At 69.9% G+C, this 56,069-nt stretch carries 55 protein-coding genes, 2 tRNA genes and 1 pseudogene (1 of these 58 running past the window's edge); 21 read left to right on the forward strand and 37 right to left on the reverse strand.

Annotated features, from left to right (window positions below; translation table 11 throughout):
* Positions 1-140: 140 nt before the first annotated feature.
* Positions 141-572, forward strand: a pseudogene (locus MKK49_RS02050) (sugar transferase); the annotation flags it as partial.
* A 63-nt stretch (positions 573-635) separates the two neighbouring features.
* The gene (locus tag MKK49_RS02055; protein WP_244026400.1) at positions 636-1,946 is read left to right on the forward strand and encodes a leucine-rich repeat-containing protein kinase family protein; all 1,311 of its coding nucleotides are present in this window, start codon (positions 636-638) and stop codon (positions 1,944-1,946) included.
* Between the two features lie 66 nt (positions 1,947-2,012).
* On the opposite strand, the gene MKK49_RS02060 is transcribed toward MKK49_RS02055, so the two are convergent.
* The 9 genes from MKK49_RS02060 to MKK49_RS02100 all read right to left on the reverse strand — a co-directional run bounded on the left by MKK49_RS02060 (position 2,013) and on the right by MKK49_RS02100 (position 8,531).
* A complete protein-coding gene (locus MKK49_RS02060; RefSeq protein ID WP_244026401.1) occupies positions 2,013-2,372 on the reverse strand; it encodes a hypothetical protein in 360 nt (119 codons plus the stop codon).
* Between the two features lie 41 nt (positions 2,373-2,413).
* Positions 2,414-2,812 (reverse strand): EF-hand domain-containing protein, encoded by a 399-nt coding sequence (locus MKK49_RS02065; protein ID WP_244026402.1) that lies wholly within the window; start codon positions 2,810-2,812, stop codon positions 2,414-2,416.
* 280 nt (positions 2,813-3,092) lie between these two features.
* Positions 3,093-3,713 (reverse strand): hypothetical protein, encoded by a 621-nt coding sequence (locus MKK49_RS02070; protein WP_244026403.1) that lies wholly within the window; start codon positions 3,711-3,713, stop codon positions 3,093-3,095.
* Entirely contained in the window at positions 3,710-4,585 is an 876-nt protein-coding gene (locus tag MKK49_RS02075) for an ABC transporter permease (protein WP_244026404.1), read from the reverse strand. Before MKK49_RS02075 ends, MKK49_RS02070 begins: the two co-directional genes overlap by 4 nt.
* A complete protein-coding gene (locus MKK49_RS02080; protein ID WP_244026405.1) occupies positions 4,582-5,325 on the reverse strand; it encodes an ABC transporter ATP-binding protein in 744 nt (247 codons plus the stop codon). Before MKK49_RS02080 ends, MKK49_RS02075 begins: the two co-directional genes overlap by 4 nt.
* Positions 5,326-5,336: 11 nt before the next feature.
* Positions 5,337-5,579, reverse strand: a complete 243-nt coding sequence (locus MKK49_RS02085) for a hypothetical protein (RefSeq protein WP_244026406.1) — start codon at positions 5,577-5,579, stop codon at positions 5,337-5,339.
* Positions 5,580-5,588: 9 nt separating this feature from the next.
* Positions 5,589-6,023: a hypothetical protein gene (locus tag MKK49_RS02090; protein WP_244026407.1), complete on the reverse strand. Its 435-nt coding sequence runs from the start codon at positions 6,021-6,023 to the stop codon at positions 5,589-5,591.
* 91 nt (positions 6,024-6,114) lie between these two features.
* Entirely contained in the window at positions 6,115-7,116 is a 1,002-nt protein-coding gene (locus MKK49_RS02095) for a YVTN family beta-propeller repeat protein (protein WP_244026408.1), read from the reverse strand.
* Positions 7,117-7,292: 176 nt separating this feature from the next.
* A complete protein-coding gene (locus tag MKK49_RS02100) occupies positions 7,293-8,531 on the reverse strand; it encodes an ABC transporter substrate-binding protein (protein WP_244026409.1) in 1,239 nt (412 codons plus the stop codon).
* Positions 8,532-8,758: 227 nt separating this feature from the next.
* On the opposite strand from MKK49_RS02100, the gene MKK49_RS02105 reads away from it, so the two are divergent.
* From MKK49_RS02105 to MKK49_RS02135, 7 genes are all read left to right on the forward strand, one after another.
* Positions 8,759-9,289 carry a DUF3280 domain-containing protein gene (locus tag MKK49_RS02105; RefSeq protein WP_244026410.1) on the forward strand — a complete coding sequence of 177 codons (531 nt, stop codon included), beginning with the start codon at positions 8,759-8,761 and terminating at the stop codon, positions 9,287-9,289.
* Positions 9,290-9,394: 105 nt separating this feature from the next.
* Positions 9,395-10,117 (forward strand): (5-formylfuran-3-yl)methyl phosphate synthase, encoded by a 723-nt coding sequence (locus MKK49_RS02110; RefSeq protein ID WP_244026411.1) that lies wholly within the window; start codon positions 9,395-9,397, stop codon positions 10,115-10,117.
* Positions 10,114-10,692, forward strand: coding sequence for a uridylate kinase (locus tag MKK49_RS02115; protein ID WP_244026412.1), 579 nt, complete (start codon positions 10,114-10,116; stop codon positions 10,690-10,692). The genes MKK49_RS02110 and MKK49_RS02115 overlap by 4 nt, the downstream gene beginning before the upstream one ends.
* Positions 10,689-12,260 (forward strand): DUF6513 domain-containing protein, encoded by a 1,572-nt coding sequence (locus tag MKK49_RS02120; protein WP_244026413.1) that lies wholly within the window; start codon positions 10,689-10,691, stop codon positions 12,258-12,260. Before MKK49_RS02115 ends, MKK49_RS02120 begins: the two co-directional genes overlap by 4 nt.
* A gap of 4 nt (positions 12,261-12,264) precedes the next feature.
* Positions 12,265-12,861: a DUF447 domain-containing protein gene (locus MKK49_RS02125; protein WP_244026414.1), complete on the forward strand. Its 597-nt coding sequence runs from the start codon at positions 12,265-12,267 to the stop codon at positions 12,859-12,861.
* A 31-nt stretch (positions 12,862-12,892) separates the two neighbouring features.
* Positions 12,893-13,426 carry an SRPBCC family protein gene (locus tag MKK49_RS02130; RefSeq protein WP_244026415.1) on the forward strand — a complete coding sequence of 178 codons (534 nt, stop codon included), beginning with the start codon at positions 12,893-12,895 and terminating at the stop codon, positions 13,424-13,426.
* A complete protein-coding gene (locus tag MKK49_RS02135; protein WP_409565006.1) occupies positions 13,423-14,397 on the forward strand; it encodes a beta-propeller fold lactonase family protein in 975 nt (324 codons plus the stop codon). The genes MKK49_RS02130 and MKK49_RS02135 overlap by 4 nt, the downstream gene beginning before the upstream one ends.
* An 82-nt stretch (positions 14,398-14,479) precedes the next feature.
* Here the strand turns inward: MKK49_RS02135 and MKK49_RS02140 are convergent, their stop codons facing one another.
* From MKK49_RS02140 to MKK49_RS02190, 11 genes are all read right to left on the reverse strand, one after another.
* Complete coding sequence (locus MKK49_RS02140; protein ID WP_244026416.1) at positions 14,480-15,826, reverse strand: M23 family metallopeptidase; 1,347 nt, start codon at positions 15,824-15,826, stop codon at positions 14,480-14,482.
* A 116-nt stretch (positions 15,827-15,942) separates the two neighbouring features.
* Positions 15,943-16,596 carry a protein-L-isoaspartate O-methyltransferase family protein gene (locus MKK49_RS02145; protein WP_244026417.1) on the reverse strand — a complete coding sequence of 218 codons (654 nt, stop codon included), beginning with the start codon at positions 16,594-16,596 and terminating at the stop codon, positions 15,943-15,945.
* A 32-nt stretch (positions 16,597-16,628) separates the two neighbouring features.
* Positions 16,629-17,393 carry a 5'/3'-nucleotidase SurE gene (gene surE / locus MKK49_RS02150; protein WP_244026418.1) on the reverse strand — a complete coding sequence of 255 codons (765 nt, stop codon included), beginning with the start codon at positions 17,391-17,393 and terminating at the stop codon, positions 16,629-16,631.
* Positions 17,393-18,670: a serine--tRNA ligase gene (gene serS / locus MKK49_RS02155; RefSeq protein ID WP_244026419.1), complete on the reverse strand. Its 1,278-nt coding sequence runs from the start codon at positions 18,668-18,670 to the stop codon at positions 17,393-17,395. Before serS ends, surE begins: the two co-directional genes overlap by 1 nt.
* Before the next feature lie 110 nt (positions 18,671-18,780).
* The gene (gene tatC / locus MKK49_RS02160; protein WP_244026420.1) at positions 18,781-19,581 is read right to left on the reverse strand and encodes a twin-arginine translocase subunit TatC; all 801 of its coding nucleotides are present in this window, start codon (positions 19,579-19,581) and stop codon (positions 18,781-18,783) included.
* The gene (gene tatB, locus MKK49_RS02165; protein WP_244026421.1) at positions 19,578-20,111 is read right to left on the reverse strand and encodes a Sec-independent protein translocase protein TatB; all 534 of its coding nucleotides are present in this window, start codon (positions 20,109-20,111) and stop codon (positions 19,578-19,580) included. Before tatB ends, tatC begins: the two co-directional genes overlap by 4 nt.
* Positions 20,112-20,255: 144 nt before the next feature.
* Positions 20,256-20,507: a twin-arginine translocase TatA/TatE family subunit gene (locus MKK49_RS02170; RefSeq protein WP_244026422.1), complete on the reverse strand. Its 252-nt coding sequence runs from the start codon at positions 20,505-20,507 to the stop codon at positions 20,256-20,258.
* Between the two features lie 246 nt (positions 20,508-20,753).
* A complete protein-coding gene (nagZ, locus tag MKK49_RS02175; protein WP_244026423.1) occupies positions 20,754-21,755 on the reverse strand; it encodes a beta-N-acetylhexosaminidase in 1,002 nt (333 codons plus the stop codon).
* Positions 21,756-21,982: 227 nt separating this feature from the next.
* Entirely contained in the window at positions 21,983-23,416 is a 1,434-nt protein-coding gene (locus tag MKK49_RS02180; protein ID WP_244026424.1) for an SPOR domain-containing protein, read from the reverse strand.
* A gap of 30 nt (positions 23,417-23,446) precedes the next feature.
* Complete coding sequence (gene argS, locus MKK49_RS02185; RefSeq protein WP_244026425.1) at positions 23,447-25,195, reverse strand: arginine--tRNA ligase; 1,749 nt, start codon at positions 25,193-25,195, stop codon at positions 23,447-23,449.
* An 85-nt stretch (positions 25,196-25,280) separates the two neighbouring features.
* Positions 25,281-26,528 (reverse strand): deoxyguanosinetriphosphate triphosphohydrolase, encoded by a 1,248-nt coding sequence (locus MKK49_RS02190; RefSeq protein ID WP_244026426.1) that lies wholly within the window; start codon positions 26,526-26,528, stop codon positions 25,281-25,283.
* Between the two features lie 110 nt (positions 26,529-26,638).
* On the opposite strand from MKK49_RS02190, the gene MKK49_RS02195 reads away from it, so the two are divergent.
* Positions 26,639-26,965 (forward strand): HesB/IscA family protein, encoded by a 327-nt coding sequence (locus MKK49_RS02195; RefSeq protein WP_244026427.1) that lies wholly within the window; start codon positions 26,639-26,641, stop codon positions 26,963-26,965.
* 108 nt (positions 26,966-27,073) lie between these two features.
* Positions 27,074-28,861, forward strand: a complete 1,788-nt coding sequence (locus MKK49_RS02200; protein ID WP_244026428.1) for a hypothetical protein — start codon at positions 27,074-27,076, stop codon at positions 28,859-28,861.
* 5 nt (positions 28,862-28,866) lie between these two features.
* Here the strand turns inward: MKK49_RS02200 and MKK49_RS02205 are convergent, their stop codons facing one another.
* The 5 genes from MKK49_RS02205 to MKK49_RS02225 all read right to left on the reverse strand — a co-directional run bounded on the left by MKK49_RS02205 (position 28,867) and on the right by MKK49_RS02225 (position 33,494).
* The gene (locus MKK49_RS02205) at positions 28,867-29,565 is read right to left on the reverse strand and encodes an aspartate/glutamate racemase family protein (protein ID WP_244026429.1); all 699 of its coding nucleotides are present in this window, start codon (positions 29,563-29,565) and stop codon (positions 28,867-28,869) included.
* Positions 29,566-29,642: 77 nt separating this feature from the next.
* Positions 29,643-30,521 (reverse strand): LysR family transcriptional regulator, encoded by an 879-nt coding sequence (locus MKK49_RS02210; protein WP_244026430.1) that lies wholly within the window; start codon positions 30,519-30,521, stop codon positions 29,643-29,645.
* Between the two features lie 20 nt (positions 30,522-30,541).
* A complete protein-coding gene (rnd, locus tag MKK49_RS02215) occupies positions 30,542-31,693 on the reverse strand; it encodes a ribonuclease D (RefSeq protein WP_244026431.1) in 1,152 nt (383 codons plus the stop codon).
* Between the two features lie 157 nt (positions 31,694-31,850).
* A complete protein-coding gene (locus tag MKK49_RS02220) occupies positions 31,851-32,846 on the reverse strand; it encodes a lipase family protein (RefSeq protein ID WP_244026432.1) in 996 nt (331 codons plus the stop codon).
* Positions 32,847-32,858: 12 nt separating this feature from the next.
* Positions 32,859-33,494 (reverse strand): hypothetical protein, encoded by a 636-nt coding sequence (locus MKK49_RS02225; RefSeq protein ID WP_244026433.1) that lies wholly within the window; start codon positions 33,492-33,494, stop codon positions 32,859-32,861.
* 335 nt (positions 33,495-33,829) lie between these two features.
* Here MKK49_RS02225 and aspS point away from each other — a divergent pair, with 335 nt between their 5' ends.
* From aspS to MKK49_RS02255, 6 genes are all read left to right on the forward strand, one after another.
* Complete coding sequence (aspS, locus tag MKK49_RS02230) at positions 33,830-35,644, forward strand: aspartate--tRNA ligase (RefSeq protein ID WP_244026434.1); 1,815 nt, start codon at positions 33,830-33,832, stop codon at positions 35,642-35,644.
* Between the two features lie 76 nt (positions 35,645-35,720).
* A complete protein-coding gene (locus tag MKK49_RS02235) occupies positions 35,721-36,605 on the forward strand; it encodes a glycosyltransferase family 2 protein (protein WP_244026435.1) in 885 nt (294 codons plus the stop codon).
* Positions 36,602-37,666 (forward strand): acyltransferase family protein, encoded by a 1,065-nt coding sequence (locus MKK49_RS02240; protein ID WP_244026436.1) that lies wholly within the window; start codon positions 36,602-36,604, stop codon positions 37,664-37,666. Before MKK49_RS02235 ends, MKK49_RS02240 begins: the two co-directional genes overlap by 4 nt.
* Positions 37,663-37,974, forward strand: coding sequence for a hypothetical protein (locus tag MKK49_RS02245; protein ID WP_244026437.1), 312 nt, complete (start codon positions 37,663-37,665; stop codon positions 37,972-37,974). Before MKK49_RS02240 ends, MKK49_RS02245 begins: the two co-directional genes overlap by 4 nt.
* Positions 37,975-38,098: 124 nt before the next feature.
* Positions 38,099-39,130 carry a hypothetical protein gene (locus tag MKK49_RS02250; RefSeq protein WP_244026438.1) on the forward strand — a complete coding sequence of 344 codons (1,032 nt, stop codon included), beginning with the start codon at positions 38,099-38,101 and terminating at the stop codon, positions 39,128-39,130.
* Complete coding sequence (locus tag MKK49_RS02255) at positions 39,127-39,822, forward strand: hypothetical protein (RefSeq protein ID WP_244026439.1); 696 nt, start codon at positions 39,127-39,129, stop codon at positions 39,820-39,822. Before MKK49_RS02250 ends, MKK49_RS02255 begins: the two co-directional genes overlap by 4 nt.
* A 6-nt stretch (positions 39,823-39,828) precedes the next feature.
* Here MKK49_RS02255 and MKK49_RS02260 read toward each other — a convergent pair whose 3' ends face one another.
* Together MKK49_RS02260 and MKK49_RS02265 are read right to left on the reverse strand one after the other, a co-directional pair.
* Positions 39,829-40,083, reverse strand: coding sequence for a DUF3297 family protein (locus tag MKK49_RS02260; protein ID WP_238280594.1), 255 nt, complete (start codon positions 40,081-40,083; stop codon positions 39,829-39,831).
* A 48-nt stretch (positions 40,084-40,131) separates the two neighbouring features.
* Positions 40,132-40,758 carry a CatB-related O-acetyltransferase gene (locus MKK49_RS02265; RefSeq protein WP_244026478.1) on the reverse strand — a complete coding sequence of 209 codons (627 nt, stop codon included), beginning with the start codon at positions 40,756-40,758 and terminating at the stop codon, positions 40,132-40,134.
* 84 nt (positions 40,759-40,842) lie between these two features.
* Between MKK49_RS02265 and MKK49_RS02270 the strand changes: the two genes are divergently transcribed.
* Positions 40,843-43,176, forward strand: coding sequence for an NADP-dependent malic enzyme (locus MKK49_RS02270; protein ID WP_244026440.1), 2,334 nt, complete (start codon positions 40,843-40,845; stop codon positions 43,174-43,176).
* Between the two features lie 103 nt (positions 43,177-43,279).
* Here the strand turns inward: MKK49_RS02270 and MKK49_RS02275 are convergent, their stop codons facing one another.
* From MKK49_RS02275 to MKK49_RS02295, 5 genes are all read right to left on the reverse strand, one after another.
* Positions 43,280-44,197 carry a PhnA-like protein gene (locus MKK49_RS02275; protein ID WP_279595273.1) on the reverse strand — a complete coding sequence of 306 codons (918 nt, stop codon included), beginning with the start codon at positions 44,195-44,197 and terminating at the stop codon, positions 43,280-43,282.
* A gap of 329 nt (positions 44,198-44,526) precedes the next feature.
* Positions 44,527-44,601: transfer RNA gene (locus tag MKK49_RS02280), tRNA-Gly, on the reverse strand.
* Positions 44,602-44,701: 100 nt separating this feature from the next.
* Positions 44,702-44,776 (reverse strand) — tRNA-Gly (locus MKK49_RS02285).
* A gap of 126 nt (positions 44,777-44,902) precedes the next feature.
* Positions 44,903-45,373 (reverse strand): NUDIX domain-containing protein, encoded by a 471-nt coding sequence (locus tag MKK49_RS02290; protein WP_244026441.1) that lies wholly within the window; start codon positions 45,371-45,373, stop codon positions 44,903-44,905.
* A gap of 2 nt (positions 45,374-45,375) precedes the next feature.
* On the reverse strand, positions 45,376-46,074 hold the full coding sequence (locus MKK49_RS02295) for a fumarylacetoacetate hydrolase family protein (protein ID WP_244026442.1): 699 nt from the start codon (positions 46,072-46,074) through the stop codon (positions 45,376-45,378).
* A 129-nt stretch (positions 46,075-46,203) separates the two neighbouring features.
* Here MKK49_RS02295 and MKK49_RS02300 point away from each other — a divergent pair, with 129 nt between their 5' ends.
* From MKK49_RS02300 to MKK49_RS02310, 3 genes are all read left to right on the forward strand, one after another.
* Positions 46,204-47,646 carry an FAD-binding oxidoreductase gene (locus tag MKK49_RS02300; RefSeq protein ID WP_244026443.1) on the forward strand — a complete coding sequence of 481 codons (1,443 nt, stop codon included), beginning with the start codon at positions 46,204-46,206 and terminating at the stop codon, positions 47,644-47,646.
* Between the two features lie 262 nt (positions 47,647-47,908).
* Positions 47,909-48,202 carry a DUF2218 domain-containing protein gene (locus MKK49_RS02305; protein WP_056096059.1) on the forward strand — a complete coding sequence of 98 codons (294 nt, stop codon included), beginning with the start codon at positions 47,909-47,911 and terminating at the stop codon, positions 48,200-48,202.
* A gap of 61 nt (positions 48,203-48,263) precedes the next feature.
* On the forward strand, positions 48,264-49,538 hold the full coding sequence (locus MKK49_RS02310) for an aminopeptidase (RefSeq protein ID WP_244026444.1): 1,275 nt from the start codon (positions 48,264-48,266) through the stop codon (positions 49,536-49,538).
* Positions 49,539-49,581: 43 nt separating this feature from the next.
* On the opposite strand, the gene MKK49_RS02315 is transcribed toward MKK49_RS02310, so the two are convergent.
* The 5 genes from MKK49_RS02315 to MKK49_RS02335 all read right to left on the reverse strand — a co-directional run.
* Positions 49,582-50,562, reverse strand: a complete 981-nt coding sequence (locus MKK49_RS02315) for a lipid A biosynthesis lauroyl acyltransferase (RefSeq protein WP_244026445.1) — start codon at positions 50,560-50,562, stop codon at positions 49,582-49,584.
* A gap of 123 nt (positions 50,563-50,685) precedes the next feature.
* Complete coding sequence (locus tag MKK49_RS02320; RefSeq protein WP_244026446.1) at positions 50,686-51,708, reverse strand: zinc-binding dehydrogenase; 1,023 nt, start codon at positions 51,706-51,708, stop codon at positions 50,686-50,688.
* Positions 51,709-51,725: 17 nt separating this feature from the next.
* Positions 51,726-53,273, reverse strand: a complete 1,548-nt coding sequence (ppx, locus tag MKK49_RS02325) for an exopolyphosphatase (protein ID WP_244026447.1) — start codon at positions 53,271-53,273, stop codon at positions 51,726-51,728.
* Between the two features lie 22 nt (positions 53,274-53,295).
* Positions 53,296-55,710, reverse strand: a complete 2,415-nt coding sequence (locus tag MKK49_RS02330; RefSeq protein ID WP_244026480.1) for an RNA degradosome polyphosphate kinase — start codon at positions 55,708-55,710, stop codon at positions 53,296-53,298.
* A 112-nt stretch (positions 55,711-55,822) separates the two neighbouring features.
* On the reverse strand, positions 55,823-56,069 hold the final stretch of the coding sequence (locus tag MKK49_RS02335; protein ID WP_244026481.1) for a hypothetical protein. The gene runs 473 nt beyond the window's last position; only the last 247 of its 720 coding nucleotides appear in the window; its start codon lies off the right edge, out of view; its stop codon occupies positions 55,823-55,825.

Genomic DNA, 56,069 nt, shown 5'->3' on the forward strand with positions numbered 1-56,069 from the left:
GCTGCCGCGCTCCTTGGCCCAGCCCGCAACCCACACTTTCGAGGTGACGCTCCAGGGGCACCTGTTGGAAGTGCATCTGCAACCTGTCACGGGCGGCCGATGGGCCGTCGCGTTCGAAGACGTCACGGCGCGCCGCGCAGCAGTTCCGCTCGATGTACCACGACAAGGTGGACTTCGCCGCCGCCCGGCAGGTCACCCGAGGCGACCCACGCGTGACCCCGGTGGGCCGCTTCATCCGCCGGACGTCGCTGGACGACATGCGGCAGCGGTCCAACGTCGTCAAGGGTGCGCCTTCCCGCGCCGACCCCCGCCCGCACCCCCACCAGGCCAAGGCCACCAACCGCCTCTACGACCGGGTGGTGCAGGGCTACTGCGCCCGCCACAAGGTCAAGCCGGGGATCACCGGCTGGGCGCAGGTCAACGGCTGGCGCGGCGAGCCCGACACCAGCGACAAGATCCAGCGCCGCGTCGAGCACGACCTGCACTACATCGAGAACTGGTCCGTGCTGTTCGACATCCGGATCATGCTCGCGACCCCCCTGTCATTGTTCCGGACCCAGAACGCGTATTGATCCGCGCGTGCGGATCGGCGACGCCCCCTGAGGCGGCCGATCCGGCCGGCGGGAGCAGCGGAGATGGTGACGAACGCAGGCACGGCCCGACAACTCGAGGCCCTGGCACGTGGCGATCTCCTGGGCACGCACGAGCTGCGCTTTTCAGGCGGCTTCGACGAATTCCCGCGCGACATCTTTGGTCTCGCCGACAGCCTGGAGGTCCTCGACCTCGGCGCCGGATCTCTCACCACGCTGCCGGACGATCTCGGGCGCCTGACCAAGCTCAGGGTGCTGTTCTGCTCCGGCAACCCGTTCGACCGATTGCCGCCATCCCTCGGCGACTGCCCGGCCCTTGCCCAAATCGGCTTTCGCGGCTGCGGAATCGGCGAGGTCCCCGAAGAGGCTCTGCCGCCGTCCCTGCGCTGGCTCACGCTGACGGACAACCGAATCGCGACCCTGCCCGGGGCCCTCGGGCGGCGCCCTCACCTGCAGAAGCTGATGCTGTCGGGCAACCGGTTGACCGCCCTCCCCGAAAGCCTCGCGGATGCCCGAAGCCTCGAATTGATCAGGCTCTCCGCCAACGGGTTCGACGCCCTGCCGGCCTGGCTCGCGACCCTGCCGGCCCTGGCCTGGCCGACCTGGGCCGGCAATCCACTGGAGGGCATACCGGCACCGATCGGCGGCAGAGGAATCCCCTGGGCCGATCTCGTGACCGGTGACCGGCTCGGAGAAGGCGCTTCGGGAGAAGTGTTCGCCGCCCTGTGGCGCCGGGACGGCACCGGACCCGGCGAGGCCGTCGCCCTGAAGCTGTTCAAGGGCGCCATGACCAGCGACGGCCTGCCCGAGCGCGAGATGGAGGCTTGCCTCGCGGCCGGGACGCATCCGAACCTCACGGGCGGACTCGGCCGCCTCGTCGACCATCCGACAGGTGCCCAGGGCCTGGTGATGCCGCGCCTGCCGCAGAACTGGCGGGTTCTCGCCGGTCCACCAAGCCTCGCGAGCTGTAGCCGCGACGTCTACGAGTCCACCCTGCGCTTCGAGGCCGACACGGTCCGGCGCATCGCCCGAAGCCTCGCGGCCGCGACCGCCCATCTCCACGCCCGCGGCCTCCTCCACGGCGACCTCTACGGCCACAACGTCCTGTGGGACGGAACGGCGGGCGACGCGGTCCTGAGCGATTTCGGCGCCGCGTGCCGCCTGCCCGAGGGGGCCGGGGGCGAGGCCCTCCAGCGCATCGAGGTGAGGGCCTGGGGAATCCTGCTCGGCGAATTGCTGGCCCGCTGCCCCTCCCCCCTGTCCGACCTGACGGCCCTGGCGGAGACCTGCGTCCAGGCCGAAGTGGCGCGCCGGCCCCTCATGGCAGAGGTCGCCGCCGCCCTGCGCACGCCCTGACTGCAAAAAAGGGCCGCCCCCTGCTGGGGACGGCCCTTCATGGATACGAGGTGAGGAAGGGGTTGGCTACGGCAGGGCGCCGGCCTTTTCCTTGACCTGGGTCATGGTGTCCTCGCAGGCCTTGGTGTCACCGGCCTTGTCCTGAGCGCGCGCCTTCTTGATGAGGTCGCGCGCCTCGGAAACGCCTCCGGCGCTCGCCGTGGTCGAAGGGTCCGTGGGCTTGCCGGCCGGGGGCTGGTCGAGGGCCTTGGCCGAGTGCGACGAGGTCGGGCCACCCGCCGGCTCCTTGCCGGTGACTTTCTCCGCACCGACGCTATCGAGACGCCGCTCGATGGTGGCGATCTGATCGGTGCAGGAGGAAGCGAGGACGGGCCCGGCGGAGCCGAGCATCACGAGGGCGGCCGGCAGAATGTAACGAACCTGCATCAACGATTTCCTTGAGGGACGGCCGCCCACTCGGGAACGGCTTACTGCAACAACGTCGCGAGAGAAGCGCCGGCGGGCGAAGCAAGTTCCTTGGCGTCGATAGTGCCCTCGGCATCCGGGTCTGCGGCTTTAAAGCGCGCGGCCACCACGGCGAGGTATTCCTTCTTGTCGAGGGTGCCGTCGCTGTCCGGATCGGCGGCCTTGAGCTCGGCGGCGGTGAGGCGGCCGTTCAGCTCCTTGGCGTCGAGGGTGCCGTCCTTGTCCGGGTCCAGCACGTCGAACTGCTTCGCCGCGGCGGCCTGCGCCTCCTTGAGGTCGATGGTGCCGTCCTTGTCGGGATCGAACGCCGCGACGGTGGCGGGTGCGGCGAAAGCGGGCGCAGCCACGCCGAGCCCGAGGGTGGCGGCGAGCAGGACGGCAGCGGACAAACGGGAAGCCATAGTACGAATCTCCTAGGTCGAGGCGGAGAACGGAACCGTTCTCCGAGGAAGAGGGCGAAATGCGTCTCGGGGTGTTGAAACCTCCCCGCGTCGCGCCGCGCCGTCTCGCCAAATTGCCTAATCGACCCGGGAGAATCCGGCAATAGTCGGCCCGAATTTTTTGGACATCAAGCAGAATGCGACGGCTGCATTCTCCTCCCTGAGGCCCACCATCGCATGGCTCGGATTGCGGACGGCGCGGCCATGACGGTGGCCAGCGGAGCCGAGCTGGTCTGATGGCTCAGAGGCGCGCCTGGATCCGGCGGGCGATCTCGCCCAGGCGTTGCTCCAGAAGCGTCGGAACCTCGCAGACATAGGTCAGGGACTGGCTGCGCTCCTGAAAGATGCGCCGGTCCCAGGCGAATTTGGTCTCCAGTTCCGAGGCTTCCTTGGGCATGTCGCGGGCATCCTGCGCGCTCGGCCCGTCTTTCGTGGCGCTGATCTTGTCGGCCTCGTCACGGATGCGTTCGGCCATGCGGCGTTGACCCTGGGCATAGCGGCCGATGCCGGCGATGACCTTGTTGCGCTCGCCGTTGAGAACCTCGAACACGCCGGCGAACACCCGGGTGAGGCGCTTGCCCTTCTCGGCCCCGGCCGTCTCGGCGAAGGCATCGAGGAGCGGATCGACCTCGCTGAGCGGCGTCCGGCGCGACGCGATCTTCTGGGCGAGCTGCGCCGCCTCGAAATCGTCGCCCCAGGCGCCGGCCTCGGCGAGATCCGGCCCGGTCCAGACCGTACCGGGGCTGAGGGTGGAGACCTTGCGCTGGACGCAGGGCCAGTCCGGGTCGCCCTTGGGTTGAGCGAGGACGGGAGCGACCGACAGGCCGAGGACGAGGAGCGAGAGGGGAACGGAGCGGATCATGCGGGATCTCCGGCCGGGCCACCGCGCCGGGCCATGATGCCACGGCCGGGATCGTAGGCGACGACGGCGAGGGTGAAGAAAGCGAGCGTTGTCCCCAGCACCACGGCGCAGGCCAGCGGCGCGAACTGCCCGTAGAGGGCGAAGCGCACGAGCTGCACCGCATGGGTGAAGGGGTTCGCCATGCAGATGAGGTAGAGCGTTTCCGAGGATTCGCGGATGCGCCAGAGCGGGTAGAGGGCCGAGGAGGCGAAGAACATCGGGAAGATCACGAAATTCATCACGCTGGCGAAGTTCTCGAGCTGCTTGACCATGGACGACAGGAGCAGGCCGATGGAGCCGAGCATGAGCCCCGCCGCGATGAAGGCGGGAAGCGCCGCGACGTAGCCGATGGTCGGAATGTCGAGTTCCCAGAACCAGGCTATGGCGAGGAAGGCGTAGGCCTGCACCACCGAGACGGTGACACCGGCAATCAGCTTGGCGAGCAGCAGGAGCCAGCGCGGGTAGGGGCTGGTGAGAAGCACCTTCATCGAGCCGACCTCGCGGTCGTAGACCATCGACAGGGACGATTGCATGCCGTTGAAGAGCTGGATCATCACGGCGAGACCCGGCACCACGTAGACCTCGTAGAGCACGTAGGTCTGGTAGGGCGGCTCGATGGAGACGCCGAGCGTGTTGCGGAAGCCCGCCGCGAAGATGAACAGCCACACCAGCGGTCGGACCAGGGCGGAGAAGAACCGCTCCTTCTGATTGAAGAACCGCAGCAGCTCCCGCCGGACGATGCCGCCGAGGCAGATGAGGTAACCGACGGCATCGAGCCGCCCGAGATGCGTCACGGGCCTGTCGGCGGTGGCCGGTGTAAGGATGTCGCTCATGCAGCCTGCCTGGCGGGTTCGGCGACGAGGCGGCGGAAGGCGGCCTCCAGGGATTCGGTGCCCTGCGCGATAGAGCCGGCGGTGCCGCGCGCGACGATGCGGCCCTTGTGCAGGACGATGGCCGCGTCGCCCGCCTCGATCTCCTCGAAGATGTGGGTCGCCCACAGGACCGACAGACCCTCTTCCCGCACCAGCGCCCGCACGATGGCGACGATGTCGGCGCGGGATTCGAGATCGAGACCGACGGTGGGCTCGTCGAGGAGGAGCAGACGGGGACCGTGGATGAGGGAGCGGGCAATCTCGATGCGCCGGGACTGGCCGCCCGACAGGGTGCGGACCTTGTCGTCGCGCCGATCCATGAGCCCGACGCGGGTGAGCAGCGTCTGGATCCGCTCCTTGGCCGCCTTACGGGTCATGCCATGCAGGCTCGCATGGTAGAGGAGGTTCTGCGCCACGGTGAGGTCGGTGTCGAGGGTACGGGCCTGGAACACCACGCCGAGGCGGGCGAGCGCCCGGCTCGGCTCCCGGTCCAGCGCGTGGCCGAGGATCGAGACCCGGCCGTCCTGGTTGGCGTAGAGCCGGGTGATCACCGAGAACAACGTGGTCTTGCCCGCCCCGTTGGGGCCGAGCAGGGCGGTGAAGCGCCCGCGCGCAACGCTGAGGGACACGTCCGACAGGGCGGCCCGGGTGCCGAAGCGATGGCTCACGTTGGCGACATCGAGGGCGGCGGTCTCCGCCATGGGGCTGGTACTCAAGGCTTCAACGCCCGGCGGGCATCACCGACGGCATCGAGGCACTCGTCGAATTCGCCCTCGCCCAGTTCGCGCTCGGCGACCCGGAGAGCCTTCTTGAGCTTGCCCTGGAGGGGCTCGGCCGGGTTCTTGCCGAGCTCCCCCCGGATCATGCCGATCCCGTCCGTGCAGGCGGCCTTGTCGTCGGCGAGCGCCGGGCCGGCGATCAAGAGCGCTACAAGGGCAAAGAGCGAGACGCGCATGGAAGAAACCTACTTCACAATGAATTTGCCGGTCATGCCCTTGGCCTCGAGGCCACGGGCGGACCAGGGGTATTCGCCCGGCTTGATCGTCACGAACTCGATGGCGATCTCGCCCGGATCGTCGAATTCGAGGTGATCCGGCGGACCGCTGCCGTGGATCTCGAGGTGCTGGATGACGATCTGGTTGAACCAGATGTTGCGGAAGAACTCGGTGGCGTAGAACTTGTACTCCTGCCGGCCCTTGGCGACGATGCGCAGGCGGTAGGCCTTGCCGGATTCGAGCTCGATCTCCCGGTTCTCGACGACGAAATCGTTGCCCTCCTCGTTGCCGAGGACGAGATCGGGCAGGTTGGCGCGTTTCTTCGTGAGATCGAGGGCGAGCGCCGGCCCGGCCATCGTCCAGGCGGCGAGACAGAGGGCCGCCGCACACATCGTTCGCTTCATCACGTCCGTCGATCCTCCCGTTTGCCGCCCCATGGCGTTCGCCGTCACGGCACCGCCCTCGCCACGCGTTGGGCGGGCTATTCCCAAAGAATCAGTTCGGCGATACCGCCACGCCCCAAGGCAACAGCCCGACGGGGATGCTCTTCACCACCTTCTCGGCGGCGACATCCACCACCGAGATGTCATTGGACGAGCCGTTGGTGGAGAACAGCAGCTTCTGGTCGGGGGTGAAGGCGAGCTGCCAGACGCGCTGGCCGACGGGCAGGTACTTCTCCACCGTATGCGTCTTGGCGTCGATGACCGCGATGCGGTTGGCGGGCCCGAGGGCCACGAAGGCCTTCGACCCGTCCTTGGTGATACGGATGCCCACGGGCTGGATCGCCTCGTCGTTCACGCTCGGGATCTTGAAGGTGATCTTCTTCACCACCCGGCGCGCCGCCACATCGATGATGCTCACCGTGCCGCCGACCTCGGCCGACACCCAGAGGAACTTCCCGTCGGCCGTGAACTCGGCGAACCGCGGACGCGCGTCCACCAGCACGTTGTCGATCACCTGGAACGTGGTGGTGTCGATGAAGTGCGCCATGTTGGTGGTCTCGGAGGTGTTGACCAGGATCTTCCCGTCGGGCGACAGGCCCATCCCCTCCGGCTCGACGCCAACGGGCACCTCGGCCATGACCTTGTTCTTCTCGACGTCGATGACGGTGACCTGGCTGTCGTCCTCGTTGGCGACGTAGAGCAGGTTGCCCGTGGGGCCGAGGATGAACTGCTCCGGGTCGGGCCCGGAGCGCAGCGACCGCACCACCTTGCCAGTGCTGGTGTCGAGGACGTCGATGCGGTCGTCGTCGCTGGCGCAGACGAAGAGCTCCTTGCCGTCCTTGCTGGTGGTGACGCCGCGCGGGCGCCGGCCGACCTTCCAAGTTCCCGTCACCGCCAGGGTCTCGCTGTCGATGACGCTGACGGAGTTGCCCTTCTCGTTGGTCACGTAGACCGTGTAGGCGCTGGCCGAACCGGTCCCGGCGAGGGTCGTGGCGGCAAGGAGCGCCCATGCCACGACCGATCCCGACGCATTCGCCCTGAAGCCGCGGCTCATCCTGTGTCCTCCTCGGGCCCACCGCTGTCTCGCGCGCGGTTGAGCGTGGTGCGTTACTATAGTGCAGCCCCGTCTCACGGGGAGCGCCGGACCGCAAGCCGCGCGGTCACGCATTGCCGCAGGCCCCGGCGGGTTGGAAAAAATGCCCCCGGCGGGTCGGAAAGCCCCCCGGCGAGTCAGGGAAACTTGCAGGCGGTTTCGGGCAGATCGATCCCAAGCGTGTCCAGCGGCGTACGCTGGTGCGTGAACCCCTGCTCAGGCGCGACCGAGACCATGGCTTTCGGCTGCACCACGATCACCGGCTGGCGCAGCTGGTGGTCCCACGGGCGGTAGGTGAGAGATACGCCCTTGTAGGCCGGCAGGCTAAAGGCCGGGTCCGCGAAGTAGGGCGCGAGCACGGCCGGATCGACGGTCTTCTTCTGCGTCGCCGCCTCGCCGATGGAGCGCACGGCCGCCCAGGCCTGGTAGTCCAGGGGCCGCATCAGGCGGCCGGCCTGGCGCCGGAACCGGTTCTGCGCCTGGGCCGCGCCCCAGGTCTCCAGGGTCGGGTGCCAGGTGGTGGCGATGAGCCCCTGCGTGCCGGCCACGGGGCGCGGATCGACGGTGCGGAACGGGACGTAGTCGCCCCAGTCGTTCGCCTCGTCGGCCACGATGGCGAGGTCGTAATCGACACCCCGGGTGAACACCATCGCCTCGGAGCGGGTCGGCGTATCGCCGCGGGCCTTGGCGAGCGGCCCGAAGGTCCAGGGCTTTTCGGCCGTGATCTTGAGGTTGAACTTGCGGGCCGAGTTCCTGAACGCCTCGGCGTAGAGCCGGTCCCCGTCCTGCGGGCCAATGATGAGGAACATCTTGCGCCAGCGCATGAGGGTGAAGAACTGCGCGAGCGCGTCCGTCTGCATCGCCCGGCTCGGCACGACGTGGAACACGTTTCTGCGGCAATCGGCCCCGCGCAGGCGGTCGTCCGGTGCCGCTGTGTTGAAGACCGTGACGCCCTCCCCCTTCACCGCATCGGCAACGGTCAGGACCTCGTCGGCGGGGAGCGCCAGGACCAGGAACTTGATGCCACGACCCACCAGCTCCCGGGCGGCCTCGACGGCGCTCTTCGTGGCGTCGAGGGCGATCTCGTCGAGGGTGTAGGTCTGCTTGGTGAAGCGGCCCGTCGTGTTGTTGTCCTTGATCGCCATGCGCGCGCCGGCGACACCCTCGTCCTCGGGCGCGGCCTCGGCATCGTAGGAGGAGGGGGCGGGCTCGGGCCGGTAGATCAGCCCGACGCGGGTCTCCGTCGCGGCGGGCGCGGGAGCCGCCGCCTCTGCCGAACGCGCCGGTTCCTGCGCGGCGGCTGGGAGGCACCACGGGCCGCCCAGCCCGAGGGCGAGGGCGAGGGGGGCGAGGGGGGAGCGTGTCGAGGCCAGCATGCGGCTGGCACGCTAACAACATTGTTCCGCCGCGCTCAATCGGCGTTTGATAAGGAAATTATAAGCCCGCGTCGCAGCCTCGCCCGTTCCATGCGGCGGCCCGCACCCGGCAGGATACCGCAGGGGTGTCGGGATCGCCCGGCGTTTCCCGGCGTTGCCTGCCGCTATGTCAGGCATCATGCTGCCGATGGTTCCCGACCTGCGGCCGATACCAGACGAGCGAGTTGATGACGCGATCGATCCCCCTCCCCCGTGCCGGACACGTCTGCGCGAGCCTCGTGCTCGCCCTCGCCTTCGCGGCACCCGCGCAGGCCGCACCCGAGAAGGCGGCGATCTTCGGGATCGAGCTGTTCGATCCTGGCGTGGTCGGCGGTCGCAAGGCGCGACCGGACGAGACCCGCCGCCTCGGCCTCGTCACGGAGGAACTGCGCAAGGCCCTGGGCGATGCGGTCGAACCCGTCGATGTGGCACCTCAGGCCGCCGAGATCGCCAAGCAGGCGCCCCTCTACAAGTGCGACGGCTGCGCGGCCACCATCGCCAAGACCCTGGGGGCGGACCTCGCCGTGAGCGGCTACGTCGAGAAGGGCTCCAATCAGATCTTCAACCTCACGGTCACCATCGCGGAGGCCGCCACCGGCAAGATCGTACGCGGCGGCCGGGTGGTGATCCGCGCCGACACCGACGACACCTGGGCCCATGCCATGCGCTGGGTGGTGAAGAACCGCCTGCTCACCGAGCCCCTGCCGAACCGCTCGTGATGCCCTCGGTTTTTTGGTAGGGCCAACCGCGTGCGAGCGTGGTCCCGCGCAGGACACCGTCCGCGCGCCGACGATCACAAGAGTCCGAGCGAGTCGAAACCGTCCGTGTTGACGCCCTCCCCCTTCGAACCCGGCGACACCGCCCCGCGCCTCCTCGTGAGCGTGCGCGACGCCGACGAGGCCCTGGCCGCCGCCCTCGCGGGCGCCGACCTCGTCGATGCCAAGGACCCGGTGCGCGGAGCTCTCGGCGCCCTCCCCGTCGAGACCGTACACGCCCTCGTCGCGCGCGTCGGTGCCCGCGCCGTTACCAGCGCCGTGGCGGGCGAGCCGACGGAGGGAGCCGCCCTCGCCCCTCGCGTCGCCGCCATGGCCGCGACGGGCGTGGACTACGTCAAGGTTGCCGTACGCGTAGAATTTTCCGACGCGGACCTGGCCGAGGCTGCGGGAGCCGCGCCCGGCCGGCTCATCGCCGTGCTGTTCGCCGAGCCCGACCCCGCCCCCGGCCTAGTGGCGCGCCTGGCGGCGGCCGGGTTCGTCGGCGCCATGATCGACACGGCGACCAAGGACGGGCGCCGCCTGCCCGACCTCCTGCCGGCCCGGACACTCGCGGCCTTCACCCTCGCCTGCCGCCGGCACGGCCTCGTCTCGGGCCTCGCCGGCTCCCTCGCGCTTGCCGACATCGAGACCCTCACACCCCTCGGCGCGCAGTACCTCGGCTTCCGGGGCGGCCTGTGCCACGACAGCGATCGCACGAAAGGCCTCGATCCGGCCCGGGTGGCGGAGGCCATGCGGATTCTGCGCGCCCGCGCCCGCCGAGACGCTGCATGAGCCCCGAACTCACGGTGGTGAAGGTCGGCGGCAGCCTCCTGTCAGACGCCGGCCGCCTGCGCGCCGTCCTCACCGGCCTCGCGGAAGGCCGGGATGGCCCCTGCGTGGTGGTCCCCGGCGGTGGGCCGTTCGCCGACGCGGTTCGCACGTCCCAGGCGGCCCTCGGCTTCGGCGACGCCCTGGCCCATCGCCTCGCCCTCGACGCCATGGGCCGCATGGCCGAGATCTTTTCGGCATTCGAGCCGCGCCTGCGCATCGCGACGACGTGGGATGCGGCATCGACGATCTTCGCCCGGGGCGGCGTGCCGGTCTGGGACCCCGTCGCCCTCAAGGCCGGGCATCCGGACATCCCGGAGACCTGGGCCGTCACCTCGGACAGCCTCGCCGTGTGGTTCGCCACGCATCGGGGCGCGCCGCGCTGCGTCCTGGTGAAATCCGCCCTCGTACCCATGGGAGCGCAGCCCGAAGAGCTCGCCCGTCTCGGCCTCGTCGATGCCGCCTTCCCGGCCTTCGCGGCGCGCTACTCGGGCGAGATCGTCCTGCGCGGTCCCTCGGACATGCGGGAAGCCGCGTGAACGCCCCCGAACACCTCGTCTTCATCACCGGCCGCATGGCCAAGGCGCGCCTCGAGAAGGTCGCCGCCACGCTCCCGGCCGAGCGCTTCGCCTGGAGCATCGCCGATGCCGGGGTGAAGGTCGCGGCCCTGATGACGGAGGAGATCATCCGCCGCCGGGTGACGATTCCCGAAGGCGCCACCCGCATCGTCCTGCCGGGCCGCTGCCGCGCCAACCCGGAGGCCCTGGCGCAGCATTTCGGCCTGCCGGTGGAGCGCGGCCCCGACGAGATCGTCGATCTGCCGGCCTATCTGGGTCTCGCCGGACGCAAGGTGGACCTGTCGCGCCACGACCTGCGGATCTTCTCCGAGATCGTCGATGCCTCGAAGATGAATCCCGACCAGATCCTGGCGAAGGGCCTCGATCTCGCCCGCCGGGGCGCCGACGTCATCGATCTCGGCGGCCTGCCCGACACGGATTTCCCCCATCTCGAGGACTGCGTCCGTCTCCTGAAGGGCGCCGGCCTCAAGGTCAGCGTCGATTCCTTCTCCCTCGATGAACTCACCCGCGGCGCCAAGGCGGGCGCCGACTACCTGTTGAGTCTCAACGAGGACACCCTCGATCTCGCCTTCGAGACCGACGCGGTGCCGGTCCTCGTGCCCGTGCGGCCCGACGACCTCGCCTCCCTCGACCGGGCCATCGAGCGCATGGAGAAGGCGGGGCGCCCCTACATGGCCGACCCGATCCTCGAGCCGATCCATTTCGGCTTCGTCGAGTCCATCACCCGCTATCACGAGACGCGCCGCCGCTGGCCCGATATCGAGATGATGATGGGCACCGGCAATCTCACCGAGCTCACGGAGGCCGACAGCCTCGGGGTCACGGCGCTGCTCGTCGGCATGTGCTCGGAACTCGCCATCCGCAATGTGCTCATCGTCCAGGTCTCGAACCACACCCGCCGCACGGTGGAGGAGCACGACGCGGCGCGCCGGGTGATGTACGCGGCCAAGGCGGATTCGGCGCTGCCGAAAGGTTACGGCCGCTCCCTCCTGGCGCTCCACGACAAGCGCCCCTATGTGCAGACCCCGGACGAGATCGCGGCCCAGGCGGCCGAGGTGAAGGATCCGAACTACCGCATCGCGGTCGCCGAGGACGGCATCCACGTGTTCAACCGCGACATCCATTCCATCGGCACCGACGCCATGGCGTTCTTCCCCAACCTCGACGTGGCGCAGGACGGCGCCCACGCCTTCTATCTCGGCGGCGAGCTCACCAAGGCCGAGACCGCGTGGCGGCTGGGCAAGCGCTACGTGCAGGACGAGGCCCTGGTCTGGGGTGCGGCCGCCGACGCCGAGGTCGAGGACACCACCGCATTCAAGAAGGCCGGGCACACCAAGCATTCCGGCCCGGACGGGACGACGCGCGACCGCACATCGCCCGAGGCCGATGCGGGCCGGCCCGAGACCGTGGGGCCGGGGGAGACGTCCGCCGCCGATGCGGTGTCGGAGACGCCCCCGGATGCCGGTGCCCGCATCGTCTGCGGCAAGCTCGTCCCGGCAGAAAAACTCGTCCCGGCCGGGAAGGCGTGACCCCGTGCCGCTGATCCTCGAGACCGTCGTCACCACCACGTCGCCCGCAGGCGACTTGCACCTCGTGCCGTTCGGGCTGATCCAGGACGGGGCGGAATGGGTGCTCGCCCCGTTCCGGCCCTCGCCCACCATCTTCAACCTCGAATCCAGCCCGGTCTTCGCCGCATCGAGCCCGAGCGACGTCCGGGTCATCGCCGGCGCCGTCACCGGACGGCGCGACTGGGCGACCCTGCCCTGCGACTGCATTCCCGGACGGCGGCTGGCCGACAGCTTCGGCCACGCCGAATTCGAGGTGGTGGGCGTGGAACCGGACGAGACCCGTCCGCGCTATCGGGGACGCATGGTCCATTCCGCCGCCCACATCCCGTTCTTCGGCTACAACCGCGCGCAGGCGGCGGTGCTGGAGGCAGCGATCCTCTCGACGCGCCTCCACATGCTGGAGCCCGAGAAGATTCTGACCGAGATGCGCTATCACGCCATCGCGATCGCCAAGACCGCCGGGCCCGCCGAACGCGAGGCCTGGGACTGGATCGAGGACAAGGTCGCCGCCGCCCTGGGGCGCAGCGACCGCATCCTCGATAAGACCCCCGCAGCACCCTAAGTCTGTGCGTTCCCGAGGAGACGAGACCCCGATGAAGTTTTTGGCACTCACGACGGCGGCGGCCTTCGCCCTCGTCTCGTTCGGCGCCCAGGCGCACGGCCCCACCCGCAAGAAGGTCGAGGAGACCGTCGAGATCAACGCCGCCCCGGACAAGGTCTGGGCCGTGATCTCGAACTTCCAGGACATGAGCTGGCTGCCCCCGGTCGAGAAGACCGAGGGCAAGGGCGGCAACGAGATCAAGGCCACCCGCACCCTGACCCTCAAGGGGGGCGCCACGGTGGACGAGGAACTGTACAAGTACTCCGCCGAGAAGATGAGCTACTCGTACCGGATCACCAAGGTCGACGTGAAGACCCTTCCGGTGAACGACTACTCGTCCACCCTCAAGGTCGAGGATGCCGGCGGCAAGACCAAGGTGTCGTGGGACGGCGCGTTCTACCGCGGCTACATGAACAACGATCCGCCGCCCGAGCTCAACGACGAGGCCGCCCAGAAGGCCGTGCGCGGCCTCTACCGCACCGGCCTCGACGCCCTCAAGGCCAAGGTCGAGAAGAGCGGTTCTTGAGCGGTTCCCGCTCACAGCTCGCAGCAAGGAAGGGCCGGCCTCGCGCCGGCCCTCTCCTCATCGCCCTGGCGCTGATCGCCGCTCCGGCGCGCGCAGACGAGGCCCTGATCACGGCGCAGGGCGCCAACGCGCTGGCCATCGTCGATCTCGACGCCGGCGCGGTGGTGGGCCAGATCGCCATCGACGGCGCGCCGGCCGGCATCGCCCTCTCGCCCGATCGCAAGACCGCCTACGTCACCCGCCCCGAGGGGCCGGGCCTCGCGGTCGTGGACCTCGCCACCCGCACCGTCACCGCCACCCTGGCGCTCCCCGGCGGGCCGCTCGGCATCGCCGTGAACCCGAAGACCGGCCTCGTCTACGTGGCCGATTGGTACGGCAGCCGGGTTTTCGTGGTGCCCGCCGACGGCTCGCGCCTCGAGACCGAGTTTCAGGTCGGCGCCTCGCCGTCCGGCATCGCCGTGACGCCGGACGGCGCCACCCTCCTGGTGGCCAACCGCGAGGGCGATACGGTCTCGGTGGTCGATGCCGCCACCCTCGCCCAGACCCGCACGATTCCCGTCGGCCGGCACCCGTTCGGCATCACCCTCGATGCGGCGGGCGCCCGCGCCTACACCGCCAACGTCACCTCGAACGACGTTTCGGTCATCGACGTCGCGGCAGGCTCCGAGGTCGGCCGGGTGACCACGGGCGAGCGGCCCTATGTGGTGGCGCTGGCCGGCAACCGCGGCTTCGTCACCGACCAGTATGCGGGCACGGTGAGCGTGTTCAACCTCCAGACCCTCACCAGCGTCACCGCCATCGAGGTCGGCGACCATCCCGAGGGCATCGCCGCCACCCGCGACGGGACGGGCCTCGTGGTCGCGAACTGGGGCTCGAACACCCTCAGTATCCTCGACGCCGCCACCCTCAAGGTGACGAAGGAGATTCCCGTCCCCGACGGCCCACGGTCCTTCGGCGATTTTTTGCGGTAAAGCCCGTCGGGCCTTCCCTGAACGAAGAACGGCGGCTCCTTGGGGGAGCCGCCGTTCTTCGTTTCAGCCCCTGCGGGTTACTTCAGTTACTCGCGAGATGCGGCATCGGATCGACGGGGGTGGCGCCCTTGCGGATCTCGAAGTGGAGCTGGGGCGAGGTGACGTTGCCCGAGGCGCCGGACTTGGCGATGGTCTGGCCGCGCTTCACCTTCTCGCCGGGGCGCACGTCGAGTTCGCCGTTATGGGCGTAGGCCGAGACGTAACCGTTGGTGTGGCGCACGAGGACGAGCTTGCCGTAGCCCTTCACGTCGGAGCCGGCGTAAGCGACGGTGCCGTCCTCGGCCGCCTTCACCGCCGTGCCCTCGGGCACGGAGATGTTGATGCCCTCGTTGCCCGACGAGCCGTAGCCCGAGATCACCCGGCCCTTGGCGGGCCAGCGGAACGAGGCGTCGGAGGCCACCGACCCGGTGCTGGCCGGCTCGGCCTTCGGCGTCTCGACGGCGGCGACCTTCACGGGCGCCTTGGCGGCTTCCTTCGCGGCGACCTCGGCGGCCTTGGCGTCGGCCACCTGCTTGGCCGTCGCCTTGGCGGCCTCGAGCTTGGCGACCTTGGCCTCGGCCTCGGCGGCCTTCTTTGCCGCGTCCTTGGCTGCCTCCTTGCTCGCCTCGGCCTTCACCTTGGCGGCATCCACCTTCGGCTCGGCCTTGGCCTCCTTGATCTCGATCTTGCGCACGGGCTTGTCGTCGGCCTTGGCGACGGTCTGACCGGGGCGCGGATGCGCTTTCTTGGCTTCGGCCACCGCCTTGGCGGCCTCGGCCTTACGGGTCTCGACGAGCTTCTTCGCCTCGGCGAGCTTCCGGGCATCCGCGAGCTTGGCCTCGGCGGCCTTCCTCTCGGCGGCCTTGCTGGCCTCCACGAGGCGACGGGCCTCGGCGAGTTTCTCGGCCTCGGCCTCCTTGCGGGCGGCGAGCGCCGCGGCCTCGGCGGCCTTGCGCTCGGCGGCGCGGTCGATGGCCTTCGGCACGGGGGCCGCCGGCACGCTCCGGGTGGTCATGGCGCGGCCCGCATCCGGGTTCATGCCGGACACCATACCGGAGACGGGCTCCGTCGAAGCGACGCGGCTCGTCTGCGCCGGGGTCGCCGGCGGAGCGGCGGCCATGGGCCGGGGCGACATCGCCACCCCGGGGGCGCCCAGCGCCTGGGACTGGATGCGGCTCGTGCGCACCACCGGGGCGGGGGCAATCTCCCCGTCCGAAATACTTCCCGTGGAAGCCGGCTCGCTCGCCACGTTGGAAGCGAACGGATTGCCGAAGGGGTCGCCGAGGCGCGACGCATCCGACGAACAAGCGGCCGCGCCGCCCCCAATCACTCCGATGAGCGCGAAGCGCGACAGCGTCTTCAACCCTCGACCAGTCCCGCGAACCCGCATCGACGCACCTGTCTGACCTGACGCAACTTGATGACGTCATTCAAACGGGATTCAGGTTAAACAACCGTTCCGATTCACCACGTTCTGGTCGATCGGGAACCATTCGCGTTGCTCCGTCACAGGACGCGGGCGCGCCCCGGCGTCAACGGCGCGAGACGCACGGCCCCTCCGATACGCTCCTGGGCTGCGCCGTCCGCGCCCACCGCGACGACGACGAGGCGCGTCGCCTCGGCCGCGCCGAGGCCCCCGACGAGGCGCCCGCCCGGCGCGAGACGTTCGAACAGGTGGGGCGGCAGGGCGGCGAGAGTTCCGTTGAGGAGGATGCGGTCGAAGCGCCCCTCGGGCAGGCTGCCGGAATCGAGCCCGTCGCCAACCACGATGGTGGCCCGCACCCGGTCCTCGGGGAGCAGGGCAACGCGGGCATCTTCGGCGAGAAGCGCGTAACGCTCGACGCTGTGGACATGGGCGGCCCCCAGCCGCAGCAGCAGGGTGGTGACGTAGCCCGACCCCGTGCCGATCTCGAGGAGGCGCATGCCGGGGCGGGCGCCCAGAGCCGTCAGCATGGTGGCGATGACGCTCGGCGCCGTCATGGTCTGCCCGCAGGGCAGCGGCAGGGCGAGGTCGCGCCGGGCGAGATCGCGGTGGGGTCCCGGGGCGAATCGCTCGCGCGGCACCCGCTCTAGGGCGCGCAGGGTATCGGTGTCGCGCACCCCCCGCCCCCGCAGGGCCATGACGAAGGCCGCCGCCTCGATGGAGCCATCCGTCGTCATGGCGGTGTCGGTCTCAGCCCGCGAAGCCCTGCTCAGCCCGCGAAGCCCTGCGCGAATCGGGTCAGGCTCGGCTCGTCCGTCAGGTCGAGGCGCAGGGGGGTCACCGAGATGCGCTTCTCGGCGATGGCCTTGAGGTCGGTGCCGTGGCCGGGCTCGAAGGTCGCCTTGGCGAAGGCGAGCCAGAAATACGGGTTGCCGCGCCCGTCCTGGCGTGCGTCGATGGCGAGCAGCGCCTGGTTGCGAAAGCCCTGCGCGGTGACCGAGGTGCCGTGGACCTCCCCCGGCTCGCAATCGGGAAAGTTGACGTTGACGACGATGCCGGGCTCGATCCCGATCTCCAGGATCTTTCGCACCACCCCCGGGCCGTGCTCGGCGGCGCAGTGCCACTTGATGGCGCCCCGCCCGCCGGCCCCGTAGGCCTGACTGAGCGCGATGGACTTCACGTTGAGGATCGTGCCCTCCATGGCCGCCGCGATGGTGCCCGAATAGGTCACGTCCTCGGCGACGTTCTGGCCGCGGTTGACCCCCGACAGGACGAGGTCCGGCCCGTGATCCTTGAGGATGTGGCGCACCCCCATGATCACGCAGTCGGACGGCGTGCCCTTCACGGCGAAGCGCTTTTCGGAGATCTCGCGCAGGCGCAACGGATCGTTGAGCGACAGCGAGTGCGACACGCCCGACTGGTCGGTCTCGGGCGCCACCACCCAGACGTCGTCGGAGATGGCCCGGGCGATCCCCTCCAGGGTCTCGAGCCCCGGCGCGTGGATGCCGTCGTCGTTGGTGACGAGAATGCGCATCAGACCCTATGTCCCTCGATCCGGTCGATCCCGCCCATGTAGGCCTTCAGCGCCGACGGCACCGTGACGCTGCCGTCGGGGTTCTGGTAGTTCTCCATCACGGCGATGAGGGCGCGGCCCACCGCGACCCCCGAGCCGTTGAGGGTGTGGACGTAGTTCACCGCCTTGCCGGCCCGGAAGCGCGCGTTCATCCGCCGCGCCTGGAAGTCGCCGCAGACGGAGCAGGACGAGATCTCGCGGAATGTCTCCTGGCCCGGCATCCAGACCTCGATGTCGTAGGTCTTCTGGCTGGCGAAGCCCATGTCGCCGGTACACAGCGTCATGATCCGGTACGGCAGATCGAGCTTCCTCAGCACCGCCTCCGCCGAGCCGAGCATGCGCTCGTGCTCGCCCGCCGACTGCTCGGGCGTCGTGATCGAGACGAGCTCGACCTTGTTGAACTGGTGCTGGCGCAGCATGCCGCGCGTGTCCCGGCCCGCCGAGCCGGCCTCTGCGCGGAAGCACGGGGTCAGGGCGGTGAAGCGGAGCGGGAGTTCCTCCTCGCGAAGAATGCTTTCGCGGACGAGGTTGGTGAGGGGGACTTCCGCCGTGGGGATGAGCCAATGTTCGCGCACCGCGAATTGATCATCTCGGAATTTCGGCAATTGCGCCGTGCCGAACATGGCTTCGTCGCGCACCATCAGGGGCGGGGCGACCTCGATGTAGCCGTGCTCGCCCGTGTGCAGATCGAGCATGAACTGGCCGAGCGCCCGCTCCAGCCGAGCGAGTTGGCCCTTGAGCACCACGAAGCGCGCGCCGGACATCCGCGAGGCCGCCTCGAAATCCATCAGCCCCGAGGCTTCGCCGATCTCGAAATGCTGCTTGCCCGTGGGGAGCTGCGGGCGGGTCGCGGCGAACCTGCGGTACTCGACGTTGCCGTGCTCGTCCGTCCCCTCGGGCACGTCGGGATTCGGACGATTCGGAATCGCCGCGAGCTTCTCGTCCAGGGTCCTGCCAGCCTCGGCCTGCGCCGTCTCCAATCCCGGGACTTCGTCTTTCAGGCGGGCGACCTCTTCCATGAGTTCGGCGGCGCGTGCCTCGTCCTTTGCCTTCTTGGCCCCGCCGATCTCTTTCGCCAGGGCGTTGCGCCGCTCCTGACTGGCCTGCGCGGCCGACGTCGCGCCCTTGCGTGCGTCATCCAGGGCGATCAGTTCGGCCGCGAGCGGCGCCAGCCCGCGCCGGCGCAGGGCGTCGTCGAAGGCGTCCGGATTCTCGCGGATGGCGCGGATGTCGTGCATGGGGTCGCTCGGGCGCAGGCTTTTTGGACAGACGACGAGGCTTTGCAGCATCGGCGTCAGCGCGACAAGGGCGGGGGCTCGCGAGCCAATCCGCCCCGCCCCGTCATGCCCTACGGCTCAAGTCCCTCGGCCTTGCGCTTGGCCGCGCGCATCCGCTCGACCCGGCTCACGGAAAAGATCGAGGCTTCGTAGAGCAGGATCATCGGGATCGCGAGGGAGAGCTGCGAGATCACGTCCGGCGGCGTCAGCACGGCCGCGGCCACGAAGACGAGGACGATGGCGTAGCGGCGCTTCTCACGCAGGAACGCCGTGTCGATGATGCCGACTTGGCCCAGCAGGGTCAGGATCACCGGCAGCTGGAACGCGATCCCGAAGGCGAAGATCAGCGTCATGATGAGCGAGAGGTACTCGTCCACCTTCGGCAGGAGGGCGATGGTCGCCTCCCCCGGCTGCCCGATCTGCTGCAGGGACACCGAGAACTGGATGAGGAGCGGCATCGCCAGGAAGAACACCACCAGGGCGCCGAGGATGAAGAACACCGGCGTCGCCACGAGGTAGGGCAGGAAGGCCTGGCGCTCGTTGCGGTAGAGGCCCGGTGCCACGAAGGCGTAGATCTGCGTCGCGATCACCGGAAACGCCAGGAAACCGGCGCCGAACACGCTGAGCTTGATGTTGGTGAACACCTGCTCGAGGAAGTGCGTGGCGATGAGCTTGGCGTTCTCGGCCCCCACCACGGAGACATAGGGCCAGACGAGGATGTTGTAGATGTGTCGCGAGACGAAGAAGCACGCGAAGAACATCACCACGAAGGCGGCCAACGACTTGATGAGCCGGGAGCGCAGTTCGATGAGATGGTCGAGGAGCGGGGCCCGCGACGCCTCGATGTCGGCGTCATCCGTCGCATTGGTCATGAGGCGGAATCAGGCTGTGTCTTGGCAGGGGCCGGAGTCTTGGCCGGGACCGGAGGGTCCGGCGTCTCGGCGGGCGGCGGGGAAGCGAGGGGTTCGACGAGCGTCTCGCGCCGGGCGAGGTCCCGCGCCGCCGCCTCGTAGCCGGATGATATCGGCTCCGTGGGCGCCACCGGATCGTTCTCAGCGAGCTGGGCGGCGACGTTGGCCAGGGGCTGGGTCGGCGACGGCGTGGTCTTGGTGTGACCGTCGACGGCGCCCTTGATCTCGTCGCGGATGGTCTGGACCGGGTTGAACACCGGCCCCATCGTCCCGGCGGATTTTCGGACGCCATCGACCTCGCGGCGGATCTCGTCGAACTCGGCCTCGCGGACCGCCTCGTTGAACTGCGACTGGAACTCGCCGGCCATGCGGCGCATCTTGGTCGTGATCTGCCCGACCGTGCGCAGGGCCTTGGGCAGGTCCTTCGGACCGATGACGATGAGGGCGACGCCGCCGATCAGCATCACCTCGCCCCAACTCATGTCGAACATTCGTGGACTGTCCCGCGCTCGCGCGATGCCGGTGACGGCGGGCTGCCTATCGCAGGTCGCGCGGGGTTCCGCCAGACCCCGCGCCGGGTGGCCGCAGGACCATCCTGGCCCAGCGCCTTCCCGGCCAAAAGAAGGCTTCGCGACTCAGATGACCTTGCGGTCGGCGGCGACGGTGTTGGCGGTCGCCGGCTCGCCCTGATGGGGCAGGGTCCGCACGGGTTCACCGGTGCTCGGCGGCGGCACGGCGGTAGGGGCCTCGTCCTCGGCCATGCCCTTCTTGAATGCCTTGATGCCCTTGGCGACGTCGCCCATCAGGTCGGAGATCTTACCCCGCCCGAACAGCAGCATCACGATGCCGGCCACGATGATCCAGTGCCAGATACTCATGCTGCCCATGGCAACCTCCCGCGCCGAGGGGCTCGAAGCCCGCACGGCACCCACGCGTGTGATCTAGTTTGGGCGAACCTAGGGATCGCGCCGCCCCAGCACAAGAACCGTGTGGGATTCCAACACCCTTATCGCCGGGAGGGCGGGGCGGGATCGGCGGGCCGTCGCGGTGCCGGAACGAGGCGGAATGCCGCGCCGACCCCGGAGGCGCCGTTCGTTGGCCAATTCATCTGGGCCAAGCTCACGCAGCCAAGCTCACGCAGCCAGGGCGGCCTCGAACCGGGCGCGGGCCTCGCGCACGTCGAACGCCGGCGCCTGGGCCGGCAGGCGGGCCAGGGCGTCGCACGCCCGACGCAAGGCAGCACCGGCGAGAGCCGGCGCGCCCTCGGCGACGCCGCGCATCTCGGGCAGATCGCCGTTGCAATGCAGGCCGACATCGATGCCGGCCCTGAACGCCGCCTCGGTGCGCCCGCGAAAGCTGCCCCGGAGGGCGTGCATGGACAGGTCGTCGGTCATGAGGAGACCGTCGAAGCCGATGATTCCGCGAACCACCCGCTCGATGACGACGGCCGACTGGGTCGCCGGATGGTCCGGGTCGAGGGCGGTGAACACCACATGGGCGCTCATGGCCATGGGCAGGTCGGCCAGCGCCCGGAACGGCGCGAAATCCTGCGCCGTGAGGGTGGCGAGATCGGCCTCGACCACGGGCAGGCCCTTGTGGCTGTCGCATCCGGCGCGGCCATGGCCGGGGATATGCTTCATCACCGGCAGCACGCCGCCCTCCATCAGGCCCTGCGCCACGGCGCGGCCGACCTCGGCGACGCGTTCCGGCGTGGTGCCGTAGGCCCGGTCGCCGATGACGTCGTGGGCGCCGGCCACGGGCACGTCGAGGACGGGGGCGCAGTCGACGTTGATGCCGACGCTCGCGAGATCGTGCGCCATGAGCCGAGCCCCGAGCCCCGCCATGGCGGCGGCCGAGCCGTCGAGGCGCCCGAAGCGGCCGCCCGCCGGGTAGGCCGGCCAGTGCGGCGGCCCCATGCGCTGCACCCGTCCGCCCTCCTGATCGATGAGGATCGGGGCGTCGGCACGGCCCACGGTGTTCCGCAGGGCCCGCGTCAGCGCCACGACCTCGTCGGGCGTACCGATGTTGCGCTTGAACAGGATGAAGCCCCAGGGCGCCACGTCGCGAAAGAACGTGGTCTCCTCGTCCGAGAGGGACTTGCCGGCGCAACCGAGGATCAGGGCACGGGTGGTCATGGGAAAACGCGTCCTGCGGTGTTTCGGGAATGCCGGTCGGCGGCCCCGGCGAATCATCCGGCGCCAGACCGGAGAGCGTCGAAGGGCGCGGCCCGCGCCGCAAGACCAAAGCCGCCTGTGGCGCCGGGATGGGGCGGACCTGCGACCGAAGGGCGTCAGACCGGAATAGGCACGCGCAACCCGGTCGAGGCAGCGCGCGCCGGGGCTGTGCGGCCTCGTTCGCGCCTCTAGTTCTTGGCCACGAAGCACTGGCCGCCGGCACCCTGAAGCTGGGTGCACAGGCTCGTCGCCTCGTTCTTGCCGAGCGGTCCGACGCGGACGCGGTAGATGGTCTTGCCATTAACCTCGGCCTGACGGATCAGGGCCGGCTGGCCGGCGAGCTGGGCGTACTTGCCCTGCATCTGCTTGAAGGCGGTCTGGGCCTCGCCGGCGCTGGTGCGCACGCCGAGCTGGACCGAGAAGGAGCCGGCGGCGGGCGCGGGCGAATCCGCCACCGTGGCGGGCGGCGGGCTCACGGCGGCGGTGGTCTCGGGTGCCACGGCCGCGACGCGCTGGGGCGCCTTGACGCGGGGCGTGGGCGCAGGCGCGGGGACGACCGGCTCGGGCGCAGGGGCCTCGGCCATGGGCGTCGCCGTCGGCATCGGCGTCGACAGGGGAGCGGACACCCGCGCGGTACGGGGTCGCAGGGAACCGGCGGGCGTGGTGCCCTCGGCGGATGCTCCCGGCAGGGTCATGGTCGGGATCACGGAGGTGGGCGCGGCCTCGGCCACGTCCGCCTGCGGCGGCGGGACGGGCGTGTCGGGCTTGACCGAGACGGTGCGGACCCGGCGCGGTTCGCCGAGGGATTCCGTCAGGGTGCCGGTCTGCTGCGGGCCGGCGCCGCCGGTGGTGCCCGCGGCACTTCCCGGGGTCGCGCCGCCCTCGGTGCGCTGGGCCGAGCGGGCGGCCTGCGCCACGTCGAGGGGCTGCTCCTCGCGGTTGACGATGCGGATCTGTCCGTCCTTGGCGGTGCGGTCGTAGATCTGCTTGTTCTGGTCGGGAATCTCGACGCCGTCGGCCTTCTGCGGCGCGATCTTCAGGGGCGCGGTATCGGCCAGGATGGTGGGTACGCCACCGCTGTTGCCGCCGCCCGCATGCAGGCCGCGCCAGGCGAGGCCACCGGTGATGCAGACGGCGAGCACGCCGAGGCCGGCGCCGACGGAAACGAGGCGGCTGCGCTGGCGCGGCCGGTCCTGCGCGGGGCGCTCCCCGGAGGCGAACGCGTCCTGCTCGGCCTGGGGCGCGGAATCGGCGCCGTGGCTCGGATAGGGGTCCTGTTCCACGGAGGCGAGATACTGGTCGAAGGCATCCGTCGGCGAGGACGCGGCGGCCGGCCGATAGGCCGGGGCCTGCGCCGGAGCGTCGACGAAGCTCGGCTCGATGCGCCGGCCCGCGGCCGCGTCGGACCGACCGTCGCGGGCCTCGAGGATGGCGCGGAACGGATCGTCCTGGCCGACGATGCGGGCGAGTTCGGCGAGAGGATCGGATTTGGCGTGAGACTGCGGCGCGCGGACGGCCTGCCCTTGCGCGCCCCCCTCTTGCGAGGCGGGCCCTTGAGGCTGCTGCAGATCACGCGCGAAGGCGTCGAAATCGACCGTCGCTCGCGAAGCGTTCGTCGTCATGGCAGCATTCCCCTTCACGCCGCGGTCACCTCACCGCATTTCGTCCGGCGCGGTGACGCCCAACACCGCGAGGCCGGAGGCAATCACGCCCCGCAATGCCTCCACGAGGGCCAATCGGGCCCGTGTCGAGTTTCGGTCGGTTGGATTAACAAACCGTAATTGCGGCAAGTCTTTGCCCTTGTTCCAGAAACCATGCAGCGAAGACGCCAGCTCGTAGAGGTAGAACGCCACGCGGTGCGGCTCGTGCGCTCCGGCCGCCGCCTCGATCACGCGCGGATACTGGGCGATGAGCCGCATGATCTCGGCTTCGCCGGCATCCGTGAGCAAGGACAGGTCGGCCTCGCGCAGCAGGTCACCGCGCGAAAAATCCTCGCCCGGCATGGCCTCCCGGGCCTGGCGGAACACCGAGAAGCAGCGCGCGTGTGCGTACTGCACGTAGAAGACCGGGTTGTCCTTGGATTGCTCGACCACCTTGGCGAGGTCGAAATCCAGGGTCGCGTCGTTCTTGCGGTAGAGCATCATGAACCGGATCGCGTCGCGCCCGACCTCGTCGACCACCTCCGCGAGGGTGATGAACTCGCCGGCGCGCTTGGACATCTTCACGGGTTCGCCCGCGCGCAGCAGCCGCACGAGCTGACACAGCTTGACGTCGAGGGCGGCGTGCCCTCCGCTCACCGCCTTCACCGCCGCCTGCATGCGCTTGACGTAGCCGCCGTGGTCGGCGCCCAGCACGTCGATGAGGTCGGTGGCCCCGCGCCTGATCTTGTCGCGGTGGTACGCGATGTCGGAGGCGAAATAGGTGAACGAGCCGTCGGATTTCAGGAGCGGCCGGTCGACGTCGTCGCCGAACTCGACGGTCCGAAACAGGGTCTGCTCGCGGTCCTCCCAATCCTCCGGCAGCTGGCCCTTGGGCGGCGGCAGCCGGCCCTCGTAGACGAGGCCCTTCTCGCGCAGCTCCGCCAGGAGGACGGGCACCGCGTCCTTCAGGGTGGCCTCGGAGAAGAACACGTCGTGGTGGATGCCGAGCCGGGCGAGGTCGCCCCGGATCAGCTCCATCATCGCGTCGATGGAAAAGGCCCGCACGACGGGAAGCCATTCGGTCTCGGACTGCTCCACGAGAGTCCGGCCATACGTCTCGGCCAGGGCCCGGCCCACGGGCACGAGGTAGTCGCCCGGATAGAGCCCCTCCGGCACCGGCCCGACCGCCTCGCCCAGCGCCTCGCGGTAGCGAAGGAAGGCGGAGCGCGCGAGCACGTCGACCTGCGCGCCGGCGTCGTTGATGTAGTACTCGCGCGTCACGTCGCGGCCAGACGCCACGAGGAGGTTGGCGAGCGCATCGCCGAACACCGCCCCGCGCCCGTGGCCGACATGCATCGGCCCCGTGGGATTGGCCGAGACGTACTCGATGTTGACCTTCCCCCCCGGCATGGCGCCGCGGCCGTAGGCATCGCCTTCCGAGAGCGCCGCCCGCACCACGGCGTGGAACAGGCCCGGCGCCAGCCGCAGGTTGATGAAGCCGGGCCCGGCGACGCTCGCCTCGACCACGTCCGGGTCCTTGCGCAGCTCCGCCGCCAGGGCTTCGCCCAGCGCCTTTGGATTGGACTTGGCTTCCTTGGCCAGCACCAGGGCGGCGTTGGTGGCGAGATCCCCGTGACTCGCGTCGCGGGGCGGCTCCACCACCACGCGCGACAGGTCGAGTCCCTCGGGGAGCTGCCCGGCCCGGATCAGGCCCTGCACGGCCGCGCGCACGCGCGCCTCGAAGGTGGCGAAGATGTTCATGGTCGTGACGAATCCGCTTGCGGGCGCCCGTCGCAGGAACGGCCGCTGTCTCAAGCCGGCGGCATAGCAAGGGGGGGCACGGGTGTCACGGCTCGGCGAGCGGCAAGCCCTTGCTCTCGGGACTCCAGTGCAGGTCGGGCGTCGTCGGAAACAGGCGCTTGTGGGCGAGCACCGCGTAGGTGTCGGTCATGCCGGCGATGTAATCGGCGACGCGCCGGGCGACGCGGCCCGCACTCGCGCCGTCCAGCCCGGCCGACCACTCCTCCGGCATCGCACCGGGCTCGGCGGTGAAGCGGGAAAACAGGTCGGCGACGATGATGTCGGCCTTGGCGCGCACGGCCAGCACGCCGGGATGGCGGTACATGCGGGCGAACAGGAAGGTCTTGATCGCCGCATCCGCCGCCGCGATGGCGGGCGAGAAGGCGATGACGGGGGCGGACGCCGCGCGGATGGCGGCAACGTCGCCCGGCGCCAGGGCGGCGATGCGGCGCCCGCTCTCGGCGATGACGTCCTCGACGAAGCGGGTGATCACCCGCCGCGCCAGTTCGTGAATTTTTCGGGAGGGGTCGAGGCCGGGATGGAGGCCGTCGATCTCGGCGAGGATCTCGGCGAGGAACGGCACGGCCTCCAGGTCGGCGAGATCGAACAGGCCGGCGCGCAGGCCGTCGTCGAGGTCGTGGCTGTCGTAGGCGATGTCGTCGGCGAGTGCGGCCGCCTGCGCCTCCGGCCCAGCGAAGCACGCGAGTTCGAGATCGTTCAGGCCGTCGTATTCGAGGATCGCGGCCGGGATGCCGCGCGCCGCCCAGCGCGGGGTCGGCGTTCCGTCGGCCTCCAGCAGGGGACCGTTGTGCTTGACCAGGCCCTCCAGGGTCTCCCAGGCGAGGTTCAGCCCGTCGAAGCCGGCATAGCGCCGCTCCAGACGAGTGACGATGCGCAGGGCCTGGGCGTTGTGGTCGAAGCCGCCGTGCGCGCGCATCAGCGCGTCCAGCGCATCCTCGCCGGTGTGGCCGAAGCAGGTGTGACCGAGGTCGTGGCTGAGGGCGAGTGCTTCGGCGAGATCCTCGTCGAGGCCGAGGGCGCGGGCGAGCGCCCGGGCGATCTGGCTCACCTCCAGGGTGTGAGTGAGGCGGGTGCGGTAATGGTCGCCCTCGTGGTGCACGAAGACCTGGGTCTTGTGCTTGAGACGCCGGAAGGCGGAGGAATGGATGATCCGGTCGCGGTCGCGCTGAAAATCGCTTCGCGTCGGCGAGGACGGCTCGGGGATGTGGCGTCCGCGCGTGCGCGCCGGATCGGTGGCGTAGGGCGCGCGCCAGCGCTCTCCGTTGTGCCTCACTGATGGTCCCCCTGCCCCGGCCCGTGTCGCGCTGCGTTGCGGCGCGTGTCCGGCAGGCTTATCTTGTGCCGTACACCGTTTCTGGCAATCGACGAGACCCGAGCATCACGATGGCCGACATCACCCTGACCCCCCGCGCCGCCAAGCGCATCAACGAGATCATGGGCAAGGAGCCGCCGGGCGCCTCCCTGCGGATCAGCGTGAACGGCGGCGGCTGCTCGGGCTTCTCCTACGCCTTCGACATCGAACGGGCGCGGGCGGCCGACGATGTCGCCATCGAGCGCGACGGTGCCACGGTCCTCGTCGATCCCATGTCGCTCGAGTACATGAGCGGAGCGGTCATCGATTTCGTCAACGACCTCATCGGCCAGTCGTTCAAGATCGAGAACCCGCTCGCCACCGCCTCCTGCGGCTGCGGCACGTCGTTTTCCCTGTAGCGGCGCGCACCTCTCAGCGGACCAACCGGCATTTGCCACGGGCGCCGAAACGCGGCACGGATGCGCCCTCTCCTCGAAGCGCCGTTCGCCAGCGATCCGGAAAACTCCATGATTCCCTCGAAAGGCCGCCCCCTCCTGCGCTGGGCGACCGGCGTCTCGGCCTGCGTCCTCGTTCTTCTCGGCGCCGGCCTGCCGACACTTCCTGGGGCCGCCTGGGCCCAGGAAGCGGCCTCCGCCGTTCAGGACGTGGCCCTGACGGACGTGACCTTGCCGCTGGGCGACGCGGTGTTGAAGGCCGCGCGCGTCACCGTGAGCGGCACGCGCCTGTCGAAGGACGAGCTGCTCGCCCTGCTCCGGCCCGGCCCCGAGCCCGTGGCGGCGCGCCTCGCCCGGCTCGATGCGGCGAGCCTCGTCATCCCGGACCTGCGCGTCGAGGGTACGCGCGAAACGGTGACCTACCGCGACGTGGTCGCCAAGGACGTGCGCGCCGGGCGGATCGCGGAGCTCACCTCCGCCGGGGCACTCCTCACCGTCGAGGGCGACCGCAAGGGCGCCGGGTCCTACGGCGCGCTCCGAGCCACCGATCTCGATCTCGCCGCCCTGGCCCGGCTCTACACCGAGCCGGGTGACGGAAAGGGGGCCCTGCAGCGGATCTACGGCGCATTCTCCGTCGCGGACGTGGCCTTCGTCGACGCGAACGGCACGGCGGTGAAAATCGCCCGCATCCTGGGACGCGACCTCAGCGCCCGCCCGGTGCCGGGCACCTGGGCCGGCGCCCTCAAGGCGCTCACCGCCCCCGGCCTCGCCGAGGCGCCGCCGGCCACCCGGGCCAAGCTCTCGGCCACGGCGGCCGATCTCGCCGAATCGGCAACCCTGGGCGGCTTCGAAGCCACGGGCCTCAGCATCCAGCACACCAAGGGCCCAGCCCCACTCAACCTCGGCATCGGCCGCATTCTCGTCGGCGGCTCGGATGCGAGTCTCCAGGACATCGTCCTCACGAGCAACGGGATCGACGCCAAGCTCGCGCGCCTGTCGCTCAACGGCTTCTCCCTCGCCCCCACCATCGCGGCCCTGCGCAAGCTCGCAGCGATGCCCGACGCCACCGACGAGGACCTGCGCCGGCTCACTCCGGTGATCGGCACGGTGGCCCTGACGGATCTCAGCCTCGATCTTTCAGGCGAAGCGGGCGCCAAACCTGCGGACCCGGCCGTGAAGGCCGAGCCGATGCATGTCGGCCTGCGCACGGCCGCGATGAATTTCGGTGCGCCCCGCGACGGCGTCCCCACGGCCGGGCGCGTCAACCTGTCGGGCCTGACCCTGCCGGCCTCCGCCGTGGCCGGCGTGCCCGGCCTCGGCTCCCTCGGCCTCTACGGCTACCGCGACCTCGATCTGACCGTGGTGGCCGACACGGCCTGGGACGCGGCGGCCAAGGAGCTCAAGCTCGGTGAAGTCTCGATCTCGGGCAAGGACATGGGCACGGTGCGGATCAATGGCATGCTCGGCGGCATCGGCCCCGAGGTGTTCGATCCCGATGCGGGCGTGTCGGGCTTCGCCATGCTGTCGGCCACGGCGAAGGCACTCGATCTCACCATCGAGAATACCGGCCTGTTCGAGCGCTTCATCGCGGCCCAGTCCAAGGTGCTCAGCCTGAAGCCCGAGGAGCTGAAGCAGGAATACGCCACGGCGAGCCTCTACGGCGTGCCGGCGATCCTCGGCAATTCGGCCGGCGCCAAGGCCATCGGCGCGGCCATGGGCCAGTTCGTGGCCAAGCCCGGCACCCTGTTCCTGAGCGTCCGGCCCAAGAACGGCACCGGCATCGGCATGCTGGAGTTCAGCGCCGCCCCGACGCCCGCCGCCGTCCTCGACCGCCTGACCATCGACGCCAAGGCGAATTGACGCGGCTACGCGGCCCGGCGCACGGGCGTATCGCAGGCCCCGATGCAGGCCCGGGCGAGCGCCTCGGTGGCATCGAGGAGGGGGTCTCCGAGGCTCTCGCCGGACGCGGCGAGGGCCAGGGGAATCTCCGTGCAGGCGAGCACCACCTGCCCGCAGCCGGTTGCGATCAGGCCTCGCGCCTGCGTGCGCAAGAGGAGGCCGGCCTCGGCCATGGCACCGGCCTTCGCGAGGCGGATCGCCCGCATCACCGCGTCCTGATCCTCGGGGGCCACGCAGGCGAAACCGTGCCGGGCCAAGCGCTCGGGATAGAGTCCGGCTGTGAGGGTCCCACTGGTGGCGAGCAGCCCGACGGGCCCACCGCGATACCCCCGGGCGATCAGCGCGTCGGCCACGGCCTCGACGATGTGCAGGATCGGCAGGGCCGTCCGCGCCTGGAGCGCAGCGTGCCAGTGGTGCGCGGTGTTGCAGGGAATCGCGATGCGGGTGGCGCCCGCCGCCTCCAGGCGGCGCAGGCCCGCCGCCATGGCGGGCAGGGGATCGGGACCGCCCCCGAGGATGGCCCGGGTGCGGTCGGGGATGTCGCAGGCCTGGAGCACCAGGGCTCCGGGATGGTCCTGATCGCGCATTGCCGGGGTGGCGTCCACGAGCTTGCGCATGAAGTCCACGGTGGCCATCGGCCCCATGCCGCCCAGGATTCCCAGCATCGTTCCCTCCCCGTCCGTGCGACGGGACGAGGCATGACGCAGCGCGGCACGCGGGGCCAATGCCGTGTCGGAACGCCTTATGCGATCTGCGAATAGTCTTCGGCCGCTGCCCAGACCGCCTCGACGGCGGCACGGGTACGGGCGCGGCTGCGGTAGAGCCGGATCTCCAAGGGCACGTCGGGTCCGGCCGCGACCAGCCGGCCCTCGGCCAATTCCCGGGTGACGAGGCTGCGCGGCACAAAGGCGAGCCCGTGGCCCTCCAGGGCCATGGCTTTCAGCGCCTCGGCCATGGCGTTGGTGTGGGCGATCCGCCCCGGCGGGGCCGCCCCTTGCGCCTGCGCGAACAGGCTCACGCGCCCGAGGAACGTGTCGGCCGCGTAGGCCAGGAGCGGGGCCGGCGCCTCCGCCGTGGGGGCCGGCAGGCCGGGACTGTGCACCGCCACCAGCCCGTCCGCCCCGACGACGCGGTGCGGATAGAGGTCCGGGTCGAGGAGGATCGGCACGCTCGGGTGGTGGAAGGTCAGGAGGAAGTCGTAGCCGCCTTCGGCGATGGCCTGGAGGCAGTTGTGAAAATCATCCGGCAGCAGACGCGTTCCGATGGGACCCGTGCGCGCTTCGATGGTCCGGAACCAGGCGGGGAAGAAGGCGAGCGACAGGGTGTGGAGGGCGGTGACGCTCACCACCGGCCCGCCCGCCCCGGTGCCGGCGCGGAGATCCACGCGGCTCGCATGGAGCATCCGCACGGTCTCCTCCGCCGTCTCGCGGAAGCGCCGGCCCGCCGGGGTCAGGGTCGTGGGGTAGGTGCTGCGGTCGATGAGGCCGACGCCGAGCCAGAGTTCCAGGGCCTGGATCCGGCGGCTGAAGGCCGATTGCGTGACGCGGCGCGCCTCGGCCGAGCGGGAGAAGCTGCGAGTCTCGGCGAGGCTGAGGAAATCCTCCAGCCATTTCAGCTCCACCGCGCGCTCCCCGGCGACCGTTAATCCAGTTCGCGCACCACCACGCGCCCACGCTCGGCCGAGAGGGCGAGGCGGCCGGCCTTGAGGGCCAGCGCCTTCTCGCCGAACAGGGCCCGGCGCCAGCCGTGCAGCACGGCCACGTCGGCCTCGTCGTCGTCCGCGATGGCTTCGAGATCGTCCACGGAAGCGATGATCTTCGGGGCGACGCCTTCGGTCTCGCACACGGCCTTCAGAAGCACCTTGAGCAGTTCGACGAGGGCCCCGTTGCCGCCGCGGCTGCGGCTGCGCTCCGGCAGGGCGATGTCGGCGAGGTCGCGGGCGAAGCCGCGCTCGACGGCGGCGAGGATGTCGGTGCCCGTGCGTGAGCGCTCGAAGCCGGCGGGAATCGAGCGCAGGCGTCCCAGGGCCTCGACGCTGCGCGGCGCCGAGGAGGCGACATCGATCACGGCCTCGTCCTTGAGGATGCGCCCGCGCGGCACGTTGCGGCTCTGCGCCTCGCGCTCGCGCCAGGCGGCGACCTCGATGAGGACGGCGATTTCGCGGGGCTTGCGCATGCGGCCGGCGAGACGCCGCCAGGCCTGCGACGGGTCGGCCTTGTAGGTCTCGGGCGAGGTGAGGACGCTCATCTCCTCGTCGAGCCACTCGCCCCGGTCGGTGGACAGGAGCTGGCCGGCCAGAACCTCGTAGACCTTCACGAGGTGGGTGACGTCGGACAGGGCGTAGGTCAGCTGCGCGTCGGAGAGCGGCCGGCGCGACCAGTCGGTGAAGCGCGAGGACTTGTCGATCTTGGCCTTCGCCACGTCGTTGACGAGTTGCTCGTAGGAGACCGAATCGCCGTAGCCGCACACCATGGCGGCCACCTGCGTGTCGAAGAACGGCTGCGGCAGCAGGCCGCCGAGCAGCCAGATGATCTCGAGATCCTGCCGGGCGGAGTGGAACACCTTGACCACGCCCTCGTCGGCCATCAGCGCGAAGAACGGCGCGAGGTCGAGGTCGGGTGCGAGCGGATCGACGAGCACCCCCGACCCGTCCGGCCCCGCCATCTGGATGAGGCAGAGCTTCGGATAGTAGGTGGTCTCGCGCATGAACTCCGTATCGACGGTGACGAAGGGGTGCGCGGCGAAACGGTCGCAGGCCTCGGCGAGGGCGTGCGTGGTCGAGATCAGGTCCATGGAATTCGGCTATATCGGAGGTTGACCCCGCACGCGAGATCGTATCGCCGAATCGGTATTGGATCGTCGCGGGCCCCGATCCGGCTTGCCGGCGCAGGCGCGGGACGGAGTGGCCGACCCGCCGGAGCGCCGCCGAACGGGCCGCGCCTCCGAATCTTCAGCGGAGATAGGCGGGGGGCACCCGGTGCGCGGCGAGGAGAGCGGCAACCGGATGGTCGATCGGCGCGACCACGGCCCCGAGCCCGAGTCGGAACGGCAGCGGCGGAGCGCCGAGCAGGCCGAGGTAGGTGTCGGGCATATGCTGGTGCAGCGTCTCGATCACGAACGCGATCGGCGTGCAGGCGATCGACGGCGGCTCGACGCGCCCCGGAAGCGGGACGGGCGTGCCGATGGCCGTGTAGCCGTAATCCCGCAGGCGCCATGCCGTGGCGTGCAGGGCGAGATCGAGGAGCACGCCGCCCTGGGGAGCCGGCTGGAAGAAGCCGCGGGTGGCCAGCACGTCGTCCCAGCCATACGGCACGCTGTCGAGGGTGTTGTAGACCCGCCTCACCCGGCCGGCCAGCGCGGTCCCCGGACCGAACAGGGCGGCGAACGCGCCGTTGCCGGGCGTCATGCCGGCGAAGGTCGTCACGTCCGCGATTCGGCCGGGATCGCGCCCGGCCAGCCAGAGCGCCAGGACGGGGGCGAGCGTTCCGCCGAGGCTGTGCCCGGTGACCGAGAGGGGGGCGTCGGCGGGCAGGCGGTCGAGGGCCTGCGCGAGTGTGGTGCCGGCCGCGTCCTGCAGGGCGAGGAGGCCGGAGAACCCCGCCCAGGTCCCACCCGAGACCTGCGGATCGGGCCCGCCGGGATCGCTCGGCACGCCGGACGGCCATTCCGCCATCGGACCGAAGGGCGAATCCTGATTGCCGTCCTCCCAGTAGGCCGGGGAGAACGGGTTCGGGTAGGTCCCCCGGATGGCGACGGCATAGCCGCCGTCGCGCAGGTTCCGGGTCAGATAGGCGAAGTTGACCGGCACCATTTCCGCCCGGGCGATCCAGACGGCCTGCCACACCCCATGCGTCAGCGCGTCCCGGTCGAGGTAGTCGGGAATGTCGGCCGGGTGGCCGTAGGCGATCCCGGCCAGCGTCATCAGTTCGGCATCCGACGGGGGCATGGCGCGGCCCCCTCAGCCGGCGATCACAGGGCCGCCACCGATCGGAACGGAATAGGCCGCCGCCGCGATGGGCACGAGGGGACTGCCCTGCTGGCTGACGAAGAACTGCCGGACCGTCGCCGTCGCCAGGAACGTGCTGCCGGCCTGGGGCGTCAGTTGCACGATCCCGCGATTGCCCGCCGACTCGGTTGCCGCAACCGCTTGCGCGACCGCGCTGAGGCCCGTGGCGACGTATTGAACGCCGAAGATGAGCGTCTGATTGGCCGGGATCGACAGATAGATGATCGGCGACGAAGGATTGTTCTGAAAAACCGACGTGTAGTCGATGATCGAAAGGTTGTAATTGACCAGATTGGCCGTGAGCTTGATCTTGCCTCCGGAGGGGGACGCGACGAAAGGCACGGTCGGCAGGTAGCGCAGCTGGATCTGGGCGACCCCGCTGCCCGCCGTATTGGTGACCTGGATGAAGGTGCCCTGGAGGACGAGAGGCACCTGGGTGAAGCCGGGGACGATCGGCTCGCCGAGGATCTCGAACGGAACCGAATACGGTCCGGCACCCAGCGCCTTCACGGCATCGAAATCGGCATCGGAGATGATCAGGTCCGGGGGCAGTGTCGTCTGTGCATTGGGATTCTCGACGATCAGCATGGCGTCACCTCTTTGCGGGGGAAAACGGCATCGATGGTCTGGGCGCAGGCACGCGACGGCTCACGGTCGTTCGGGCATGCGCGCGCACGGCCGACGATCATGGAGCCCGAACGCGTGGCGATGTCGGACTGAGGATCGGGTGATTCTGTTCTTCGACTTCCGGCTGGAACCCTAACCGGGTCGAAATGCACCCGCAAGAATTTTTAAACTCAAGATTTATTGATCGCTAGTTTTACAACCTGAGGGAAAGACGCGGCGAGGGCATACCGCGTTCCCTCACCTTGACTTGCCCGCCCTCGCGTGAATGGTGCCGGGCTCATTCCATAGAGCCCGCCATGCACCGTTATCGTACCCACACCTGCGGGGCGCTCCGCCCCTCGGACGTCGGCCAGACCGTCCGCCTCTCCGGCTGGTGCCACCGCATTCGCGACCATGGCGGCGTGCTGTTCATCGACCTGCGCGACCATTACGGCCGCACGCAATGCGTGGTGGACTCGGACTCCAAGGCGTTCCAGGGGGCGAACCTCGCCCGCTCCGAATGGGTGATCCGCATCGACGGGCGCGTGCGCACGCGGCCCGCCGGCACCGAGAACCCCGACCTGCCGACCGGCACGGTGGAGGTCTACATCGACGACCTCGAGGTGCTCGGGCCCGCCGGCGAGCTGCCGGTGCCGGTGTTCGGCGACCAGGAATACCCGGAAGAAACGCGGCTGAAGTACCGCTTCCTGGATCTCCGCCGCGACAAGCTGCATGCCAACATCATGAAGCGCGGCGCGATCATCGATTCGCTCCGCCGCCGGATGCGCGAGGGCGGCTTCTTCGAGTTCCAGACCCCGATCCTCACCGCCTCCTCGCCGGAAGGCGCGCGCGACTACCTCGTGCCCTCCCGCGTGCATCCCGGAAAGTTCTACGCGCTGCCGCAGGCGCCCCAGCAGTTCAAGCAGCTGACGATGATCGCCGGCTTCGATCGCTACTTCCAGATCGCCCCGTGTTTTCGCGACGAGGATGCGCGCGCCGACCGCTCCCCGGGCGAGTTCTACCAGCTCGACATCGAGATGAGCTTCGTCACCCAGGAGGACGTGTTCCAGTCCGTCGAGCCGGTGCTGCGCAGCGTCTTCGAGGAATTCGCCGACGGCAAGCGCGTGACCAAGGAATTCCCGCGCATTCCCTATGCCGAGTCGATGCTGAAGTACGGCGTCGACAAGCCGGACCTGCGCAACCCGCTGATCATCGCCGACGTCACCGACGAATTTTCGCGCGACGACGTCGCGTTCAAGGCGTTCAAGGGCGTGATCGCGTCCGGCGGCAAGGTCCGGGCGATCCCGGCGACGGGCGCCGCGACCCAGCCGCGCTCGTTCTTCGACAAGCTCAACGATTTCGCCCGCGCCGAGGGCGCGCCCGGCCTCGGCTACGTCATCTTCGAGGATGTCGACGGCGTGCTCACCGGCAAGGGCCCCATCGCCAAGTTCATCCCGGCCGAGGTCCAGGCCCTCATCGCGGAAAAAACCGGGACGAAGGCGGGCGACGCCGTGTTCTTCTCCGCCGGCACCGAGGCCAAGGCGGCCGCACTCGCCGGCAAGGCCCGCATCCGCATCGCGGACGAGCTGAACCTCTCGGATAAAGATCAGTTCGCCTTCTGCTGGATCACCGACTTCCCGATGTACGAGTGGAACGAGGACGACAAGAAGATCGACTTCTCCCACAACCCGTTCTCGATGCCGAATTTCGACCGCGAGGCGTTCCTCGCCCTCGATCCGGCGGACGAGACGACGATTCTGGGCATCAAGGCGTTCCAGTACGACATCGTCTGCAACGGCACCGAGCTCTCGTCGGGCGCCATCCGCAACCATCGCCCCGAGGTGATGGAGAAGGCCTTCGGTCTGGCCGGCTACGGCCAGGACGTGCTGGAGGAGAAGTTCGGCGGCATGCTCAATGCGCTGAAGCTCGGCGCCCCGCCGCACGGCGGCATCGCTCCGGGTATCGACCGCATCGTGATGCTGCTCTGCGGCGAGCAGAACCTGCGCGAGGTGGTGCTGTTCCCCATGAACCAGCGCGCCGAGGACCTGATGATGGGCGCGCCCGCCGAGGCGACGCCGAAGCAGCTGCGCGAACTCCACATCCGCCTGAACCTGCCCGAGAAAAGCGCGTAGGGCGCACTCTCCCTCCCCCGGCGAGGGGGAGGGAATCGCCTCGCGCCCGAGGCGCTCTTGGAGACGTTGCCGAGCCGTGTCGAGCCTCGTCGCCATCGTCGTCACCCATGACAGCGCGCACGCCCTGCCCGGCTGCCTCGCCGCACTCGCCGCCGAGCACGTGCCCGCGCTGGTCGTCGACAATGCCAGCCGGGACGCGTCCGTGGCCCTCGCCGAGGCGGCCGGGGCGCAGGTAGTGCGCAGCCCGCGTAACGAGGGCTACGGCCGGGCCAACAATCGCGGCATCAGGGCCGCCGCCCGGGCCGAGCGCGTCCTCATCCTCAACCCCGACGTGACCTTGCGGCCCGGCGCCATCGATGCCCTGCTCGCCGCCGCCCGCGCCTATCCGGAGGCCGGGCTCCTGGCGCCCCGCCTCGTTGAGCCGGACGGGCGATTCTTCTACCAGCCGCGCTCGCTGCTTGCCCCCTACCTCACCAATCCGAAAGGCAAACGGTCCCTGCCCGAGGGCGACGCCTGCGCGCCGTTCCTGTCGGGCGCCTGCCTGATGATCCGGCGCGACCTGTTCCTGACGCTCGGCGGCTTCGACCCGAACCTGTTCCTGTTCTACGAGGACGACGACCTGTGCCGGCGCGTGGCCGATGCCGGTTACGCCCTCGTCCACGTCCACGGGGCGCAAGCCCTGCACGGGCGCGGACGCTCCTCGGCGGCGGAGCCCGGCCGGGTGTTCCGCACCCGCTGGCATCAGTCCTGGTCGCGCGCCTACGTCTGCACCAAGTACGGCCTGCCGGATCCGAGCCCGGGCATGCTCGCCGTCAATGCGCCGAAGGCGGCCCTGGCGCGCCTCGTCGGGCACCGCGCCCTGTGGGAGCGCTACGGCGGCTCGGCGGCCGGGGCGCTGGCCGCCCTGCGCGGTCGCACCGCCCTCGATCACGAGGGACTGGACCGCGAGGAGTCCGTGTGACCGCGAAAACCTTCGGGCAGGCCCTGGCCCGGCCGCACAACGGTTTCTCGGCCCTGCGCCTCGTGCTCGCCACCGCCGTGGTGATCTCCCACGCCTTCAGCGTCACCAGCGGGCAGCCCTTGGACGAGCCCCTGGCCCGGGCGACGGGATTTTCGCTGGGGGCGCATGCGGTGAACGGCTTCTTCGCCGTCTCGGGCTTCCTCGTCGCCATGAGCCTGGAGCGGCGCGGAGCGCGCGACTACGTGCTGGCCCGCGCCTTACGCATCCTGCCGGGCGTGATCGCCGCGACCCTCATCGTCGCCCTGGTCCTCGGCCCCGCCCTCACCCGCCTGCCCTTGGCCGAGTACCTTCAGGCGCCCGGCCCGTGGCTTTTCATCCGCGACACCCTGACGACGTTCAAGAGCAACGCGAGCCTGCCGGGGGTGTTTTCGGACAACCCCTACCGCTCGCCGCTGGGCACGGTCTGGACCCTGAAGTACGAGGTGCTGTGCTACCTCGGGCTGCTCGTCGCCGGACTCCTCGGCCTCCTGCGGCGCGGACCGGCGCTGGCCCTCGTGGCGGCCCTCGCCGTGGGGCTGGTGGCGGCGGAATTCCTCCATCCCGACCTGTCCGAGGGCGCGGAGACGCGCTTTCGCCTGCCCCTGCTGTTCGCGTCCGGCTCGGCTCTCTATCTCTGGCGCGACCGCCTCCGGCATCGGGCCTGGCCCCTTCTCGCCCTCGCCCTGGCCGCCGCCCTGCTCCACGGCACGCCCCTCTACCGGGCCGCCCTGTTCCTCGCCGAGGCCTACGGCGCCCTCTGGCTGGCCCTGTGCCCGGCCCTGGCCCGCCCGGCCTTCGAGCCGCGCGCCGACCTCTCCTACGGGATCTACCTCTACGGCTGGCCGATCCAGCAGAGCCTGCACGCCCTGATGCCGGCGGCCGCGCCCTGGCTGCTGCTGCCCCCTGCCCTGGCGCTCACCGGGCTCGTGGCGGCCGCGTCATGGGTCGCCGTCGAGAAGCCCGCCCTGCGGCTCAAGGCGCGGGCCCTGAGGGCGCGAGGGCCCCAGGCCGCTGCGTCATGAGCCTCCTGCCCCCGCAGGCGGCCCTGACCCGCGCGGTCGCCGGCGTGATCGCCCACGGCTTCACGGTGGTGGCCCGCAACACCCGGGGCGACAGTTTCTACCTGAAGCCGGAAGGCTGCGCCTTCGCGCTCCGGATCTCCAACCACGCCCGCACCCCGAAGCAGCGCAAAAACCACCCCGACGCCATCGCGAGCCTCGTCATCCGCACTCCGCAGACGGAGCGCAGCGTCGATGCCCTCGTCGAGCAGGCCCTGCTGAATTTCGCGGGTGCGCGCCGGACCCGGGAGGCGGTTCCACCCACCGACTGAGGGGAGCAGATGCCTCCGCGTATCGACAATAAAAAGACAATGAGCCCAGTATAGGTTTTTATTGATATTGTCCTGATACCCTGATACACAACCGATGGTTGGATTCGCTTGCGGAGCCCCGTCGATGTCGCTCTCCCCCGATCACCGCACCAAACTCCTTCGTCTTCGCTCCGCCGTTGCCGGCCTGTCCGTCACCCTCGGCTTCGTGCGTCTGCAGCGGGCGCTGTCCCGCAAGTACGATCCCGACCAGCCCCGCGAGCCGGCGGGAGGCCCCGGCGGGGGACGCTGGGCCTCGAACGGCGGCGGCCAGGGCACATCTGGGCAAAACCCATCGGGGGCGGAGGAGACCGTGACCGAGGACGGATCGCGGGTCCTGTCCCTGCGCATCCGCAGCCAGCCCCATCAGGACTGGGACGAGCAGCACACCGTCATCGCTCCGGACGGTACGCAGACCGTCTTCGAAATGGCGGGTCGGACCCAGACGATCCGCGACGGCGATACCGGGGCGATCCTATCACGGAGTACCCTGATCAAGGGCCGGGCAGAGCCGGACGCCTTCCCGCAGGATGCCCGATCTCCGCGGCCGAAACCGTCAAGGTTCGCGGCAACGGTGAATGCAGGGCTGACCCTCCTGGGAGCCCTGGCCCAACGAATCGTAAGCGGTCCAGCGATCTTCGTTGCACCCGCCAGTGAGTACAAGCGCGGTGATGCGCTGTCGCCTGAAGCAATCTGGGTTGGGGAAGTTGATCAGGACGATCTGAAGGCCGCCTGCCCTCGCCACGGAGAAGTGCAGTCCATGCTGGACAGGAACATGGCAAGCGTTAAGGCGTCCGGACTATACTCGACGCCACAATCTATTGGAATGCGCGTTCATTATTTGATGGCCCAAGATGTCAATTCTCAAAATGATCCAAACTTCGTTGCTGAAACTTCATACGATAGAAATTCAGGGACGGCAGAACGCTATGGAAGAAAAAACATCGTAAGAATCGATATACTTGAAAAAACAAAAGATTCAACAGTCTGCATATATGACCCCAAAACGGGAAATGAAGGGTTTAGATCACGAACTGCCGTTGATTACGCAACAACCGTACAGAGACATTTCCCGAATTACACGCGCTTTATTGTTATTGAAGTTAGGCCAACACAATGACGACAGCGCGCCAAGCCAGAACAATCTTCCGTCCGCTAGCTAGCCGCCATGCCGACTTCGCCTATACCGGTGGGCGTGAACTCTGGCTGACGCCCATTCGCCACACGGTTTCCAGCGTCTTCCTTGATCGTACCTCCAATTCCGATGCGTTCCGAGTCAGGTGGGCGATCCTCGCATCGTTCATCCCGACGCCAAACCGATTCGAGTCGATTGGAAACTGCGCAGGTGACCTCTACCCGTTCGACCAGACTCGGTTCGCATACTGGCATTGGTCCGATTCCGCCACGGTCGAAAGGGCGATCTCCGTGATCGAGACCAATGCCCTGCCGCACCTGCGGTCGCTGAGTGGCCTGGAACGATGGGCGGCCTATTACCGTGAGACGTTCCCGATCGCCCTCGCTGGCTTCCCGGATGAGCGGCTCCTCCTCGACATCGCCCTGGGCAATCTGCAGGCGGCGCGCTCGCAGCTGACCGAACTCCTCCCGCATTTCAGAGAGAACAAGCATCCGGATCAGCCGATCTACCAATACATGCGGAGCCTGATCCTGCCCGTCGCCGAGCCGCTCCTCGCCGACGACCGGCCGGCCCTGGCAGCGATCCTCCACGGCTGGGAATCCGAAAACATCCGCGGCGCGAAGCTCGAGCCTTACTGGGAGCCGACGCCGTTCCCCCTGGAGCGGGCGCCGGTCTGAGCGCCGTCAGCCCTCGGCCGGAGCGTCATCGCGAAAATACGGCTCGACGGGGCCCTTCAGCTTCACCGTCATCGGGTTGCCGGCCCGGTCGAGGGTCTTGCCGGCGGAGAGGCGGACCCAGCCCTCGCTGACGCAATATTCCTCGACGTTGGTCTTCTCGACGCCCTTGAAGCGGATGCCGATGCCGCGCTCGAGGATCTTCTCGTCGTAGAACGGGCTGTTGGGGTTCACGGCGAGGCGGTCGGGGGGCGTGTCGGACATCGTCGGTCGGCCTTGTCGATCGGTTTCGAGCCAGAGCCGGTAAGGGATTCAGGCGCCGCCCGCAACGTTCAGCGTCCCGTTGAGGGTTCTGACCGCCGCGATCAGGTCGTCCGTGCGTCCGCTCTGGAGCAGCGGCACGAGGCCGGCCACCGCCGCGGGCGGCAGGTCCCACCATGCGGTCTCGAGGAGGGCCGCGACGGTGTCGGGATCGAAGCGGTGGCGCACCACACGGGCGGGGTTGCCGGCGACCACGGCGTAGGGCGGCACGTCCCGGCTCACCACGGCGTGGGCCGCCACCACGGCACCATGCCCGATGGTGACGCCCGACAGGACGAGGCAGCCCGAGCCGAGCCAGACATCGGAGCCGATGGTCACGTCACCGCGCGAGGCGTGGTACTCCGCCGGCGCGTCGAGGCCCGGCCACAGGCCCGCCATGGCGGCGAACGGGTAGGTCGAGACCCAGTCGAGGCGGTGCCCGCCGCCCAGCAGGATCTCGACCTTGTCGGCGATGGAACAAAACCGGCCGATCGTCAGCCGCCGGCCGGATTCGGGAAATCGCACCTTCGGGCGTCCGTAGGAGTACGCGCCGATGGAGAACCCGTGGCGTTTCGCCAATCCGGCGAGGTGAATCCGGGTCTCGTTGTGCGGGTTGCGCCCACTCCGCAGGCGGTGCAACAGGGTCTTCAATCGACGCACCCCGGACCCGACCGGAACGGTGCTCCAAAGCGCGCGCGGCGCAACATCCAGGGAGTGAGGCCCATGGGCGACAACATGTCCGACGATCTCAAGTCCGGGGCGCTCGTCTACCACCGCCTGCCGCGTCCCGGAAAGCTCGAGATCCAGGCCACCAAGCCGCTGGGCAACCAGCGCGACCTGGCGCTGGCCTATTCCCCCGGCGTCGCCGCCGCCTGCGAGGCCATCGCGGCCGATCCGCAGGAGGCCGCCACCCTCACCATCCGCCAGAACCTGGTCGCCGTCCTCACCAACGGCACGGCGGTGCTGGGCTTGGGGAATATCGGCCCCCTGGCGTCGAAGCCCGTGATGGAGGGCAAGGCGGTCCTGTTCAAGAAGTTCGCCGGCATCGACGTGTTCGACATCGAGGTCGCTCAGAACGACGTCTCCAAGCTCGTCGACGTCGTCTGCGCCCTGGAGCCGACCTTCGGCGGCATCAACCTCGAGGACATCAAGGCGCCCGAGTGCTTCGAAGTCGAGGAGCAGTGCCGGGCCCGAATGAACATCCCGGTCTTCCACGACGATCAGCACGGCACCGCCATCATCGTGGCGGCGGCCGTCCTCAACGCGCTGGAACTCGCCGGCAAGCAGCTCGGCGACGTCCGCATCGTCACCTCGGGCGCGGGCGCCGCTGCGCTCGCCTGCCTCAACCTCCTCGTCTCCCTCGGGGCGAAGGTGGAGAACATCACCGTCACCGACATCAAGGGCGTGGTCTACAAGGGCCGTGCCGAGCTGATGGACCGCTGGAAGGACATCTACGCGCAGGAGACCGAGGCCCGGACCCTGGCCGAGGTGATCCCGGGCGCGGACGTGTTCATCGGCCTCTCGGCCGGCGGCGTCCTCAAGCCCGAATACCTCGAGACGATGGCGCCGAACCCGCTGATCATGGCGCTCGCCAATCCCTACCCGGAGATCATGCCCGATCTCGCACAGGAGAAGCGCCCCGACGCGATGATCTGCACCGGGCGCTCGGACTTCCCCAACCAGGTCAACAACGTCCTGTGCTTCCCCTACATCTTCCGGGGCGCGCTCGATGTCGGCGCCACCTCGATCAACGAGGAGATGAAGCAGGCCGCCGTAAAGGCCATCGCGGCGCTCGCCCGCGAGACGCCGTCCGACGTGGTCGCCCGCGCCTATGGCGGCGAGGCCCGTCCGTTCGGCCCGCGCTCCCTGATCCCGAGCCCGTTCGACCCGCGCCTGATCCTGCGCATCGCCCCGGCGGTCGCTCAGGCGGCCATGGATTCGGGCGTCGCCGGCCGGCCCGTGGAGAACCTCCAGGCCTACACCGACAGCCTCGACCGCTTCGTGCACCGCTCGGGCTTCATCATGAAGCCGATCTTCTCCAAGGCCAAGGAGAACCCCAAGCGGGTCATCTACGCCGAGGGCGAGGACGAGCGCGTCCTGCGCGCCGCACAGGCCATCATCGAGGACGGGGTGGCGCGGCCCATCCTGGTCGGACGCCCGCGCGTCATCGAGACCCGGATCAAGCGCTTCGGCCTCACCCTGCGCCAGGGCGAGCATTTCGACCTCATCGATCCCGAGGACGATCCGCGCTACCGCGACTACGTCGCCACCTACCTCGAGGTCGCCGGCCGGCGCGGCATCACCCCCGACGCCGCCCGCACCCTGGTGCGCACCAACACCACCGTGATCGGCGCGATCGCCGTGCGCCGGGGCGAGGCGGACGCCCTGATCTGCGGCCTGGAGGGCCGGTTCGAGACGCGTCTGCGGGTGATCCGCGACGTGATCGGCATGGCACCGGGCGTTCTCGATTTTGCCGCCATGAGCCTGATCGTGACGAAGAAGGGCGCCTATTTCCTCGCCGACACCCATGTGCGCCAGGACCCGAGCGCCGAGGAGATCGCCGACGTGGCGGTGGCCTGCGCCGAGCACGTCCGCCGCTTCGGCCTCACCCCGAAGATCGCGCTCCTCAGCCATTCGGATTTCGGCCAGTCGGATTCGCGCTCGTCCCTGAAGATGCGCTCGGCCCTGGGCCTGATCCGGTCCCGGGATCCCAACCTGCAGGTGGATGGCGAGATGCAGGCCGACACCGCCCTCTCGGAACTCATCCGCGACCGGGTGATGCCGAGCTCCTACCTCAAGGGCGCGGCCAACGTGCTGATCCTGCCGAACCTGGATGCCGCCAACATCGCCTTCCAGTTCGCTAAGGTTCTGGCCGACGCCCTGCCGGTGGGGCCGCTCCTCATCGGTCCGGCCAAGCCCGCCCACATCCTGTCGCCCTCGGTGACGGCGCGCGGCATCGTCAACATCACCGCCGCCGCCGTGGTCGAAGCCCAGGCCGGTGACGTGAGCGCCACCACGGCCCTGGCCGAGCCGGGTGCCGGATCGACCGCCGAGTAATCTCGGCGGGCGCGATCGATCCGAAAAAAAGGCCCCCGGAGCGATCCGGGGGCCTTTCTCGTTCGGGCGTGTCCGCCGGCCGTGGGCCGGCGGGAAGGTCCGGTCAGTCGCGGCGGGTGCCGTAAGCGAGCGCCGCGTCGACGGTACCGAAGCGGCCGCCGAGGAAGGCGGCGAGCGCGCCGAGGACCAGGGCGAGGGCGCCATAGAGCGCGCCCTGGGTTGCGGCGCTGCGGGTCGCCTCGGCGGCGGCGGCGGCCTTCTGCTTCGCCTCGGCCGCGGCCTGCTCGTACTGCTTGCGGTAATCCTGGACCTGAGCCTTGGCCTCGTCGGGCGAGATGCCCTGCGCCTTCGCGAGGGCATCCGCGGCGCGGGCCTCGGCCTGGGCCTGCTGGGCGGCGTCACCCGACAGATAGGCGCGCACGGCCTGGGCCGCCGTATCGCGCAGGGCGGCCGGGTCCTGGCCGCCCGAGGTCTGGCGGACCTTGTTCTCGATGCCGTCGAGGGGATTCGTCAGCTTTGTGAGCGAGGGCGCGGCCGTCTGGGCTGCCGTCTGAGCGGCACCGCCGAGGGCCGAACCCGCGCCGCCGATGACGCTGGAGATACCACCGAACGCGCCGCCGATGAGGCTGCCGGCCGCGGAGGTGAGCAGGTAGACGATGACGAGGGTGGTCACGGCCCAGGAGACGAGGCCGTGATAGCCGCTGGTGCCGGCCGAGGGCTTGCCCGACAGGCGTCCGGCGAGAAACCCGCCGATGAGCGAGGCGACGATGCCCGAGACGACCCACCAGAGGCCCGCGCCCGTGGAGAGGCTGGCGGCGGTGGGGGTGTCGTTGCCCGTGGGGTTCAGGGTCGAGAGACCGATGCCGAGGCCGACCATGTTGAGGATCATCTGCGCCACCAGCGCGATGACGGCACCCGCGAAGATGGCGCCCCAGGACACTTGGTTCAGCGGGAGCGTGCTGCGCGGCTCGATGATGGCGGCCGTCGATGCGACGGGCGTGCGTGTGGGTATGACGGCCAAAGGGAACTCCTGGGGACTTGGATCGGGACTTGGATCGGGACTGGGCGCCGGGACGACTCACGCCGGTCGCAGGGACGCGGCGCGGCGCGATGGCGGAGGGATGGAGGCGATGAACCGGATGGCGCACGATCGGGCACACCCTGCCCGTTTGCACGCCATCACACGACAGCGCCGGTCCCAACGTGCGGTTCCGGGAAATGTTCGCGGCCTTTCGCCGTTCCTGTCCGGGCCCGGCTTACGAGACGCTCCCGGCCAGCTGGAAATCCTCGGCCCAAAACGCAAAAACGGCCCCGAAGGACCGCCATGAAGCTTAGGCAATTTGGGAGAATTGGAGCGGGCGAAGGGATTCGAACCCTCGACCCCAACCTTGGCAAGGTTGTGCTCTACCCCTGAGCTACACCCGCTCACACCACGATGCCGGCACGAAGCCAACGATCGGGACCGTCGTATTCACAATGCCGAGCGGCCTGGGTGAGCCATGGCATCGCGTCGTCTGGGATGAATTGGAGCGGGCGAAGGGATTCGAACCCTCGACCCCAACCTTGGCAAGGTTGTGCTCTACCCCTGAGCTACACCCGCTCACAACCGCGCCGCTGGTGGAAAGACCCGCCGGCGGCCCCGGACGGCGTCTCTAAACACCATTCCGCGGAGCGTTGCAAGGGCCGGAGGACCGATTCCCGTAGCCGGCGCCTCTTGCGGGATTTGCTACCATTGCGCCGGCGGGGGCTCGCCGTCGCGAATCTCACGCAGGCGCGCGCGGGTGGCCCGCGTCGTCGCTTCGGGCAGGGCATCGAGGGGGAAGAACCCGCACTCGGCGATCTCCCGATCGGGGATCTTCGGGGCCGGCACGGAAAAGGCGGGCGCCACATAGAGGGCGACGTGGTCGCGGCCTGCCGCCGCCCCGTTGTGGTAGAACCCGTGGAGCCGCAGGGCCCGAGCCGGATCGACGACGATCCCGGCCTCCTCCTCGAACTCGCGGATCATCGCCGCGACGGCGCTCTCCCCCACCTCGATCCCGCCGCCGGGCAGGTGCCAGCCGGCGATGTAGGTGTGCCGCACGAGGCAGACACGGCCCTGCCCGTCGATGGCCGCGCCGCGCACGCCGAGGGTCATGCCGCGCGTGGCAAGCGCGCCGAGGTGGAACAGCCGCCGCAGGAGCGGTCGGTCCAGAAGCATCCTCAGACGACCCGCAAGGCGATGGCGCCGAGGCCGTCGATGGCCGCGCGCATGGTCCGGCCCCGCGTCACCGCGCCGACGCCGGACGGCGTGCCGGTGAAGATGAGATCGCCGGGATGCAGGGTGAAGTAGGCCGACAGGTAGGCGATCTGCTCAGGGACAGACCACAGCATCTCCGAGAGATCGCCGCGCTGGCGCTCGGTGCCGTCGACGGCCAGGGTGATGGCACCCCGGTCCGGGTGGCCGATGGCCGAGGCGGGGTGTAACGGGCCGATGGGGGCGGAGGCGTCGCCCGCCTTGGCCAGATCCCACGGCCGGGCGAGGCGCTTGGCCTCGTCCTGGACATCGCGCCGGGTCATGTCGAGGCCGACCGCGTAGCCGTAGACATGATCGAGGGCGGAGGCCTCCGCGATGTCGGCGCCCCCCACGGACAGGGCCGCCACCATCTCCACCTCGAAATGGTAGTTCTCCGTGCGCGGCGGATAAGGGTGATCGACGGCTTCTGAGCCGGCCACGATCTGGAGGGCGTCGGCGGGCTTCATGAAGAAGAACGGCGGCTCGCGCTCGGGGTCCTTGCCCATCTCGCGGGCATGCGCCGCGTAGTTGCGCCCGACGCAGTAGACGCGCCGGACGGGGAACAGGTCCGCGCTGCCGACGATGGGCAGGGCGATGCGCGGCGGGTTGGGGATCACGGACAGCATCGTTGGAGTCTCCCAGATCTCGGATGCGCGGCGGCCGGCCCTGCACAGCGGCCGCGCGCTCCCTATCATAGGGGGAGCGCCCGGCCGCGCCATCCCGGCGGCGGTGGGCGGCCTGCCCGGGATGTTCGCGTGCCCTCCTCCGCTCTCCTCGCCGCGCTGACCGACCGCCTCGGAGCGGCCCACGTCCTGACGGCGCCCGAGGATCTGGAGTCCTACCTCGTGGAGACCCGCGGGCTCCATCGGGGCCAGGCGCTCGCCGTGGCGCGTCCGGCCGACACGGCCGAGGTCGCCTTCGTCGTGGAGCGATGCGCCGCCGCGCGGGTGCCTGTGGTGGCCCAGGGCGGCAACACTGGTCTCGTCGGCGGCGGCGTGCCCCAGGGCGGGATCGTCCTGTCGCTCACCCGCCTCGCCCGGGTGCGCGCCGTCGACCCGGTCAACGCCACCATCACCGTCGAGGCGGGCGTCACCCTGGCGGACGTCCAGGCGGCGGCGGACGGGGCCGGGATGCTGTTTCCCCTGTCGCTCGCCTCGGAGGGCTCGTGCCGCATCGGCGGCAACCTCGCGACCAATGCCGGCGGGACGGCGGTTCTGGCCTACGGCAACGCCCGCGACCTCGTGCTCGGCCTCGAAGTGGTGCTGGCCGACGGCCGGGTCTGGAACGGGCTGAAAGGCCTGCGCAAGGACAATGCCGGCTACGACCTCAAGCAGCTCTTCGTCGGTTCGGAAGGCACCCTCGGCATCATCACCGCCGCCGTCCTGAAGCTGTTCCCCAAGCCCCTGAGTCGGGGCGTCGGCTTCGTCGGCCTCGCCGACCCGGCCGCGGCACTCGCCCTGTTCGCGCAGCTCCGCGCCCGGGCCGGGCGCGATCTCACCGCCTTCGAGGTGATCCCGCCCTTCGGCCTGGAGATCGTCCTGCGCCACACGCCGGGCGCGACGCCGCCGCTCGCGGGCCGGCACGGCACCTACGCCCTCGTCGAGTTCTCCTCGACGCGGCCCGACGCCCCGGCCGCCGAGGCCCTGGAGGCGGCGCTCGCCGAGGCCATCGAGGCCGGCTTCGTGGAGGACGCGACGCTTGGCGCCAGCGAGGCCCGGAACCAGGCCCTGTGGGCGCTTCGCGAAAACCTGTCGGAGGTGCAGCGGCGCGAGGGCGGCTCGATCAAGCACGACGTCTCGGTGCCGCTCTCGGCGCTTCCCGAATTCCTCGACACGGCGACGCGGGCCTGCGAGGCGGCAATGCCGGGCCTGCGCGTCTGCGCCTTCGGGCATTTCGGCGACGGCAACATCCACTTCAACCTGAGCCAGCCTGTCGGCATGGACCGGGCGGCGTTCCTCGGCCAGTGGAGCCGCTTCAACCGCATCGTCCACGACGTGGTGGAAAGTCTCGGCGGCTCCATCGCCGCCGAGCACGGGGTCGGCCTGATCAAGCGCGACGAACTCGCCCATTACGCCGACCCCGTCGCCCTCGACCTCATGCGCCGGGTCAAGGCGGCGCTCGATCCGCACGGCCTGCTCAATCCCGGCAAGGTCGTGGTGCCCGAGGGCGGCGGGCCGCCCGCCCTGCCCCCGGCCTGATGCCCTCCGAAGATCTTTTGCCGGAACCGAAAGGCGTCTCACGGGATTGTTATTGTGCGGCGCACCAATTCCGTTCAGACTGTGTGTCGCGACGCGCCATGAATTCGGCGTCAATGGCGCCAAGGATGTGAGAGCACGGCGGTTTTCCGCGCGTTGCGGTGCGGCAGGTTACCCGGCCTTAACCGCCGCGGCGTTCAATCGCCCCGAGTGTTCGACCGTGACGCGACCCCGCCCCGTGAGGGGCACCGAAGGAGACCCGAGGATGCCGACCTCTCAGGCGAGAGTTCCCACCGCCGAGGCGAGCCGCTACCTGAAGCAGCTCTGCCGGCACTGGAGCCACAAGTTCCCCGTCGAGGCCACCGACGCCGCCGGCCGCGTGCCGTTCGGCGAAGACCGGGTCTGCACCTTCGAGGCCGAGGCCGACGCCCTGCTGATGCGGGTGGCGACCCCCGATCCGGCGGCCCTGACGCGCCTCGAGAACGTGGTCTCCGATCACCTCCTGCGCTTCGCCTTCCGCGAGAACCTCGGCGAGATCACCTGGTCGCGCGCCGCTTGACCTGACGTCTCGGGACCTGATCTTGAGCTGACGTTCAGGATTGGATCGAGGGAGACGCGGGATGGATACGCACGGTCAGGCCGGTGGAGCGGGCACGGCTCCGACGACGCATGCGGTGCGCCTTGAGCGCCTCGCGGAAGTGGCCGTCAAGGTCGGCCTCGGCTTGCGGCCGGGCCAGGAGCTCGTGATCACGGCGCCCCTGGAGACCGTCTCCCTCGTGCGGGCGATCACCGAGCAGGCCTACAAGGCCGGTGCGTCGCTCGTCACCACGTTCTACTCCGACGATGCCGCGACCCTGGCGCGCTTCGCCTACGCGCCGGAAGAGGCCTTCGACACGGCCGCGGGCTGGCTCTATTCCGGGATGGCGGAGGCCTACCGCAACGGCGCCGCGCGTCTAGCTGTGGCCGGCGACGACCCCTCGCTGCTGGCCGGACAGGACACGGCACGGGTGTCGCGGGCCAACCGGGCCCGCTCGCAGGCCTACGTGCCGGCCCTCGAGCTCATCGCCAACTTTTCCACCAACTGGACCATCGTCTCGGCCGCGACCACGCCGTGGGCCCGCACGGTGTTCCCGGACCTGCCCGAGGACGCGGCCGTTTCCCGCCTGTGGGACGCGATCTTCTCCGCCTCGCGGGTCGACGGACCGGATCCCATCGCCGCCTGGGAGGCGCACAACGCCGCCCTTCACGCCCGCATGGGCGCCCTCAACGCCCATCGCTTCGCAGCCCTGCGCTTCACCGGGCCGGGCACGGACCTCACCGTGGGTCTGGCCGACGACCACGAATGGTGCGGCGGCGCCTCGGTCTCGCGCAGCGGCATCACCTGCAACGCCAACATCCCCACCGAGGAAGTGTTCACCACGCCCCACAAGGACCGGGTCGACGGGGTCGTGACGAGCACCAAACCCCTGTCCTACCAGGGCACGCTCATCGACGGCATCCGGGTGCGATTCGAGGCGGGCCGCATCGTCGAGGCCGAGGCCCGCACGGGCGGCGCGGTGCTCGCCAAGGTGCTGGAGACCGATGCGGGCGCCCGCCAGCTCGGCGAGGTCGCCCTGGTGCCGGCCTCCTCGGCGATCTCGGCCTCGGGGCTGCTGTTCTACAACACCCTCTACGACGAGAACGCCGCGAGCCACATCGCGCTCGGCCAGGCCTACAGCAAGTGCTTCGTCAACGGCGGCGCGGAGTTCAGCGAGGCCGACCTCGTGGCGCGAGGCGCCAACCGCAGCCTGATCCACATCGACTGGATGATCGGTTCGGCCGAGATCGACGTCGACGGCCTCACGGCGGAGGGCCGGGCGATCCCGGTCATGCGCGCGGGCGAGTGGATCGACTGAGCCTCGTTCCGGGATTTCGAAGGGCTTGCCCTTCGAACCGGGATCAAGCGGCGGGCGCAGCCGCCTCGGTGGCGGGCGCTGCCGGAGCCTTGGGCTTCGGCAGCATCGCCGGGCGCCAGCGCCGGTGCATCCAGAGCCACTGGCCGGGATTCTCGCGGATCCAATCCTCGACCACGCGGGTCATGGCCTGCATGGCGCCCTGAACGTCGATCTCGCCGTTCGCATCGCGCGGCAAGTCGAGGGGCGGGGTGAGTTCGAGGGAAAAGCGCGCGCCCTCACGCCGCACCACGCGAACGCCGTGGACCGGGCATTCGTAGTGCCGGGCAAGCTTGCCGAGCAGCGGGTTGACGAGGACGGGACGGCCGAAGAACTCGACCACGACGCCCCGGGTGAAATGCTGGTCGATGAGCTGGCCGAGGTGCCCGCCGCGCTCCACCACGCCCTGCATGGCGAACACCGCGCCCTGCCCGGCCGCCGCGAGACCGCCCATGGTCTGGCGGCGCACCTCCTGCACGAGGCGGGCGGAGGCGGCGTCGTTGGGCGGGCGGAAGATCGCCGTGGCGTCGAGGCCGTAGCGGGCCGCGCAGATCGCCGGCAATTCCCAGTTGGCGAGGTGCGCCGAGAAGATCAGCCCCGGCTTCCCGTCGTCGCGCAGATCCGCGAAATGGCCCTCGCCCGAGACCTGCATGCGCTGGCTCGCCGGATCGGACGCGTCGGCATCGAACAAGGTGTGGAGATGGGCGTATTCCGCGCCCGTGCGGCCGAGATTGTCCCAGGCTTGCGCCGCGAGCGCCCGCCGGGCGGCCGGATCGAGGTCCGGGAACGCGGCGGCGAGGTTGGCCATGGCCGTGCGGTGGGCGGGCAGGAACGGGCCGATGGTCCGGACCACGCGCCCGCCGATCCGGCTCGCCCGGTCGGTCCCGAGCCGGCGCGCCAGCCAGAACAGGGTCCGGATCAGGGGGATCATCGCGAGCCCGGCAAGGCGCGGCAGATGGCGTTTCAGGACCAGGGCGAGGCGGAGCAAGGCGATTCCCGTGCGGGGGGGAGCGTTCAGAGCGACGCCCCATCCTCCCCGCTTAGATCATTTTTTCGCGGGGGTGCACCCGGTGTGCGTCCGACGACGGAGCGGCCCCGGCGAGGCGCGGCGTCACAGGGTGACGAGGATCTTGCCGAACACCTTGCGCGCTTCAAGGCGCTCCAGCCCTTGCGCGAAGTCGGCGAGCGGCAGCACCGTGTCGACGACGGGGGTGAGGCCCTCGGCCATCTTGGCCAGCGACTGGCGGATATTGGCCATGGAGCAGCCGAACGAGCCGGTGATGCGGTATTGCTGCTGGAACAGCTGCATCAGGTTCATGGTGGTGGAGACGCCCGAGGTCGAGCCGCAGGTGACGAGGCGCCCGCCGCGCTTGAGGCACAGGGACGAGCCGTTCCAGGTGTCGGGCCCGACATGCTCGAACACCACGTCGACGCCCTTGCGCTTCGTGAGCCGGCGGACCTCGCCCTCGAAGCGCTCGTCGCGGTAGTTGATGACGTGGTCGGCGCCGAGGGCCTTCGCCTTCTCGCCCTTGGCGTCGTCGCCCACCGTGGTGAACACCGTGCAGCCGATGGCTTTGGCCATCTTGATCGCCGCCGTGCCGATACCCGAACCGCCGGCATGGACCAGGATGCTCTCGCCGGGCTCCAGCTTCGCGTTGTCGAACAGCATGTGCTGCACGGTGCCGAACGCGATGGGTGCGCAGGCCGCATCTGTGAAGCTCACGCCGTCCGGCACCCGGACCACGAGGCGGGCCGGCATGGTCACGACCTCGCGGGCGAAGCCGTCGATGTGGAAGCCCATCACCCCGGCGACATTCTCGCACAGGTTGTCGCGGCCCTCCGCGCAGGCCTTGCAGCGGCCGCAGGTCTGGGCGCCGTACAAAGCCACGCGGTCGCCCTCGGCCAAGCCCTCGACGCCCTCGCCGACGCAGACGATCTCGCCCGCGGCTTCGGCGCCTACGGTGAGCGGCAGCTTGCGCTTGGCGAAGGCCATGCCGCGAAAGCCCCACACGTCGATGAAGTTGAGGCCGACCGCCCGCACACGGACCCGGACCTCGCCGGGGCCGGGGGGAGCCGGGGCCTCGATCTCGCTCACGCGCAGGTCGCGGTCGCCGAAGAGCTGGAGGGCTTGCATCTCGTCTCGATCCGGAATCAGGCGATGGCGATGCGGCCGTCGAGGCCGATGACGCGGCCGACGCCACGCACGCGGTTGAGAATACGGTCGCCAGCCAGGGTCTCGCGATCCGCCGGCAGAGTCAGGGTGACGCGTCCGTCCGCGACGGTGGCGGGCAGGCCACCGAGGGTGCCCTCCATCCCGGCCGTGAGCGGGAAAGCGAGGCGCAGGAGGGCGCCGAGCAGCCGGGCCCGGTCGAACAGGCGGGGGCCGGCAAGGTTGCGCAGCATCGGGCTCGCCTTCTCCGGCGCGACGCCCTCGTGGCGGAAATACACGGCCAGCGCGAGGTAGGCCCGGCCGGGATGGTCGATGCCGACGAAGGCGGCGTGGGTGATGACGTTGACGCTCTGCTCGCCGCGATAATCGGGGTGCGCCCGCCAGCCGATATCCGACAGGAGACAGGCGGCGTGGCGCAGGCGGCGCTCGTCGGCCGTCTCGGGGGCATCGAGGGTCCCGATGAAGCGGTCGGTCCAGGCGATGAGATCCGTGGCGTGGCCCGGCGAGCGGGCACGCAGGACATTGAGTTCGGCGGCCGCCGCCAGCAGGGGGTCGGCCAGGCGGGCGTCGCGGTCGAGCTGCTCGTAGAGCAGACCTTCGCGCACGCCGGAGGCCGAGATCGCGAGTTCACGCGGACGCCCGACGCGAAGGATCTCCTCCAGCACCACGGCGCCGTAGGCCAGAAGCGGCCGGCGGGCCTCGGAGACGCTCTCGACATCCTGCAGCAGGGCCGCGTCCGTACGCTCCACCACTTCGAGGAAGTTGAGTTCGTCCGAGGGTTCGACGCTGTAGCCGTGCATGACGTGGAGCGGGTAGCCGCGCGCGGCCTGGTGCAGGCGGGCCAGCGCCCGCCAGGTGCCGCCCACCGCGTAGAAGCTGCGCCCGCGCAGGGTTTCGAGCTGGGGTGCGGCCTTCTTCAGATGCTCGCGGACGATCTTGATGGCCTTCCTCGGCGAATTCCCCGAGAGGTCCTGGAGGGCGAGGCCGCCGAGCGGCATGGTCACGCCCGTGCCGACGGTGGCGCCGCGCACGTCCACGAGTTCGAGGGAGCCGCCGCCGAGATCGCCCACCACGCCGTCCGGTGCATGGAAGCCCGAGATGACGCCGAGCGCCGACAACTCGGCCTCGCGCCGTCCCGACAGGAGCTCGATGGGATGGCCGCAGGCGGCCTCGGCGGCCGCGAGGAACTCGGGCCCGTTCCTGGCGTCCCGGGCGGCGGCGGTGGCCAGCACGAAGACCCGAGCGACCTGCATGGTCTCGCACAGCACCCGGAAGCGGGCGAGGGCGATGAGGGCACGCCGGACCGCCTCCTCGTTGAGGCGCCCCGTGGTGAGCACGTTGCGGCCGAGGCCGCACAGTACTTTTTCGTTGTAGAGCGGTGTCGGCGCCCTAGTCAGCCCGTCATAGGCGACGAGCCGCACGGAGTTCGAGCCAATGTCGATGATGGCCACGGGCGCGCGGCGAATCCAGGCCGTACGATCGTCGGCCCCGGACTCGCCGCGGGGTGGGCCGGCATGGTGGAGGCCCATGCATGTTCCTTCGGCAAGGCGCTCAGGCGCGCTGGGCACGGCGGCTCAGGGCACGCGGGCTCGATTTCTTCGACGACTTGCCGCGCCCGGACAGGCTCGGATTCGTCATGAAATATTTATGGGCGTTGAACGGTTCCTCGCCCTCGGCCGGCTGGATCCGCTCACTCGCGCCAGACGCCAGTACACGCCAGCTCTGGCGGTTGTCGAGGAGGTTAGCCAGCATGATCTGATCCAGCACCTGCTGATGCACCGTGGCGTTGGTGATGGGCAGGAGCGCCTCGACCCGGCGGTCGAGGTTGCGGCTCATGAGGTCGGCCGACGAGATGTAGACCGTGGCCTTGGGGTGGGGCAGGCCGACGCCGTTGCCGAAGCAGTAGATGCGCCCGTGCTCCAGGAAGCGGCCGACGATGGATTTCACCCGGATCGTCTCCGACAGGCCGGGGATTCCGGGCCGCAGGCAGCAGATGCCGCGCACCACGCAGTCGATCTGCACGCCGGCGGCACTCGCGTCGTACAGGGCGTCGATGATCTGCTGGTCGACGAGCGAGTTGCACTTGATCCAGATCGCCGCCGGGCGCCCGGCCCTGGCGTGGGCGATCTCGGCGTCGATGTTCTCCAGCAGGCGGGGCTTCAGGGTCAGGGGCGAGACGGCCATGCGCTCCAGCCCGGCGGGCTCGGCGTAGCCGGTGATGTAGTTGAAGATGCGCGACACGTCGCGGGCCACCACCGGGTCCGCGGTGAAGAACGACAGGTCGGTGTAGATGCGCGCCGTGATCGGGTGATAGTTACCGGTTCCGACGTGGCAGTAGCTCACGAGCTTGTCCCCCTCGCGCCGGACCACCATCGACAGCTTGGCGTGGGTCTTGAGCTCGACGAAGCCGAACACCACCTGCGCGCCGGCCTTCTCGAGGTTGCGCGCCCAGCGGATGTTGGCCTCCTCGTCGAAGCGGGCCTTGAGCTCGACGAGGGCGGTGACCGACTTGCCGAGTTCGGCGGCTTCCGCGAGGGCCGCCACGATGGGCGAGTTCGAGGAGGTGCGGTAGAGCGTCTGCTTGATCGCGACCACGTTGGGGTCGCGGGCGGCCTGGGCCAGGAACTGCACCACGGCGTCGAACGATTCGTAGGGGTGGTGGACGGTGAAGTCCTTCTGCCGGATGGCGGCGAACACATCGCCGCCGCTCTCGCGGATGCGCTCGGGAAAGCGCGGGTTGTAGGCCTTGAACTTGAGCTCCGGCCGGTCGATCCCGACGATCTGGGACAGCTCGTTGAGGGCCAGCATGCCCTCGATGAGGAACACCGCGTCGGGGCCAATCTCGAGTTCGTCGGCGACGAAAGCGCGCAGGTCCTCCGACATGCCGGCCTCGACCTCGAGGCGGATGACGATGCCGCGCCGACGCTGTTTCAGGGCCGTCTCGAAATGCAGGACGAGATCCTCGGCCTCCTCCTCGATCTCGAGATCGGAATCGCGGATCACCCGGAACGCCCCGTGGCCGCGCAGGGAGTAGCCCGGAAACAGCCGCCCGGTGAACAGGACGATGACCTGCTCGATGGCGATGAAGCGCGCCGTGGCGTCGCCCTCGGCGTCGGGCAGGCGGACGAAGCGGTCGACCAGGGCCGGCAGGCGGATGAGGGCGCGCAGCACCCGGCCGTCGCGCGGGCGCATGAGCATCAGGGCGATGGTCGAGCCGAGGTTCGGGATGAACGGGAACGGATGGGCCGGATCGATGGCCAGCGGCGTCAGCACCGGGAAGACATGGCTGAGGAAATACTCCTCCAGCCAGGCCTTGTGCTCCGGGGTGAGGCCGGCGGGCTCCACGAGCTCGATGCCGGCGCCGAGAAGCTCGCCCCGCAACGCGCGCCAGCGCTGCTGCTGGTCGAGGGCCAGGCGCGACACGTCGGAGCCGACGCGGGCGAGCTGCTCGGCCGGGCTCAGGCCGTCCTGCGACGGCGCGACGAGGCCGGCGCGGACCTGATCGTGCAGGCCGGCGACGCGCACCATGAAGAACTCGTCGAGATTGTTGGCCGAGATCGAGAGGAAGCGCAGCTGCTCCAGGAGCGGGTGATTGGGGTTGGACGCCTCCTCCAGCACCCGGCGGTTGAACTGGAGCCAGGACAGCTCGCGGTTGACGAAGCGCTCGGGCGAGTGACGCAGGGCGAGGCCCGCCTCGCGGACGGTGTCGCGGACATCCGCCTCGGCGGGGAGATCGGGACCGGACTCCGGCAGGAGCGCCTCCGCCGGGGGGAGATCGACGTCGGGCCCGGCATCGGCGGCGAGCGCCGCGGGCGAATCCGAGCCGGCCGCGAGCTTTTCACCGTGCGCGGGCTTCTCCTGAGCGACGCGTTTCGGCGCGGTCCGCGCGGTCCGCGGGCGGGCCGGCGCACGGGTGGCCTCGGCCTCGGCGGGTCCGGCCTCCGGTGCGGTCGCGTCCGATTCCATGTCCGCCAAGTGCGTGTCTCCTGAAAGCTGAGGGGCGGCTTCCTAGCATGCGGGACGCCGCGGTTCTTGACAGTTCGATGACAGTCTTTTGCGCACGGCCGGACGGGCGCCCCTAATCGGCGTCGTCGGCCTCGTCGTCCGTCGCGTCGAGGCCGAGGCGGGCGAGAACCGCCAGGGCCAGGGGCCGGGTGATGCGCCGGCCGCGCCCGAGGGCGTCGCGGTCGAGCTCGCTCACCACCTGCCGGGCGAGGCCGAACGAGCGGTCGATACGGAGCGCCAGCGCCTCGACCACGGCGAGATCGACCACGAGCTGGCGGTCCACGAACAGCTTGACGAGGACGGCGCGGAGCAGCGCGTCG

This window comes from Methylobacterium sp. J-090, from assembly GCF_022829345.1.
Taxonomy (GTDB): Bacteria; Pseudomonadota; Alphaproteobacteria; order Rhizobiales; family Beijerinckiaceae; genus Methylobacterium.

Coding starts and splice junctions, on each gene's coding strand:
- MKK49_RS02200 (WP_244026428.1), top strand. CDS start 27,074: ATGATTCCCTCGAAAGGCCGCCCCCTCCTGCGCTGGGCGACCGGCGTC.
- MKK49_RS02115 (WP_244026412.1), top strand. CDS start 10,114: ATGAGCCCCGAACTCACGGTGGTGAAGGTCGGCGGCAGCCTCCTGTCA.
- MKK49_RS02250 (WP_244026438.1), top strand. CDS start 38,099: ATGTCGCTCTCCCCCGATCACCGCACCAAACTCCTTCGTCTTCGCTCC.
- MKK49_RS02245 (WP_244026437.1), top strand. CDS start 37,663: ATGAGCCTCCTGCCCCCGCAGGCGGCCCTGACCCGCGCGGTCGCCGGC.
- nagZ (WP_244026423.1), bottom strand. CDS start 21,755: ATGACCACCCGTGCCCTGATCCTCGGTTGCGCCGGCAAGTCCCTCTCG.
- MKK49_RS02130 (WP_244026415.1), top strand. CDS start 12,893: ATGAAGTTTTTGGCACTCACGACGGCGGCGGCCTTCGCCCTCGTCTCG.
- MKK49_RS02225 (WP_244026433.1), bottom strand. CDS start 33,494: ATGCTGATCGTCGAGAATCCCAATGCACAGACGACACTGCCCCCGGAC.
- rnd (WP_244026431.1), bottom strand. CDS start 31,693: ATGGACCTGATCTCGACCACGCACGCCCTCGCCGAGGCCTGCGACCGT.
- MKK49_RS02090 (WP_244026407.1), bottom strand. CDS start 6,023: ATGAAGCGAACGATGTGTGCGGCGGCCCTCTGTCTCGCCGCCTGGACG.
- MKK49_RS02270 (WP_244026440.1), top strand. CDS start 40,843: ATGGGCGACAACATGTCCGACGATCTCAAGTCCGGGGCGCTCGTCTAC.
- MKK49_RS02145 (WP_244026417.1), bottom strand. CDS start 16,596: ATGACGACGGATGGCTCCATCGAGGCGGCGGCCTTCGTCATGGCCCTG.
- MKK49_RS02330 (WP_244026480.1), bottom strand. CDS start 55,710: ATGGAATCGGACGCGACCGCACCGGAGGCCGGACCCGCCGAGGCCGAG.
- MKK49_RS02170 (WP_244026422.1), bottom strand. CDS start 20,507: ATGGGCAGCATGAGTATCTGGCACTGGATCATCGTGGCCGGCATCGTG.
- MKK49_RS02180 (WP_244026424.1), bottom strand. CDS start 23,416: ATGACGACGAACGCTTCGCGAGCGACGGTCGATTTCGACGCCTTCGCG.
- serS (WP_244026419.1), bottom strand. CDS start 18,670: ATGCACGACATCCGCGCCATCCGCGAGAATCCGGACGCCTTCGACGAC.
- tatB (WP_244026421.1), bottom strand. CDS start 20,111: ATGTTCGACATGAGTTGGGGCGAGGTGATGCTGATCGGCGGCGTCGCC.
- MKK49_RS02205 (WP_244026429.1), bottom strand. CDS start 29,565: ATGCTGGGAATCCTGGGCGGCATGGGGCCGATGGCCACCGTGGACTTC.
- MKK49_RS02105 (WP_244026410.1), top strand. CDS start 8,759: ATGACGCGATCGATCCCCCTCCCCCGTGCCGGACACGTCTGCGCGAGC.
- MKK49_RS02085 (WP_244026406.1), bottom strand. CDS start 5,579: ATGCGCGTCTCGCTCTTTGCCCTTGTAGCGCTCTTGATCGCCGGCCCG.
- aspS (WP_244026434.1), top strand. CDS start 33,830: ATGCACCGTTATCGTACCCACACCTGCGGGGCGCTCCGCCCCTCGGAC.
- MKK49_RS02310 (WP_244026444.1), top strand. CDS start 48,264: ATGGATACGCACGGTCAGGCCGGTGGAGCGGGCACGGCTCCGACGACG.
- MKK49_RS02095 (WP_244026408.1), bottom strand. CDS start 7,116: ATGAGCCGCGGCTTCAGGGCGAATGCGTCGGGATCGGTCGTGGCATGG.
- tatC (WP_244026420.1), bottom strand. CDS start 19,581: ATGACCAATGCGACGGATGACGCCGACATCGAGGCGTCGCGGGCCCCG.
- MKK49_RS02070 (WP_244026403.1), bottom strand. CDS start 3,713: ATGATCCGCTCCGTTCCCCTCTCGCTCCTCGTCCTCGGCCTGTCGGTC.
- MKK49_RS02220 (WP_244026432.1), bottom strand. CDS start 32,846: ATGCCCCCGTCGGATGCCGAACTGATGACGCTGGCCGGGATCGCCTAC.
- MKK49_RS02290 (WP_244026441.1), bottom strand. CDS start 45,373: ATGCTTCTGGACCGACCGCTCCTGCGGCGGCTGTTCCACCTCGGCGCG.
- MKK49_RS02255 (WP_244026439.1), top strand. CDS start 39,127: ATGACGACAGCGCGCCAAGCCAGAACAATCTTCCGTCCGCTAGCTAGC.
- MKK49_RS02195 (WP_244026427.1), top strand. CDS start 26,639: ATGGCCGACATCACCCTGACCCCCCGCGCCGCCAAGCGCATCAACGAG.
- argS (WP_244026425.1), bottom strand. CDS start 25,195: ATGAACATCTTCGCCACCTTCGAGGCGCGCGTGCGCGCGGCCGTGCAG.
- MKK49_RS02320 (WP_244026446.1), bottom strand. CDS start 51,708: ATGCAAGCCCTCCAGCTCTTCGGCGACCGCGACCTGCGCGTGAGCGAG.
- MKK49_RS02100 (WP_244026409.1), bottom strand. CDS start 8,531: ATGCTGGCCTCGACACGCTCCCCCCTCGCCCCCCTCGCCCTCGCCCTC.
- ppx (WP_244026447.1), bottom strand. CDS start 53,273: ATGGGCCTCCACCATGCCGGCCCACCCCGCGGCGAGTCCGGGGCCGAC.
- surE (WP_244026418.1), bottom strand. CDS start 17,393: ATGCGCATTCTCGTCACCAACGACGACGGCATCCACGCGCCGGGGCTC.
- MKK49_RS02065 (WP_244026402.1), bottom strand. CDS start 2,812: ATGGCTTCCCGTTTGTCCGCTGCCGTCCTGCTCGCCGCCACCCTCGGG.
- MKK49_RS02295 (WP_244026442.1), bottom strand. CDS start 46,074: ATGCTGTCCGTGATCCCCAACCCGCCGCGCATCGCCCTGCCCATCGTC.
- MKK49_RS02305 (WP_056096059.1), top strand. CDS start 47,909: ATGCCGACCTCTCAGGCGAGAGTTCCCACCGCCGAGGCGAGCCGCTAC.
- MKK49_RS02060 (WP_244026401.1), bottom strand. CDS start 2,372: ATGCAGGTTCGTTACATTCTGCCGGCCGCCCTCGTGATGCTCGGCTCC.
- MKK49_RS02075 (WP_244026404.1), bottom strand. CDS start 4,585: ATGAGCGACATCCTTACACCGGCCACCGCCGACAGGCCCGTGACGCAT.
- MKK49_RS02260 (WP_238280594.1), bottom strand. CDS start 40,083: ATGTCCGACACGCCCCCCGACCGCCTCGCCGTGAACCCCAACAGCCCG.
- MKK49_RS02055 (WP_244026400.1), top strand. CDS start 636: ATGGTGACGAACGCAGGCACGGCCCGACAACTCGAGGCCCTGGCACGT.
- MKK49_RS02080 (WP_244026405.1), bottom strand. CDS start 5,325: ATGGCGGAGACCGCCGCCCTCGATGTCGCCAACGTGAGCCATCGCTTC.
- MKK49_RS02140 (WP_244026416.1), bottom strand. CDS start 15,826: ATGCGGGTTCGCGGGACTGGTCGAGGGTTGAAGACGCTGTCGCGCTTC.